Consider the following 55204-nt stretch of genomic DNA (forward strand, 5'->3'; position numbering starts at 1 on the left):
TCCGGAGTGAATGCGGTCTCCCGCCGCCGCGGCATGTGGTCGGGTGCGGTCGCGCGAGGCTGATCGCGGACGTTTCGCACCGGTCGGCTGCGCTCGTTCCTCGACGGTTGGCGGTCGAACCGCACCCGCGCGGCCCCGGCGAAAGCCCCCCTACGTCAGCTTCACCCGTGCCGCGACGAAGCGGTGCAGGGCCGGGGCCAGTCGGCTGAAGTGGTACTGCAGGTGGGCTTCCGGGGTGACCGGCACGATGTCGCGATGACGTTCCACCGCGCGCACGATCCGGTCGGCGACCTTCTCGGGGCCGTAGCCGCGCTTGCGGTACAGCGCGTCGTAGCGGGCCTGCTTCGCGGCCTCGGCGTCGTCGGACAGGCCCGAGAACTTCGTTGTCGCAACGATATTCGTGTGCACGATGCCGGGGCAGATGGTGTGCACCTCGATACCCTTGCCGGCCAGTTCGGCGCGCAGGCAGTCGGAGAACATGAAGACCGCGGACTTGCTGGTCGAGTAGGCGCTGAAACCCTGCTGTGGGCTGTAGGCGGCCATGCTGGACAGGTTGACGATATGTCCGCCGAGTCCCCGCTCGGCCATGGCGGCGCCGAAGGTGCGGCAGCCGTTGACCACACCGCCGAGGTTCACCCGCAGCACCCGGTCGAATTCGGCGGCGGAGGTGTCGAAGAAGTCTCCGGCCTGGCCGATGCCGGCGTTGTTGATCAGGATGTCGGGCACGCCGTGGGCGGCGATCACCGTGCTCGCGTGTTCGCTCATCGCCGCTTCGTCGGAGACGTCGACGGCGTAGGCGTGGGCACTGCCACCGGCCGCTGTGATCAGTTCGACGGTCTCCTTGGCAGCATCCAGGTTCAGATCCGACAGGACGACCTCGGCGCCGCGGCGAGCGAAGGCCAGCGCCGTTTCCCGGCCGATGCCGCTGCCGCCGCCGGTGATCACGACCAGCCGATCGGTGAACGGCCCGGCCTGCGCACCGACCTCGGCGCGGCGCAGCGTGCGCGGATAGTCACCGGTGTCGACGGCCGTGGCGAGTTCGGTGGCCGAGGTGGCCAGCAGCTCCGGATGGGAGAACGGCAGCCAGTGCCCGCCCGCGATCTCGCGCCGGAACAGCCGATCGGTCCACTTCGATGTGTCGTCGTACCCGGCCGGACGCACGGCGATGTCGCGGCGGGCGATGACCAGCTGCACCGGAACCTCGGTGTGCCGCTCGCGCGGGCCGAGCATGCGCGGCACGATGTTGGCGCGGTAGATCCGCATCCCGTCGAAGAAGTCCTGGCGGAACGCCGGGCCGAGTTTGACGTTCTCCGGCGAGGTTTCGTTCATCACGCCGATGAACCGCTTCCACACCTTCTCCGACGACAGCGGCCGCATCACCGCCTTGTTCAGCCCCGGCGTCATGAACAGGAAGGTGTAGGCGGACGACAGCAACTGCGTGGCCGGCCCCCACACCGCGCCGCGGCCCATCCGATTCCGGGTCCACTTCGCCAGGTGGTCGAGATTCGGGCCGGACACGGAGGTGAACGAGGCCACCCGGGTGGCGGCCTGCGGCTCGCACACCGCCTCCCACACCTGGACCGAACCCCAGTCGTGGGCGAGCACGTGCACCGGCCGGTCCGGGCTCACCACGTCGGCGACCGCGTAGAAGTCGGAGGCGAAGCGGTCCAGTCCGTAATCCTCGGTGCGATCGGTGCGGGTGGAGCGGCCGTGGCCGCGGGTGTCGTAGGCGACGACGTGAAAACGCCCGGCCAGCAGGGGAATCACGCGATCCCACAGGTGATGGTCGTCGGGCCAGCCGTGCACGAGCAGCATGGTCGGGGCGGCGGGATCGCCGTATTCGTAGACGGCGATATCGAATTCACCGTTGCGGACGAAATGTTCGGTGTCCGGGACGGGCGCGGTGTCGGTCACGAGAATCTCCTCGAGGAGGGGGCCAGTGGATGTCAGAGGTCGAGCACCAAACGTTCACCCGCACACCGTGATACGCAGATGAGCAGTTCGCCCTCGGTGCGCTCGGCGGGGGTGAGGACGGTGTCGCGATGATCGGGCTGCCCGTCGAGTACCCGGACCTTGCAGGTGCGGCAGAAACCCTGCCGGCAGGAGTAGGCGATATCGGGCCGGACACGCAGCACTTCGTCGAGTACCGTGCGGTCGGCGGGAATGTCGAGCACCTCACCGGTGCGGGCGAGTTCGACGCGGAACGGCTTTCCGTCGACCACCGGCGCGGCGGAGAAGCGCTCGGAATACAGTTCCACGCCGGGCATTTCGCGCACCGCCGCGGCGATCGCCGAGGTCATCGGGACCGGTCCGCAGCAGTAGACCGAGGTGTCGACGCCGACGCCGGGCAGCAGATCCGCCGCCGTCGGCAGACCGCCGTCGTCGTCGGTGCGCACCGTGACCCGGCTGCCGAAGGATTCGATCTCGGCGAGGAACGGGATGGTGTCGCGGCTGCGGCCGGTGTACACCATGGTCCAGTCCACGCCCAGCCGATGCGCCATCCGCACCATCGGCAGAATCGGCGTGATCCCGATGCCGCCTGCGACGAAATGTACACGGGCAGCGGAGGATCCGTGGCCGGGCAGGACGAACGGGAAGGCGTTGCGAGGCCCGCGGATCGTGAGTTCGGCGCCGACCCCGAGGTCGTCGTGCACCTCGACCGAACCACCGAGCCCGCCCGGTATCCGGCGCACCGCGACCCGATAGTGATACCGATCGGCGGGGTCACCGCACAGCGAGTACTGCCGCAACCGGCCCGAGGGCAGTTCCAGGTCCAGATGGGCGCCCGGACGCCAGGTCGGCAGCGCGCTGCCGTCGGTGGCGCGCAGCACCAGGCTCACCACGTCCGCGTCGTGGGCCTCGATCCGCCGCTCGACCACCCGCACCCGCACGCGGCCGCTGTCGACGGCGCCGGTCACCGGACGCCGGTGGATCAGCGACGCCCACCGCATCCGCGCCTCCGCGACCGCGCCGATGATGCGGATCGGCCGGTCGCAACCGCGCCCGCCGTAGAGGTCGGGCGGTAGTTCGGCGGGGACGGGCCTGCGCGTCGTCACGACGCGAGTGCCTGTGCCGCAGGCGATTTCGCCAGATACGCGACGGCCTGCGCGGTCGATCCGACCGAGGCCGGGGTGTATCCGGGTTTGGCCACCGACAGCGCCGACCACAGCAGCGAGGGAATTCCGGGCAGCGCACCCCGCCACATCGCGCCGAGCGCCTTGCCCACGATGCGTGGATACCCCATGTCCGGCAGCTCGGTGTCCTGGTGCACCAGATATTTGGTGCCGCGCAGCAGCAGCGCCACGAAGATCGGGAAGGTGATCGCCATCAGCGCGCAGCGGCGCATGTAGCCGACCTCGAAGTAGGTGGCGACATCGTGGGCGACGAAGCGGTGTTCGACCTCTTCGGCGCCGTGCCAGCGATAGAGGTCGAGCATGTTGGGCGCGGCGTCGAACCGCTCCAGATCGGCGTTGATGATCCAATCGCCGAGGAAGGCGAAGAAATGCTCGAGGGTGGCGATGAAGCCCAGCCGTTCGACCAGGGTCTGGAACTCCTCGCGCGGTGACTGCCCGTCCCGCGGGCCCAGCGCCTTGCGGAAGATGTATTCCATCTGCCGCGCGTAGCTGTCGACGTCGACGCCGTGGGCGCGGAACACCTGTTGCAGCGAATCGTTGTGGGTTTCGGCGTGCATGGCCTCCTGCCCCATGAAGCCGATGACCTGTTCCCGCAGCTTCTCGTCCTTGATCAGCGGCAGCGCCTCGGAGAAGGTCTGGATGAACATCCGCTCGCCCTCGGGCAGCAGCAGGTTGAGCGAGTTGAACACATGCGAGGCGATGGGTTCGGCGGCCAGCCAGTGCAGCGGCGTGGCTCGCCAGTCGAACTGCACGTTGCGCGCGTGCAGCGCCACCTCACCGGGATCGCCCACGCCACGATTGCGCATGGGAAGTAACTTCATTGGTACTCCTGGTCGTCATCTCGGCCATCGGTTCCGGCCGCACCGGCACCGTTGCTACAGCAGCGTAGCAATTATTCGGCGGTAAGCGACACCCTGAGTACCACATAAATTCTAGCCGCCGGAGCGAATCACCGCGGGGTTCTCGGCCAGGTGTAGGTGTGACCGTCGGCATCCAGGGTGGTCACCTTGGTGAAGACATTGCCCGGCCGCGCGACGTCGGTCAGCGTGAGATGCACCTTTTTGGTGACGTACTTACCGGCGGCGCAGTTGGGCTCACAGGTGTTGTCCCGTTCGATCCCGTCGCCCTGGGCCTGATCCGGCCCCCAGCTCTGCCACACGATCTGTTCCACCTGGGCGCCCAGATCTGCGCAGGCGAGGATCATGTTCGCCGGCCGGACCGCCGGCTTACTGAAGGAACAGTCGATAACTTCCGGGACCGTGCTGGTGGTGGTCGCCTTCGGCGCGACCGAGTCGGCCGGGCGTGCGTTGCCGGAGTCGGACGAGCCGCAGCCGGCCAGTATCAGCAGGGCGGCAGCCGCGGCCGCGCCGAACAGCGGACGGCTACCGCGCCGAATCGTGTCACCGTTCATGTCAGTCCCCAGATCTCGTCGAACTCCACCCGCCGCCCGTGGGCGTGTCTCACAAACCTAGTGGATCGCTTCGGCGGGCGGGCGCTCGCAGCACCGGCGCAAACGCGCAATCCGCACCCCTTGCCACGCGCTCCCACCGCCACGGTTCCGCCGGGCGTCCCCACCGATGCCGGATCGCGACCGCCCGGCCGGATTCACCGGGCCGACTACTCGCCCACCGTCGCGTCCGGATCCAGGTGGTCCGCCGCCCACGCCCACAGCGGTTCCAGCGCCCGCACGAGTTCACTTCCGGCCGTGGACAATTCGTAGGCCTTGTCGGCGCGTTTGACGATCACACCGGCGCCTTGCAGGGTCTGCAGCCGCACCGAGAGCATGCTCGAGGAGCAGTTGTCCATGCGCCGGCGCAGTTCGAGGAAACCGAGCGGTCCCGGCGCCAGTTCCCAGACGATGCGCAGCATCCAGCGCTGCCCCAGCAGCGCCATCGCCGCCTGCGGGCCACCCTCGCGCTCTCTTGCACTTCTCATTTCGAACCACCATAGTGATTCTGAAATAGAAGCAACGAGTGGGAGTACCGGGTGGATTCACAACGCATCGTGTTGATCACCGGCGCTTCCCGCGGTATCGGGGCGCAGACCGCCCGGATTCTCGCGGGGCGCGGCGATCACGTCGTCCTGAACTATCGCGAGAAGCGCAGGCGGGCAAGCGATCTCGCCGAGGCGATCGCGGCGGACGGTGGTGTGGCCACGCCGGTGGGCGCCGACCTGTCCGATCCCGAGGCGGCGGCGGCCATGATCGAGGAGATCCGCACCCGGTTCGGGCGGCTGGACGTGCTGATCCTCAACGCCTCCGGCGGGCTGGAACACGGCGCGGCGCCCGATTACGCGATGTCGATCAACCGGGACGCCCAAGTGCGGCTGGTCCGCCTGGCGCTACCGCTGCTGGCCCCGGGATCACGCATCGTGTTCGTCACCAGCCACCAGGCGCACTTCCACGGCCGCAAACCCACCCCGCCGGACTACGAGCCCATCGCGCTGAGCAAGCGGGCGGGTGAGGACGCGCTGCGCGCGATGATCGGCGAATTCCACTCGCGCGGTATCGGTTTCACGGTCGTATCGGGCGACATGATCGAGGGCACCATCATCGTGCGCCTCCTCGAACGCCGCGATCCGGACGCGGTGGCGGCGCGGACCGAGCACGGCGCGCTGCCGACGATCGACGAGTTCGCGACCGCGATCGCCGATGCCACCACGGCCGACACCGAGCCCGGGCACACCGTCTATGTCGGCGGGGCCGACTACCTGGCCACCGCGCCCGATCCGGCTACCTGATCGCCGGACGCGAAGTCGGCGGAACCGCCACGGCCACGCTCCGACCCCTCGCTGCGAAGCGACCACCGTGCGCGGACGCTCACCCGTTGGCGTGGTCGAACCACTGGTACGGGATCGACCAATCCCATTCGGCCTCCGCTGCTTCGGCGTCGTGGTAGTCGTCGACGTGGCATTCGTTCAGGTAGACCGGAACCATCGCGCCGAATCCCGCACCCAGTGCGGACAATCCGTCCAGCACACAGCGCCACAGAGCGGACTTCTCGAGTCGGTGCACCGGAATCGACCTCCTTGTCGCACTCGGCGAGCGCTCCGGGGCGACGCGGTCGCCCTCGGCGCCTTCGCCGACCAACGCTGTGGGGCAAAACGGTACGCCCGGCAGGCCCCGGGCGTGTCCGGTTTCGGCAATCTTCACAGCAGACCCGCCGCGGTCAGATCCCGGACGTATTTGCCGATCAATTCCCGGCTCAGATGCGGGATGTCGCCGTCCGGGCCGGTTCCCGCCGCACGCACCGCGGCTCGGAACCGCTCGGCCGGCAGCGCCGATCCCGCGATGGCCGGGGCCGGGCGGCGGAAGGCGTGCAGCAACGGCAGTACCGAATGCCGCCGCTGCCGTTCGGGCAGGGCGCGCAGTGCGGTCTCGAACCGCCCCAGCCAGTCGGCGTAGTCGGTGATGCGCGTGATGCGGTGACCGTCGTCGACCAGCCAGTCGACGAAGGTGTCCAGGCCGATGCCGTCGTCGTGCGGGTTGAGCACATCGAAGGTCTCGAATCCGCCGTCGGCGCCGGGACCGAGCGCGGTGATCGCGGCGGCGGTGAAGTCCGCGGGCAGGCCGTCGTAGTGAGCGCGGGCGCGACTCCCGTCGGCGGCGGGGCGGTAGAACGATTCCGGCGCGAGACCGGTGGCGAGCACGCTGAGCAGCAACCGCGTGAACATATCGGGCAGATTGAACTGCCCGGCGAATTCGCTGTGCGCGAGGATCATGTCCGACCGGAAGACCGCGACCGGCAGCCCGCACAGGTCGTGCGCCTCGCGCAGCAACACCTCACCGGCCCATTTGCTGTTGCCGTACCCGTTGGCGTAGCCGCCGTCGATGACCCGCTCGGGGCTGGTCCCGCGAATATCGCCGTCCTCGGTGAAGTGGTCGACCTGGGAGGCCACCGCGACGGTGGACAGATAGGTCACCGGTTTGCGGCGCGCGGTGATCGCCAGGCGGACGACCTCGGCCGTACCGACCACGTTCGGCCCGAACAGCTGGTCGTAGGGCAGGACGTGATTGACCAGCGCCGCCGAGTGCACCACCAGGTCGACGGTTTCGGTGAGTTCGCGCCACCGGTCATCGTCCAGTCCGAAGTTCGGTTCGGCGATGTCGCCCGGCAGGACGGTCAGCCGCCGTTGCGCGAGCTCCCGATATCGTTGCAGCAGAACGGGATCCCCGCTGTCGAACGCCTCGTCCAGGCGCGCCCGCGCGGCTTCGGCGTCACGGCCGCGGATCACACAGATCAGCGTGCCGTCGCAGGCGTCGAGCCGGTCCAGCCATTCCAGGCACAGGAACCGGCCGAGGTAGCCGTTGGCCCCGGTCAGCAGCACCGTGCGCGGCGGGCTCGACGCGGGCGGCAGAGACTTGGCGGCGGTGAGGGTTTCGTGGTCGATGAACGCGTCGAGGGTCAGATCCGCGGCCCGTACGCGGGTGCCGGGCCCGTGCACGGTGGCGAGCGTGGGGCGGCGGCCGCCCTCGTGCCGTTCGTCGTCGATGTATTCGGCCAAGCGCCGCAACGTATTCGCCGGATGGACGATGGTGCCCACCGGCACCTCCACGCCGAACAGTTCGGTCAGCAGATTCGACAGCGACAGCGCCGACAGCGAATCGCCACCGAGGTCGGTGAAATGCGCCTCGGGCCGGATATCGGTGCTCGCGCAGCCCAGCAGGGCCCGCGCGGCCCGGCCGACCGTCTCCAGCACGGGGCGGTCCGCGGCGCCGTGACGCAGTGCGGCCAGTTCGTCGGCCTGTTCCCGCGACAGTTCGGCGTAGAGCTGCTCCAGGCGCTCGCCGTAGCGCTGCTTCAGCTTGGGCCGCAACAACTTTCCGATTCCCGACAGCAGGCCGTCGTCCTGGGTGAACGGTTCGGTCTCGAGCAGGAAGTCGCGCGGAATCTCGTAACTGTCGAGCCCGGCCTCCTTCGCCAGCTGCTGCAGCGATTCGGCCAGTGCCGCACGGGGATCGGGGAGCGTCAGTGCCTCCTCGGACGGCACGATCACCGCGAGCAGATAGGCGCGTTCGCTGCTGCCGTAGACGAAGATCTGGCGGATCAGCGCACTGGTGGAGAACACCGATTCCAGCTTCGCCACGGTGACGAACTCGCCCTGCGACAGCTTGAGCACGTTGTTGCGGCGATCGACGTAGACCAGATGGTCGGGGCCGAGTTCGGCGACCACGTCACCGGTGCGGTAGAAGCCGTCCGCGTCGAACATCTCCGCCGTGATCTCGGGGCGTTTGAAGTAGCCCGGGAACATGGTGGTGGTCTTGAGCAGCAGTTCCCCGCGCGGATGCGGCCGGTCGGTGCCGAAGTAGCCGAGTTCGGGCACGTCGACCAGTTTGTAGTCCAGGACCGGTGGGCGCCGGACCACGTTGTCGACGATGACGCTGCCGCCGGCCTCGGTGGAACCGTATCCGTCGTGCAGGCCGATGCCGAGGACGGATTCCATGAAGGCGCGCATCTCCGGCACCAGCGGCGCACTGGCACACATCGCGCCGAGGAAGCGGCCACCCAGAAGCCGTTCGCGCAGTGCGGTTTTCACCTCGTCCTCGACGACGACGCGCTCACGGCCGGCCGCGACCCGGGCCTCCACCTCGCCCTGATGGTGTTGCAGCAGCATCTCGCAGACGCGCGGCACGAAAACCAGTTCGGTGGGGCGGGTCAGCTCCAGATCCTCGAACAGCGTCGACATATCGCTGCGTGCGGTGAAGTAGGCGGTGCCCCCGCGGGCGAGCGTGCCGCCCAGTTGCAGGCGCCCGGCCACATGGCTGAGCGGCAGATAGTTGAGGGTGATCGCGGGCACCGGCGCCTTTCCGGTGTACAACCACATGGCGGCGGCCAGACGGTCGGTGTACATGGCGCCCTTGGGCGTTCCGGTGCTGCCGGAGGTGTAGACGAGCAGCGACAACGGGTCGTCGCCGGGCACGCCCGCGAGCGGTACGGCCGGGAGGGCGAGACCGTGCTCGACGAGGTCGTGCAGCGATTCGAGCGTGATCTCGCGACCGGATTCGGCCAGCCGGGCGCGAGCCGCCGCGACCGCCGCGCGTTCGGCATCGTCGTCGGCGCTGTCGAAGACGACCAGCTGCCCGATCGTCACACTCGCGAGCGCGGCCTCGACGGCGGCGTCGAGCAGTTCGGCGCTGCAGGCCAGCACCCGCGCCTCGGTCTCCGCGATGATCGAATGCCATTGCGCGACAGCGGCAGTGGCCTGCAGCGGCACCGCCACGGTGCCGAGCCGCACGCCCGCGAGGTCGACGGTGACGTAATCGCTGCTGACGAATCCGACGGTGCACACGAAATCCCCGGCCCGCAGCCCCGCCGCCTGCCAGGCACTCGCCAGCGCACCGGCGCGCGACCACAGCTGCCGATAGCTCAGCGTCTCGAATCGCGGCAGCAGCCGCCACACCCGGCGCCCCTCGGCATCGACGACGATTTCACCGGACCGCTGCCCGACGGCCGGACGGTCGGCGTACGCGGTCATGACCGTGTCGATCAGTTCGGCCAGCCGCAGCCCGGGACGCGCGAGTGCGGCGCTGACGTCCGCATCCGGCCAGGCCGCGCGCATCTCGTCGTCGGCCATCGCCGCCGCGAGGCGCCGTTTACGCTCGGCCTTCTGCACGTCATCGGGCATGGGTGGGTCTCCCTGGGTCGTCAACCGGCGGACGAGTCGTCGCCCACGCGCCACTGTAGCGCGCATCACGGTTAACTTAGCTCCGCTAACTACCCGTTCGTCAAGCCTTCGCGGCAACAATTCGCTACACCGTGACGGAAACGGCTACTCACATTGCGCCACCGTCAGCTGTCTTGCAGGTCCGGCGCGAAGACGTCCTCGACCTTCCGACGCCGCGAGGAGAGCCCGCGCTCGAAGTGATAGCGCAGGAAATGTCGCGCGCGGTGCGGTTGGCCGCGATGCCAGAGGGCCACGGGTCGTCGCCGAACTGCGCGATGTTGTGTTCGACCACTGCGTTCGCCCACGGAACCATCGTCCGGACCTGATGGACCCGGCGCTCGCGGCGGTAATATTCGGCGGCCGATTCCCTCGCCGCGGAGAAGAGCCGAAATACCTCGCGCGCGAGACGCGGACGTTCGCACAGCAGGTCCCTGCGGACGACGATCGTGTGCATCATCGGAAAGATTCCGGTGCGCCGGTGATAGTCGCGTGCCGGCGGCTCGAAGTCAGGAAACAGGCGCGCGACATTCGGCGATCCGTCGAGCAGGCACTGCGGGACGTTCGCCGAGAACAGTCGATCTCCCAGCGGTTGCGCTCCGGCCGCGCGCAGCCCGCTGCTCCGGAGTTCGTCCAGGTCGCCGCGGACGGCTACGGCGCCTGAGCGACCGCCGGTCAGGGTTCCGGGATGTCGATGCCGAAGGTTTCCAGGGTGACGTCGGCGGGTTCGGGGCCGCCGCGCTGTCCGGTGTCGAGGGCATCGATCGCCGCGAGCTCGGCACCGGTGAGGTCGAAGTCGAAGACGTCGAAGTTCTCGGCGATGCGTTGCGGCCGTGTCGATTTGGGGATGACCGAGCGGCCCTGTTGCAGGCCCCAGCGCAACATCACCTGGGCCGGCGTCTTCGCGTGCGCCTCGGCTATCGCGGTGATGACCGGGTCGTCGAGGGTGCTGGTGTGTCCGCTGTCGCGGTAGAAGGTGATGCCACCGATCGGCGACCAGGCCTGGGTGAGAATTCCGTACTCGTCGTCGGCGGCGAGGACGTCGGGCTGGCGGAAATACGGATGCACCTCGATCTGATTCACCGCCGGGACCACGGAGGTCTGCTTCAGCAGATTCTCGAGGTGCTCGCGCATGAAGTTGCTGACCCCGATCGCACGGACGCGACCGTCGGCGAGCAACTGCTCCAGCGCACGGTAGGCGTCGACGGTGAGATCGAATCGCGAGGGCAGGGCCTGATGCAGGATCAGCAGATCGATCCGGTCGACACCGAGTTTGCCGGCACTCTTGTCGAACGCGTGCAACGTCGCGTCGTAACCGAAGTCGCTGATCCAGATCTTGGTCTCGATGAAGACCTCGGAACGGTCCACGCCCGAGCCCCGGATCGCCTCCCCCACCTCGCGTTCGTTCCCGTAGGCCGCCGCGGTGTCGATATGCCGATACCCGGTCGCCAGCGCGGCATCGACCGCCGCGGCCGTCTCGTCGGGCGGCGTCTGGAAGACCCCCAGCCCGATCGCGGGCATCCGGACGCCATTGTTCAGGGTCAGCAGCGGTGTAGTCGTCATGTCCAGGTCCTACCCCCGATGTGGCGGGTAAACGTGTCGGCGCCTGTGGACAGGTGCGGAGGTGAACTGATCGTGCAAACCGCGGCGAAATGTGGCGATTTCCGTCATCGGCGGCGAGGTTTGCACGAAAAGTTCAGCCGGACGCGGGATCGGCGGGGCTCACAGCGTGGCACTATCGTGAACGGCCTGACTATCGCACGGGGGTAGACCATGGATGTGGTGCGAGCGCGGCATATTGCGCGTCCCGATGTAGACCTGTACGGGGACGAGGTCGGCGATGGGCCGACGGTGGTCTTGCTGCATGCCGGGGGTGAGCGGCGGCAGGTGTGGGATCCCGTCGTGGAGCGACTTGTCGAGGACGGATTACGGTGTGTCGCTTTCGATCAGCGCGGCCACGGCGACAGCGGCGGGTCACTCAGGAGGCTGGACGAGTGCGCGGGCGATATTGCCGCGATAGTCGATGCGGAACCCGGATGCGTGCTCGTCGGTGCCTCACTGGGTGGGCTCGCCGCCGTTGCGGCACTGGGCGATCCGCGTACCCGGGCGAAGGTCACGGGGCTGGTTCTGGTGGATGTGGTGCCCAATCTCGATGCGGGCCGGGTGCGGCGCTTTCTCGATGCCGGTGGCCTGTCGGATGTCTACCCGGACTTCATCGACGATGTCCTGGTCCACGTCCCGGGACTGCGGCAGATCACCGCACAACTGGATATCCCCATCCTTCTGATCCGTGCCGATCGGGTCTCATCGCTCACCGACGTCGAGGCGGACGGGTTGCTCCAGCTGGCTCCGCATGCCATGGTGACCCGGATTCCGGGCGCCGGGCATCTCGTCGCCCGCGATCAGCCGGAGGCGTTGGCACAGACCATCGCGGATCGCACGACACCGTGGCCGGCGCTGGCGCTGCTGCGCGAACTCGGCGCCGCCCGGGTGGAGCATCCCGGTGGGGATCTCCTCGATCATCTCGAGCGGGTGCGGCAACTGGTCGCGGACCTGGGCGGAGGTAACCGGGTTCGGCTGGCCGCACTCACCCACGCCACCTACGGGACGGACGGCTTCGCACACTCGCTGCTGTCACCCGACCGGCGATCACGTCTGCGCGCGGCAATCGGTCACGACGCGGAGGCTCTGGTCTACCGCTACGGCGCGTGCGACCGGGCCGAGACCTATCCCCACCTCGGCGCCACCCCACTTCCGATCACCGACCGCTTCACCGGCGAGGTGGTCGCCGTAGCCGGCACCGATCTCGCGGACTTCGCACTTCTCACCGTCGCCAACGAACTCGACGTGGTGCGCCATGCCGCGCTGACCGCCGAAACCGTTGACGGGATCCGGGCTCTCATCACCGCGTGCGCGACCTACGTGCCCGATGCCGCCGCTCGGGCCCTCGCCGACCGGCACCTCCGCTGAGAACGGACCCGACTCGAATTGCGTTGTGTCAGTTGGGGGTGAACTTTTCGTGCAAACCTCGGGGAAATATGCGGGTTTCCGTCGATGTGGGCGAGGTTTGCACGAAAAGTTCAGGCAAACCAACGTCCGGGCCCCCCACCGAACGTCACTCACCCGGTGCGCCCTCACCGCCGGACGAATACGCAAGCACTCCCGAAGCCCAAGGGAGAGAAGCACTTCGGGGGTTCCCGAACCGTAGTGAGCGGAGGTGGCTACGCCCGATCGAACCGGCCGCGCTGGACGCTGGTGGTGAAGGAGGACCATTCGGCGGGAGTGAAGATCAGAGCCGGGCCGGTGGGGTTCTTCGAATCGCGAACGCCCACACCCTCGTTGAGGAACGCAACCTCGACGCAGTCCTTGCTCGCGCCCGAGAAGCTCGACTTGAACCACTTCGCCCCGGACAAGTCGTTGCTCATGACAGACGCTCCTTGGTCGATGATGCCGAAACAGGCTGGGAGGCTGAACAATTAGTGTCCCATGAGATCGACGGCCGGGGCACCCCTCGGCGTCATACCTCCTGCCAAGAGAGGCTTCGGACGGCAGAACCCCCGAAGGATCGACCTTCGGGGGTTCTCGGGGCTGTTACGCGATACCTCAGGCGTGGTCGAAGTCGCCGTGCCGAACGCCTGCGGTGAACGCGGACCATTCGGAAGGAGTGAAGATCAGGGCGGGACCGGTCGGGTTCTTCGAATCACGAACGCCCACACCGTCATTGAGAAACGCCACCTCGACGCACTCCTTGCTCGCCCCCGAGCGGCTTGATTTGAACCACTTCGCCGTGGACAGATCGTTGCTCATGGCACGCTCCTATGCCTGGTCGAAGTCACCCTGCTCTACGCTCGCGGTGAACGTGGACCACTCCGAGGGGGTGAAGATCAGGGCGGGACCGGTCGGGTTCTTCGAATCACGAACGCCGACACCAGCATCGAGGAACGCCACCTCGACACAGTCCTTGGTCGATCCCGAGAAGCTTGACTTGAACCACTTAGCCCCGGACAGGTCGTTGCTCACGGCATGCGCTCCTTGATCAGTGCTATGGAATCACCTTCGGTCAACGCTACACGACGAATCTCCCTAAGCGCTGGCAAATATCGCTGCAGCTCAGCCTCCCGTTCCAGGTAGAGGTCACCCGCCCAACCCTCCACGTACACGATCGGAGGCTGAGCCAGCCCGGATATCAGGTCTGGAAACTCCAACAAGGTGAACGAACCGACGTACGAACCGAGAGCGCTCGATGCGGTGAATGGGACGACACGGATGCTGATATTCGGCCGCTCGGACAGCGATACGAAGAACTTCAACTGTTCGCGGATCACCGCCTCACCTCCCACCTGGTCAGCCAGCACGGCCTCGTGCAGAAGGGCCGTGATACGCACGTTCGCATCGCCCAATCGCTCCTGCCGATGCGTCTGCCACTCGATCCGGCGTTCCAGTTGCTCCCCCGGAAGATCGGGATGTTCAGCCCACGCCAAAGCCCGGCGATAGTCCGGCGTCTGCAGCAATCCCGGCACGATGGTCGTCTTCCAGATCGTCAGCCGGTCCGCCGCATCCTCCAGCGCCAAGTAGTGGTTGAACCCGGTCGATATCTGGTCCGCATACGCCCTCCACCAACTGGCCGTCACCTTCCCCTCCCGCGAGGCCCGTATCTCCTTCACCAGATCCAGGCAGATGCGCCGCTCCTCGTCGCTCGCCCCGTAGCTGTCGCACAGTGCGTTCACCTGGAGGCTCGTGATTCTCGTCGTCTGCCCCTCTTCGATGCGGCCGATGGTCTGATGTGACGTTTCCGCGATACGCGCGGCCTGGGATTGTCCCATTCCCTTCAGGTTTCGCAGCCGACGCAGTTCGCGCCCCAATGCTCGTTGCGCGAGTGTGCTCCCTGACCCCATGTTGTTAGCTCCCCTATCGATTGTGTCCCGGTTTTCTGGACAGGTCCCCACTGGACAGGTTGCTGGTAGACGAGTTCAAACAATCGGTACGGCAACGGATACCCGAAATCCCCACTATTCGACTACAACTCGTGGCCGAGTCGATGCAACCTCAACGCCGACAACCACTTTCACATCGCAGGGGAAGTATCCACCATGGGACTGCTCAACCACGATCGAATGCCGATCATGACCGTCTCCTACGCGCATATCATCATGCAATTGCACATCGACTGCGCTTTGTGCGTGTGCCCGGTGAAACAGCAGGCGAAGCAGCGGCTGATCGAGGCGAAACACCTGGTGCCGGACTCGGGTCGGGAGTGAGGTCGATGTTCTGGGAATTCGTTCTGCTCATCAGTATTCCGCTCGCTGTGATCGTGCTCGCGGTGTTCTGGCCCGAGCAGATCTCCAAACCCGAATCGCGCGATTCCGTGCGCGCGATCATCGACCGGATCGCGCGCGAAAACCGCGCCGGAGAGGCGAAATACCGTGACCGATACCGCGAATAGCGGCCACTTCCGGACGAAACTGGGGGCATCCTCCGCATGGTGGCGTGTCTGCGACCGCGAACGGGTGGAGATCACGCACTTCACCGATTACGAAACAAGCCTCGGCACCGTATGTTTCGCGAATTTCCGGGTGGTGCGGTACTCGTGCCACGGCGTGGTGTTCATCGACACGCCGAGTTTGGCGCAAGCACATTCCCTTCTTCCGCACTACCACGCACTGTGGTGCGCGGTGAGCGAGGAGTTCCGCCGCCGGTTCGCCTCATGACCGCCGGGTGCCCCGCCGCAGCCCCGGGCAGCACCACACCAGCGTGGGACCCGGAAACCGAACTATCGTCTGGACACCTGTCCGAGGCGGTCGGTGCGGGCATACACTGACCCGTAAGGTGAACCGGCACCCCCGACGCGTAAAGGAGATTCCATGTCCCAGAAGGTTCGCGGCGTCATCGCCCGCAGTGTGGGCGCCCCGGTCGAGATCGTCGATATCGTCATCCCCGATCCGGGTCCGCACGACGTGGTGGTGCGGGTGCGGGCCTGCGGGGTGTGCCATACCGATCTGACCTACCGCGAGGGCGGCATCAACGACGAATTCCCCTTCCTGCTCGGCCACGAGGCGGCCGGCGTGGTGGAAACCGTCGGTGACGCCGTCACCCACGTCCAGCCCGGCGATCACGTGGTGCTGAACTGGCGCGCGGTGTGCGGCCAGTGCCGCGCCTGCAAGCGCGGCAAGCCGTGGTACTGCTTCGACACCCACAACGCGAGCAAGCCCATGACGCTGGCCGACGGCACCGAACTGACCCCGGCCCTCGGCATCGGCGCCTTCGCCGACAAGACCCTGGTGCACGAGGGGCAGTGCACCGTCATCGACCCGGAGACCGATCCCGCGGTGGCCGGGCTGCTCGGCTGCGGGGTGATGGCCGGGCTGGGGGCGGCGATCAACACCGGCGGCGTGAGCTACGGCGATTCGGTCGCGGTCATCGGCTGCGGCGGCGTCGGTGACGCGGCCATCGCGGGGGCGCGGCTGGCGGGCGCCACCACCATCATCGCGATCGACCGCGATCCGCGAAAGCTGGAGTGGGCCAAGGAACTCGGTGCCACGCACACCCTCGAGGCCGGGGACGACGTGGTCGAGCGGGTGCAGGAATTGACCGGCGGTTTCGGCGCCGACGTGGTGATCGACGCGGTCGGGCGGCCGGAAACCTGGAAGCAGGCCTTCTACGCGCGCGATCTGGCCGGCACGGTGGTGCTGGTCGGCGTGCCGACGCCGGACATGAAGCTGGAGATGCCGCTCATCGACTTCTTCTCACACGGCGGCTCGCTGAAATCCTCCTGGTACGGCGACTGCCTGCCGGAACGCGACTTCCCGATGCTGCTCGACCTCTACCGTCAGGGGCGGTTGCCGCTGGAGCGATTCGTCAGCGAGCGCGTGGCCCTCGACCAGGTCGAACAAGCCTTCACCACCATGCACCACGGCGACGTCCTGCGATCGGTGGTGACGCTGTGAGGATCGACCGCGTCGTCACCTCCGGAAAGTTCGAATTGGACGGCGGCAGTTGGGATGTCGACAACAACGTCTGGGTCGTCGGCGACGACCGTGAGGCCGTTGTCATCGACGCCGCCCACCGGGCCGAGCCGATCATCACGGCCGTCGGCGATCGCACGGTGCGCGCCATCATCTGCACCCACGCCCACAACGACCACATCAACGTGGCCACTGAACTGGCCGCGGCGCTGAAGGCCCCGATCCGGCTGCATCCGGCCGACGAGGTGCTGTGGAGTGCGCTCTACCCCGACACCCGCTATGAACCGCTGCACGATCGGGAGCGAATCCCGGTGGCGGACAGCGAGATCGAGGTCCTGCACACACCGGGCCACTCCCCCGGCGCGGTGAGCCTGTACCTCGCCTCGGAGAAGACGGTCTTCACCGGCGACACCCTCTTCCAGGGCGGTCCCGGCGCCACCGGCCGCTCGTTCTCGAGCTTCCCGACGATCATCGAATCCATCCGCACCCGACTGCTGCACCTGCCCGCGGACACCACGGTCCTGACGGGCCACGGCGACTCCACGACCATCGGCGCCGAGGCGCCCCACCTGCCGGAGTGGATCAAACGCGGACACTGATGATGAAGGCGCCACCCGGGGGCCTACGGGCACTTCAGTACCTGGCAGACCTGGATGAAGTGATCGCGACGGACGTCCCGGCCGTTCGAACCACCGTTGATGATCCGCGAAACCGGATCGATGCTCGCCGGGTCCCGGGGGTGGGCGTTGTCCGCCACGGCATTGAGGTTGTGGGTGGTCCAGTACCACGCGGCCGTGGCGAACGCGTACTGCGGATCGGCGACCAACTCCGGGTGGTTGACGAAGTCGACGCCCAGCGCCTGGCTGGCGAGTTCGTAATTGTGCCGGCCGGTGAGCTGGAGGGCACCGCGCCCCTTGTATCGGGGCCCGTCACCGGGCTGGGTGTTGCCGAGATCCGCGCGCCCGTCGTAGTCGCTGCCGTCGCTGTATTCGGTCAAGGTGGCGAAACCATCCGTTTCCTGACCGATCTGAGCGAGGAAAGCGGCAGCACGCTGCGGTGTGTCGTCGATACCCGCCGCCGCCATCGCATTGTTGATCTGCGGGAGCCAGGCGCTGACATGCGCCTGATCGGCACCGGGCAACGCCGCCGGTGCGGCGATGGGCTGGGGCGCCGGAGCGGGCGCCGGAGCGGGCGCCGCAGCGGGCGCTGGAGCTGCTCCGGCCGGTGCCGCCGGGACGACGGGGGTCGACAACGCGTGCAGCGCGACCGCGTCTGGTTTGGCCGACTCGCTGACGCCCGCGGCGGTGGTGATGGCCGCGACCGCGGCGGCGGCCGCTGCCACAGCACCGGCGGTACGAACGAGTGAGGTCACCGACGTGCGGCGCACGGATTTCGAAGACATGCGATCTGATTCCTTGTTCTTGACCGTTCGGCCGGGCTCGGGCATGCGGCGGGCAGCGCGCGACCCGAAGGGATCGCGACGCATTCGCCTCTGCACGAGGCGCTGTGGGGATGACTTGATATGGATCGGCCGAACTACCGCAGGCGCCGCGATGTGCCGCGCCTCGACATATGTCAGGCGTACGTCCTGCCGCGTTCGGTCCGCCGACGGATTTCACTCCGAAGGCGCGGCCGTGTCTGACGACGGTTTCAATTGGGAGACACGAATGCGCGATTCGCATTACATAACCGACTCGGGCGAGCCGGTTATATCTCAAGACGATAACGCTCATGCATCATGGGTGCAACGAACACACATTCGAATGCAGGGGAGGAGCACCGCACTTTCCCGCGGACGACCGGGAGATCCTCGCTAAACTGTGTGTTGGCACACAGTTGGGGATTCTGTATCGCGGATCACGTTCAGATCACGAGACCCGCGTCCCGAACCTCCCGAACGGAGCGCGGAGGTGGCGACAGTAGGCTTACTGCTCCACCTCATCTCCGGGAAAGAGACCATGTCGCAGTTCGAGAACGTCAGCCTGGCCACCAAGGCCAATGTGTACTTCGACGGCAAGTGCGTGAGCTACAGCCTCACGCTGCCCGACGGCACCAAGAAGTCGGTCGGCGTGATCCAGCCCGCGACCCTGACCTTCAACACCGGCGCCCCGGAGATCATGGAGCTGGTGGAGGGTGAGTGCGCCGTGACCCTGCCCGGCGAGACCGAGCCGACGACCTACCGCGGCGGCGAATCGTTCTCCGTACCCGGCGACAGCTCGTTCGACATCGAGGTCGGGCAGACGCTGCACTACGTGTGCCACTACGGCTGAACCACCGGTCGGACCTGGCTCGGATCGCCGGTTGGGTCGAGCGAGCCAATGACACGACCGAGGGCCGCACGAATGATCGTGCAGCCCTCGGTTGTCCCCTACCCTTTCCCCGGGTCTAGGAGTATTCGACCTGCCAGTGTTTGATGCCGTTGATCCAGCCCGAGCGCAGGCGCTGCGGGTCGGCGATCTGGTGCAGATCGGGCATGACGTCGGCGATGGCGTTGAACATCAGGTCGATTTCCAGGCGGGCCAGGTTGGCGCCGACGCAGAAGTGGGCGCCGGTGCCACCGAAGGCCAGATGCGGGTTGGGGTCGCGCAGCACGTCGAAGTCGAAGGGCTTGTCGAAGGCCGCCTCGTCGAAATTGGCCGAGCTGTAGAACAATCCGACCCGCTCGCCGGCCTTGATGAGCTGCCCGCCGAGTTCCACATCCTCGGTCGCGGTGCGCTGGAACGCGGTGACCGGAGTCGCCCAGCGCACGATTTCGTCGACCGCGGTGCGCGGGCGCTGCTGCCGGTACAGCTCCCACTGTTCCGGATGATCGACGAAAGCCTTCATCCCGTGCGTGATCGCATTGCGGGTGGTCTCGTTTCCGGCGACCGCCAGCAGAATCACGAAGAATCCGAATTCGTCCGAACCCAATGCCTCGCCGTCGATATCGGCGCTGACCAGTTGGCTGACGATATCGCCCGCCGGTTCCGTCCGGCGCGCCTCGGCCATATTCCACGCGTAGCCCAGAATTTCGGCCGAGGCGACCGCGGAATCGCCGTACTCCGGGTCGTCGTAATTGAGCATCTGATTCGACCAGTCGAACAGCTTGTGCCGATCGTCCTGGGGGACACCCAGTAGTTCGGCGATGGCCTGCAGCGGCAACTCACATGCCACCTGTTCGACGAAATCGCCGCCGCCGGATTCCTTGGCCGCGCGCACGATTCGCTCGGCCCGCTCGGTCAATGCCGCGCGCAGGCTCTCGACCGCGCGCGGGGTGAAGCCCTTCGAGATGATGCGGCGGATCTTGGTGTGCTTGGGCGGATCCATGTTCACCAGCAGCGCACTGGTGACCGACAACTGCTCCGGCGTCGCGAATCCGGGCAACCGGATGATGGATCCTTTCCTCTCCGAGGAGAAGACGTCCGAGCGGCGGGAGATCTCCTTGATGTCCTCGTGGCGGCTCACCACCCAGTAGCCGCCGTCCTCGAACGGGTAGGCCTGCTCCTCGCTCTGGGCGTTCCACCAGACCGGCGCGGTACGCCGCAATTCCGCGAATTCGGCGACCGGACTTCTCGCGGCCCACAGTTCCGGGTCGGTGAAATCGAATCCGGCCGGTATCGACGGAGCAGCCACAGTTCCTCCTCGTGTCCGCTGCACTGCGAATCATGGATTTTTTCGAAACGTGTTCTTCCTTGATTAGAACACGTTGCACTGCAGCGGAAAAGGGCTGCGGACGCGCGCATTCCGGAAAAACAGAAGTTATGACAAAACTATTTCGAGCATGCGAAATACAGCCCGATCGACGGGATTTCCCGATCGTCCGGCCGCGCATCGCCCAACGCTATTCGTCTGTGTCGCACTGTTCGGTCGGTGAAAACCCAAGTGGCACCCGGGAATTCAACGGCGGTGTTCGTTCATCCGCTCACCTCGGTTCTCCGGTCGCGATGCAAATGCGGCGCGGCCCGCCCCGCCGGCAGTGGCAGATCGAGATAGGTCCGCACACCCGGAGCGGCCGAGACGACATCGGGGATCGCATTTACACAGTTCAGCGCCGTGGCGACGATCGAAGGATTGCGCCGGGCCCCTTCGGCCGGGTCGTGGGCGTGCAGCCCGGACAGGGTCAGGACACACCCGGGGTCACCGCGCACCTCGACCTCGAACCGCTGCCCGTTCGGCCCGAAGCTCCACGCCGGGTCGAAGTCCCGCTCACCCATGAACCAGTTGACCGCCGCCGTGATCACCGGTTCGCCGTCGACCGTGCCCTCCCACCGGAAGTGCTGGGCCGCAACCTGTCCCGGCTCGATGATGCCGATCGGTGAGTCGATCGGCGCGGTGGCGACCGCGATGTCGTGAGTGGTGCGGATATCGGGATCCAGGTCGAAGCCCAGTTCGTCGGCGAGCATCCACACCGACTGGCTGTAGCCGCCGGCCAGCATCGCCGCGACGGTACTTTCCCTGGCCTTCTCCGGATCGGCGCCGAACATCATCCAGTGCCGCACCACATCCGGGGCGCCGTAGGTGCGGATATCGGAGAACTCCTCGGCACGGACCCCGGTCACCGAACCCGACAGCGCCGAGACCACCAGCGGCAGGCGTTCGGTGAGTCCGCCGGGATGAATTCCGGTGCCGTGCAATGTGACTGCGCCCTCGGCGCAGACCGCGTCGAATTTCTCGCGGTCGCGCTGCCGGGGATAGAACCAGCCCAGCGGAGTCACCACGTTCTTGCCCGAACGCAGGATCGCGCGCAGCACCGAGGTGTCGGCGAAGACCGGGCTGTAGACGACACAGTCGGCGTCGAGGGCCAGCAGCGCCTCGGCATCGGTGGTGGCCGTGACGCCGATCGGGTCGCGACCCACGAGTGTGCCGAGGTCGACGCCGTGCTTGTCGGGGCTGTGCACCCAGGCGCCGGCGAGTTCGAGCTCCGGATGATCGAGAATGCCCTCGATCGCCGCCCGCCCGACGCCGCCGGTCGCCCACTGAATCACCTTGATCGCGCCCATCACTGATCCCGCACGATCGACAGGGCCTGAGTCGGGCAGTAGCGCACCGCGTTCTCGACGTCGGCGCGATCGACCTCGTCCACCTCCGCGCGCACGATTTCGACCTTGCCGTGTTTGGGCACGTCGAAGTAGTCCGGCGCCTCGGCCTGACACATCGCGTGGCCCTGACACAGGTCCAGATCCACCTCGATACGCATCAGCCCTGCCCCTGCTTCGGTGAGTCCGGTTCCCGCAGCGGGGCTTCCGGCTGGACCTCGACCAGCACCAGATGCGCGCCGCGCGGTGTGTTGACCACCGCGGCGATCGCGGCGGCGAGGTCGGAGGCCCGCAGGAAGAAGGGGTGGCGGGCGAAGCCCCACTTCACCCAGTCGTCGAGCAGCGGTCCGACCTGATCGGGTGCGGCGTTCATTCCCATGCCGGTCTGGGTCGCGCCCGGCCGGACGATCGAGGCGCGAACGCCGGTGCCCTCCAACTCCATTCGCAGCTGCCGGGCCATCGCCTCGAGTCCGGTCTTGGCGGCGTTGTAGGCGCCGTTGCGGGGGCGGACCTGGTCGGCACAGTCGGAGCCGATGAAGACGAAATCGCCGCGGCGCCGGGAGATCATGCCGGGCAGGATGCGGTGGGCCAGCCGCTGCGCACCCACCAGATGGACGTCGACCTGTTTCAGGAAGGTCTGCGGGTCCATCTCGTAGGCCAACCCGAATTCGATGTCACCGGCGCCGGATACCGCGACCTCGATGGGGCCGAGCGCCTCCTCCGCGGCGGTGACGAAGGCGTCGACCGACGCGTCGGCGGTGACATCGAGCGAGCCCGCGAAGGCCGTGCCGCCGTTGGCGGTGATCTTGTCGGCGAGCTCACGGCATGTTTCCACTCGGCGCGCACCGAGCGCCACCGGGAATCCGGCCTCGGCCAGCATGATCGCGGTCGCGGCGCCGATTCCCGACGACGCCCCCGCGATGAGGACCGGTCGCACATCCGGATGCGGATCGAAACGCGGCATATTACGAAACCTCCACGGTGACAGGGAGTTTCGCGAACCCCCGGACATTGGTCGAATGCACCCGCTCCATGGCGGACTCGTCGATCGCGTACTCCCGGACGCGGGAGGCGAACTCGCGCAACGCGACCACGGTCTCCAAGCGGGCAAGGTGCGCACCCAGGCAGAAGTGCACACCGCCGCCGAAACTGGCCAGCGCGCTCTTGTCGGTGCGTTCGATGTCGTAGCGATCCCCGTCGGTGAAGACCGCGTCGTCGCGGTTGGCGGAGCCGATGAGTAGCACCACCTTCGAACCGGCGGGGATCACCCCGTGTTCGAACGGCACGTCGACGACCGAGGAGCGCGCCACCATCTGGCTCGAATTGTCGTAGCGCAGCGTCTCTTCGACCCAGTCCGGCACCAGATCGCCGTCGGCTACCACCTTGGCGAACTGTTCGGGATTGCGGCCGGCCCAGTACAGCGCGTTGCCGAGCAGTTTGGTGGTGGTCTCGTTACCGGCCACGACCATCAGGAACATGAAGCCGATGATCTCGTCGTCGGTGAGTTTGTCGCCGTCGATCTCAGCGTCGAGCAGCGCCGAGGTCAGATCCTCGGTGCGGCTGCGGCGACGCTGGGCGACCATGTCGGAGTAGTAGACGACCAGATTCAGCGAGGCCTCGATGGCCGCCTCCGGCACGTCGAGCACGCCCTCCTCGCGGTGCACCACCAGATCGGCCATCCGGCGGATCTCCGCGCGATCGGGTTCCGGCACGCCCATCATGTCGGAGATGACGTCCATGGGCAGTTTGCCCGCGAAGTCCTCGATCCAGTCGAAACTGCCCTGCTCGAGCGCCGGTTCGAGGTGTTGCAGCGTCAGTTCCCGGATCCGGTCCCCCATGCCGGCGATCCGGCGCGGGGTGAAGCCCTTGTTGACCAGCTGGCGCATGCGCAGGTGACGCGGATCGTCCATGGCGAGGAACGACATGGTCTTGTGCGCGTGCGGGCCCCACGCGGCCGGATCCAGGGAGACGCCGTTGGCGCTGGACAGGCGGGCGGCGTCGCGGAACGCGGCGGTCACGTCGGCGTGGCGCGAGAGCGCCCAGAAGTCCAGGTCCGGGTTGTAGTACAGCGGCGCCTCCGTGCGCAGTCGCCGATAGACCGGATACGGATCCTCGTGGAATCCGTAATCGTAGGGATCGAATACGACCGGTCGCGCAGATGCCACAGTCATCACACCCACCTCTCGAAATATAACGCGTTCACATCGAGCCTCATCCGCACACCGCCAACCGAGACACAGGACTGGACATGTGTCTGGACGCTACCACCGGACCGTAATCCGGACAATGGGCGAGCGCCCTCGGCAGGGTGGGCGCACCGCCTCGGGCAGGCGAGCGCCGCCATCCTCCTCACGCCCCGTCGCCGAGGAGCGGCTGCAGTTCGGCCACCGACCACGGCGGAGTATCGGCATGGTCGCGATAACCGATCGACTCGAGTTTCGGCCGGGCGAAGCGACCGACGAAACCGCCTGCGGCAACGAAGATCTGACCCGTCGCGGTAGCGAGGCCGGAGGCGAGATAGACATACAGAGCAGCGGCGTAATGCGGCGGCGGCGCGTCCAGTGACGACTGCGCGGTGAACTCGTCGAGCAGGCCGCGCTCGCGCAACTCGGCGATCTTCGCCTCGTATTCCGGTCCGGTGGACAGCCGCGTCCTGGCCCCCGGACAGATCGCGTTCACCCGGATACCGTGCTCTTTCAGCTCCGCGGCCATGGCCAGCGTCAGGCTCGCGACCGCGCCTTTTCCGGCCGGATAGCCGGTGCCGCCATAGTCACCCAGATAGGCGAACGAGCCGGTGTTGACGATCGAACCCGCGCCGCGAGCCACCATCAGCGGCGCCACCGCGCGACAGGTGTTGAACACCGTGGTGAGGTGCGAATCCAGCTGGGCGCGCCAGTCCGCGGTCGAGATGTCGAGAATCGAGGAGTGCGCCGGTTCGGCGATTCCGGCACAGTTGACGAGAACATCGACGGCACCGAAACTTTCGACGCACCGGCTCACCAGCGCGTCCGCGATCGTTTCGTCCGCGGCCGAGCCCGCGACCGCGACGGCGCGACCGCCCGCCGCGCGAATCTCGTCCACCACCGCCTCCACCGCCGCCTCGGCCCGGGAATTGACCACCACGCCCGCGCCCTGACGCGCCAGTTCGACGGCGACGGCCCGGCCGATACCGCTACCGCCGCCCACCACGATCGCCGCCTTGCCGGCCACCGCCGCATCTCCGGTCATCGCCGGTACCGCCTCTCACGATTCGATCACTCTGCAACACGTTCTTGTATTCACAGCTCCGTCCAAACTATATTCCGTACAGGTGTCCAGACAGCCCTATCGGAGAGGCGAATGACGAAACTGCTCCCCCCTGGCGAGGGATCCCGGCTTCTGATCGACGGCAAACTGGTCGCCGGCGGCGCGGGGGTATTCGCGACGGTCAATCCGGCGACCGAGGAAGTTCTCGGCCAGGCCGCCAATGCCGACGCCGCCGATATGGACGCGGCCATCGCCGCCGCCCGCGCGGCCTTCGACACCACCGAATGGTCGCGCGATCACGCGTTCCGGGCCCGCTGCCTGCGGCAACTGCGCGACGCGCTGCGCGACAACATCGAGGAACTGCGCGAGATCACCATCGCCGAGGTGGGCGCCCCGCGCATGCTGACCAGCGGCCCGCAACTGGAGGGCCCGATCGGCGATCTGGGCTATTTCGCCGATCTGGCCGAAAGTTACGAGTGGGTCAGCGATCTCGGCGTCGCGAAGCCGATGGGAATTCCCACGGCGCGCACGCTGCGCCGGGAGGCGATCGGCGTGGTCGGCGCCATCACGCCGTGGAACTTCCCGCATCAGATCAACTTCGCCAAGCTCGGTCCGGCCCTGGCGGCCGGGTGCACGGTGGTGCTCAAACCGGCTCCCGACACCCCGTGGGTCGCCGCGCTGGTCGGCACGGTGATCGCCGAACAGACCGACATTCCGGCCGGCGTGATCAATATCGTCACCTCCGACGACCACCAGCTGGGCGCCCAGCTGCTCACCGATCCCCGGGTGGACATGATCTCGTTCACCGGGTCGACGCAGACGGGCCGGACCATCATGGCCGGCGCGGCGCAGAGCCTGAAGAAGGTGTTCCTCGAACTCGGCGGCAAGTCGGCCTTCATCGTCCTGGACGACACCGATGTGGCCGCCGCGGCGAGCTACGCGGGCTTCACCGTCTGCGTCCACGCCGGCCAGGGCTGCGCGCTCACCACCCGCCTGCTCGTCCCGCGCGAGCAGTACGACACCGCGGTCGCGGCGGCGGCGAAGTCGATGCGCGGCATCGTCCCGGGTGATCCGAACGAGCCGGGTACCGTCTGCGGACCCGTCATCTCGGCGCGGCAGCGCGACCGCGTGCGGCGCTACATCGATATCGCTCGCGCCGAGGGCGGCACGATCGTCACCGGCGGGGGCAGTCCCGATCGCGAGCGCGGGTACTTCATCGAACCCACCCTGATCAGCGGCGTGTCCAACACCTCGACCGTGGCCCAGGAGGAGATCTTCGGCCCCGTGCTCGTGGTGATCCCGCACGACGGCGACGACGACGCCATCCGGCTGGCCAACGAATCGCCCTACGGGCTCTCGGGCGAGGTGTGGGGCACCGACCGGGCGCGAATCGACCACGTGGTCAACGGTGTTCGGACCGGAACGCTCGGCGTCAACGGCGGCATCTGGTACAGCGCCGACGCCCCGTTCGGCGGCTACAAGCAGTCCGGCATCGGCCGCGAACTCGGTGTCGCCGGATTCGAGGAGTACCTCGAGACCAAGCTGATCGCCACCGCGCAGAAATAGACAGCACGCGACCTCGTCGCGAATCATCGACAGGAGAAGACAACTCATGGCTCGTTTCACCGATCGCGTCGCGATCGTCACCGGCGCGGCGCAGGGCATCGGCGCCGAATACGCGAAGGCACTGGCCGGCGAGGGCGCCACCGTCGTCGTCGCGGATCTCAACGCGGACAAGGGAAAACAGGTCGCCGAGGAGATCGGCAGCGGCGGCGGCACCGCGGTCTTCCATCCCGTCGACGTCTCCGATCCGGAATCGGTCACCGCCCTGGCCGACTACACGCAGAACGAATTCGGCGCGATCAACCACCTGGTCAACAACGCCGCCATCTACGGCGGGATGAAGCTGGACCTGCTGCTGACGGTGCCGTGGGACTACTACAAGAAGTTCATGAGCGTGAACCTCGACGGCGCGCTGAACATGACCCGCGCGGTGTGGCAGCACATGTCGAAGGGCGGCGGCGGGTCCATCGTGAACCAGTCCTCCACCGCCGCATGGGTGTATTCGAACTTCTACGGTCTCGCCAAGGCCGGAGTCAACAGCCTCACCCAGCAGCTGGCGGTCGAACTCGGCGGATCCAACATCCGGATCAACGCCATCGCGCCGGGACCGATCAACACCGAGGCGACGCAGACCGTCACCCCCGGCTCGATCGTGAACGACATGGTGAATCGCCTGCCGCTCAAGCGGATCGGCACCCCGCAGGATCTGGTGGGTGCGTGCCTGTATCTGCTGTCCGACGACGCGGCGTGGGTCACCGGGCACATCCTCAACGTCGACGGCGGGCAGATCATCCGGTAGCGAGCGCGAGCGACGCCCGTCCCGCTACGGGGCGGGCGTGTGTGCAGCAGCGGTTCGGGTGATGAAACGGGCTCGGCCGCAGCGCCTTCCGCGCTCAGAGGCCGGCGCCGTCGCGCCGGACGGTGACCGGTTCGGCCAGGCGATTCTCATCGCAGAGCCGTTGCAAGGTCTCCAAGGTTTCGTCGAGCCCCGGTCCCAGCCGACGGCCGGGTGTGAACGTCGCCGGTAGGTGGCGCATGCCCTGGATCACGCCGATCGTGTCGTAATGCACCGCGCCGCCGGGATCACACCGGAAATCCGGCAGCCGATCGAGCACCGCGACCAGCATGCGCTTGAATACCGTGCGCGCCACATTGGATCCGATACAGCGGTGCACACCCAGGCCGAAGCTGAAATGCCGGTTACCTTTCCGATCCAGATCGAGAGTGTCGGGATCCGGGAACGATTCCGGATCGCGATTGGCCATCGCCCACGACAGCCACAGCCGCTCCCCCTCCACGAGCCGGATGCCCGCGTATTCGCAATCCGCGGCGATGGTACGGCCGTCGCCTGGTGCGGGAGTGAAGTAGCGGAGAAACTCCTCGGTCGCCGAGTTCAACAGCAACTCGCGTTCGGTGCTCAGGGTCGCCCGCTGATCCGGATGCTCCGAGAGCCATTCCAGCGCATGGGCGGTCAGCGCGGTGGTGGTGTCGAAGCCGCCACCGATCAGCAGGCCCAGCATGCCCAGCAGTTCGATATCCGGCGGCGCGGTCCCGTCGATCTCGAGCCGCGTCAGCGCCTCGATAATTCCCGGACGCGGATTCTCCCGCACTTGTGTGAGGTTGATCAGCAGGTCCAGCCCCATCGCCTCGTGCTGTCGCCGAACCCGTTCGATATCGGGGGAATTGGGCGGGGTGTAGACCGAGGCGTGCGCGGGTTCGCAGTACAGCTGCCATTTACGCAGCGGTATGCCCAGCATCGCCAGGGTGAGGACGGCGGGCACGATATTGGCCAGATCGTCGACGAAATCGATCCGTCCGCTCTCGATCCGATCGTCGAGGCTCGCCCGGACCACCTCGTCGACGAACGGCACCCAGCGCTGCACCGCGGCCGGCGACAGATACGGATTGAGCGCCTGGCGCCACAGCCGCTGTTCGGGCGGATCCATTTCGAGGATGCCGTTGCGGATGGCGTTCCCGGTCTCGGGGAACGGAATGGTGATGCCGCGATAGCCGCGGCGCTCCCCGTTCGGATCGTGGTCGCTCGACACGTTTTCCGACCGCGCGAGGCTGAACACCTCCCGGCTGCCGGCCGCCACCCAGTGCCCGCCGTAGGTCGGCGACCAGGCCAGCGGGCACTGCCGGTGCATGTCGGTGGTGATCGCGTCGAAGTTGTCGCGGTACTGCGGCGCATGGCGATCGAAGTCGTAGCGCGGCTGTCTGTGGTCGTCGGCGTGCACGGTCACGATGCTGTCCTCTCGGGCGTCCCCGGTCTCAGGCTCCGACTTCTCAGAATAATGGCGACGGCAACATTGCTCTCTAAATTCGAGAATGCTATTTCGGGCAATCTCGACGTCATGGGTATGCGCTACAGTGGCTCGCCGATACGATTCACAGCAGGGACGGGGGCACGGTCGATGTCGATACCGACCACGACACAGCGCATTTCGACGAGCCGGGCGCGGTAGGCGATGGCCACCGACGATCGCCCGGATTCCCCGCAGCAGCCGCCGTCCGGTGAGCCGGGCCCGCCCCCGGCGCCGCCGACCCGGGCCTACCCCGGTGGCGTGCCGGATCCCGGCGCGCAGCACGGCGGCCCCGTGCCACAGCAACCGGCTCCGCCCACCCAGGCCTATCCGGGACAGCCCGCCCCGCCGACCCAGGCCTACCCCGGGCAGCAGGCGCCGCCGACCCAGGCGTATCCCGGCGGGCAACCGGGCCCGCCGCCCGGGTCCGAGGAGCCCACCGTCCATGCGGGACAGGGATATCCCGCCGGAGTGCCGTATCCGGGCGATCCGAATCAGCCCCCGATGTACGGGCAGGCATATCCGCCGGGCGGCTATCCCGAAGGCGGATATCCGGGCGCGCAACCGTATGCGCAGCCGTATCCGGACCCGCAGTACGGAGCCCAGCCCTACCCGTATCCTGGTGCGCCGCAGCAGAATTCGGGTGGCGGAAAGGTGCTGGCGATCGTCGCGGCAGTGGTCGCGGCGGTCCTCGTGCTGGGCGCGGTCGTCGCGGTGATCGTGGTGCACAACCACAACAAGAACAGCGATACCGACGCTGCCGCCCAGCAGTCGACGACCACCCGCCCCTCGCCGACGTATTCGACCTCGACCGCACCCACGACCCGCGAGACCACCCGCAACGCTCCCCCGCCACCCCCGGCCACCCCGGCCGATGTCTGGATCGCCGCGGGCTACGACGTCGACACCGGCAAGGTGACCTGGGCGCGCAGCACGGTCAGCTCCGACGATGCCACCAACCAGGTCCAAACCCGTTGCCCCGGTTGCGCACAGCCGGCGGCGTGGGCGCGCAACGCGTGCGTCGCGGTGGTCGTCGGCCAGAACAACGGCTGGGCCTCCACCTGGGGAACCACCGCGGAAGAGGCCGAATCCAAGGCCGTCAGCAGCGCCCAGGACAACTACGGGGTATCGGGACCGTTCAACAAATGGTCCAAGTGCGCGACGGAGTAGGGGCGGCGCACTTCTCTTCCCAGCAACGGGAGTAGAGCCTTCCGACGCCACGCTTATGCTTCCGGCAGTGATGTCGGCGGGCACCACCGGGTCGGTGTCGGCGGCGCACACGAAACATGTGTGGCCGAGGATCGACGATCCCCGTCCCGCTCCGGGAAGTCCGGTAACCGACGCGTGTCGACTTTGCCTGGTTGAGAGCGAGGCCCCGATGAGCTCCGATGGCACCAGCCGACTGGGTGATCTGCACGAGCTCCCGGACTGTGCGCCGGCGGGCTTGAAAGGGCTCTTCGACGCCGCGGAAGGGGTCATCCAGGAACAGGTCCGGCTGCTCGGTTCGGGCACGCCGTCGAAGGCTCCCGACCTGCGGGTGCTCCTGCGCGGTAAGGGAATCGCCGACCCCGAGGACGAGTCGGCGATGATCGACAAGTACAGCGATCGCAAGAGCCAGATGCTCGAGGCGACGTCCAGCATCCACCGCAAGGACGCAGGCATCGTGGTGCACACCGCGGGCATCGGCGATGCCGTGACCGAGGCCTACGGGGCCGTCGATACCGCGGTGGGAGAGCTCAACACGAAGATCGACGCCTCCTTCAAATCCGTGCGGACGGTGAAGGACGAGGACGGCACCTCCCACCAGGAACTACCCAGGGAGATCATCGACGGCTTGTTCAAAGGCGTGTGGGAGTGCGTCGGTACGACCTACGACAAAGTGCACGGCGTCTCGGACAAGGCCGCGGCCGCGGCGCTGAAGATCAAGGGTGACGCCCCGCCCTCATCCACGGGGAATCCGGTACCGGCCGTGGCGCCCAGTTCAGGTCCCTCCGCGGGAGCCACACCATCGGCGTACAACGGGAGCACCCCCTGGAGCGGCCAGTCAGGTTCCATGGGCACCGCGATCATTCCGACCACGGAGAAGCCCACCGCGATGGCGATGATGAAGTACCTCATCGACACCTACCACTTCACGCCGGCGCAGGCGGCCGGCATCGTCGCCAACGCGAAGTTCGAGTCGGGATTCGACGTGTCCGCCACCGGCGACAACGGATCAGCAAAGGGCCTGTTCCAGTGGCGTTTCGACCGACTGTCCGGCCTCCAGGCCTTCGCGAAACGGCCCGGTGAGAATATCGGCGACTGGCATACCCATCTCGATTACATGGTTCAGGAACTGCGCGGTGGCAATTATCAGCAGGCGAACAACGCCGTGACCGCCAACCCCAACGACGCCCGGACAGTGGCCGAGTCCTTCGACAGATACTACGAGAAGAGCGCGGGCCTCTCGACCAACGACCGGCGCGATTACGCGGCGGGGCTGCTCGCGGAGTACAACAAGTCGGCGCTGGCCGTCTGAGACCGGCGGCCGGCGTGTGGCCGAAGCCTGATCAGGGCACGATGACGGCGCGGCCGCGCAGGGTGCCCGCCGCGAGCCGGCGATACGCCTCGGGCGCGTCGTCGAGTGTGAACCGTTCGACGGCGATGTCGAGGACACCCTCGTGCGCCAGATCGATCAATTCGATCAGTTCACTGCGCGCACCCCAATACGGGGCGGTGGCCGTCGCCTCGTACGGGCTGACGCCGAAACCGATGCGCGCCGCGGACTTTCCGTCGCCGATACCGACGATGGTCACATCGGAATCCACGCCGGCGACGGCCATCGCGATATCGATGGTCGGCTGATATCCGACGAAATCGAGCACCAGGCTCGCTCCCGCCGCGCCGGTGATCTTGCGGACGTTGTCGGCGGCCTGGGCATTCGACAGCACCGCCTCGTGGGCGCCGACCGATTTCGCGAATTCCAGTTTCTCGTCGCTGACGTCCAGCGCGACGACGCGTGCCGGGGACAGGTGGCGCAGCAATTGGATTGCCACATGGCCCAGTCCGCCGCTGCCGATGACGACGGCCCAGGACCCGGGACGCAACTTCGACAGCGACCGCTTGATCGCGTGATACGGGGTGAGACCGGCATCGGTGAGCGGAACGGTCGCCACCGGATCCAGATCCCCGATCGGAACGAGATGGCGGGACGAATCGACGATCAGGTAGTCGGCGATGGCTCCCGGCGCCCCCAGGCCGGGCGGGTAGATGCCCAGTTCGGCCGCGCGGGAACAGTAGTTCTCCAGACCCTGCGCGCAGAACCAGCAGGTGCCGCAGCCCCACGGTCCGTACACCACCACGCTGGTGCCCAGATCCAGGCCGCGCACACCGTCGCCCAGCGCGGCCACCGTCCCGGCGCCCTCGTGTCCGAGCGTCAGCGGCAGCGGATAGGTGAAGGCTTCCGCGGGCAGCGACATCACGAAATCGTCGGAATGGCAGACCCCGGCCGCGGTGACCTTCAGCAGCACCTCACCCGGCCCGGGCTCGGGAGTGGGAATCTCGCGGACTTCCGGTTCGGCACCGACGGTGACGTACTGCAGAGCCTTCATAGCGCTTTTCCTCTCGGTCGAGCAGCTGGGGTCGCGATCGTTCACACCGGCCTGGCAACTCCCAGGCTAGTGCGGACCCCCACTGCTCCCTGCGTTCGGCGCGCTACTGCTTGGAGTAGTCGGTGCTCAACCACCGCTCGGGGCGCATGCGAATCACCACCGAATCCGGACCGAGGTTCTGCTCGGCGAATTCCGCGCCTTCCTCCGGTCCCAGATAGCGCACCGCGATCGCGCGGGCGACCTCGGGCGACGCCGCATCGATCGAGGTGACCGAGCCCTCCGCCGTGACGTACCGGTACGGCGGCTGTTCCACCTGCGCGGTGATCGAGAACCGCCCAGCCGCCCGGATGAGCTTCTCCTTCACCGTCCCGGCGTCGGTCCACACCACTACGTCGCCGCCCGGCTCGTAGCCGTACCAGATCGGCACCGCCAGCGGCGCCCGATCGGGCCGCTCCACGGCGATCACCCCCACGTGCAGTTCGGCGAGGAACTTCTCCCGTTCGGTACGCGTCATGGTCGGCATCGATGGTCCTTTCGCGAGTCGGGTCTTCGTTCGCGACAACCCGGGGCGACGGGTGTCCTATTCCGAATCCCGGATGCGCAAGGCGGTGGACGGCGTGGGACGGACCGTCGCGGTCGGCGCGGCGTCCGGATGACGCAGCAGGCGGCGGCGCTCGTGAGACAATCACGCTGTTTCGTCTCGATACGAGACACCACAGGCCGAAGGGATCATGTCCGGCGATGCGAACCACCGACGTCGATCGGCTGGCGGGAGGGGCCCCGCTGTTCGTCGGCCTCACCACCGTCGACCTCTCCTACGCCGTCGACGCCTATCCCGCCGAGGACACCAAAACCCTTGCGCGCGAACAGTTTCTGGGCGCCGGTGGACCGGCCGCCAATGCCGCGGTGACCTGCGCGATACTGACCGGCGGCGCCCGGCTGCTCACCGCCGTCGGGCAGCATCCGCTCACCGCGCTGATCCGCGACGATCTGCGCTCCCACGGCGTCGAACTCGTCGACACCACGGCGCGGCGTACCGACCCGCCGCCGATCTCGTCCATCGTCGTCGCGGCCGGTGCCGGGACGAGAACCGTTGTCTCGCTGGATGGTTCGGGTATCGAGGCGTCGTTCGACGACGAGTTCGCGACCCTCGTCCGGGAGGCACCGGTCGTGCTCCTCGACGGGCATCACATCGAACTGGCCCTCGGGATCGCGCGGGTGGCGCGCGACGCGGGAATTCCCGTGGTGCTCGACGGGGGGCGCTGGAAGGCGGAACATGCGCAGTTGCTGCCGCTGGTCGACATCGCCATCTGCTCGGCCTCGTTCGCGCCACCGGGCTCCCAGGACGTGTTCGACCACCTGCACCGGACCGGGGTCCAGGCGGTCGCCGTCACGCGCGGGCAGCAACCGATCATCTACTCCGCCAACGGTGTCCGGGGCGAGATCGCGGTGGCTGACGTCGACGGCGCGGATACGCTCGGCGCCGGGGACGTCCTGCACGGCGCGTTCTGCGCGTACCACTCGCGCGGCCACGACTTCGTCGACGCGCTCACCCGAGCCGCCGCGGTCGCCACCCTGTCGTGCCGGTTCTTCGGCACTCGCGCATGGGGCGACCGGCTCGGCGAGTTGGCCGACTGAGGTGACCGGCTGCGGTGCGCTGGACACGCTCATCGAGTCGCACGAACGAATCAGCCGGTCAGACGCACGCCGGACAGGCTCACCGAACCGGACGGATACGGTAGCCGCCGGGGACCGCGCGCAGCACGAGATCGGCTCGGTCCGCGGTCCGCGCGATGAGACGGGCATTCGGCAGGTCGCTGCCGGCGACCATGGCCAGTGCGCGATCCGGTGATTTACCGCCGCGCCGATGCCGGCGCAGCAGGCGCCGCTCGATGACCGATTCCTCGGCATCGAGGTACCAGACCTCGTCGAGATACTCCCGCACCTGCTGCCATCCCGGCCGATCCAGCAGAAGGTAGTTTCCTTCCACGATCGCGACCCGTTCGCCGGCGAAGGTCACCGCATCGGGGATCGGGTCGTGGCGGGCCCGGTCGTAGACCGGCCACGGCACCGGCACGCCGATCGCGCTGTCGCGCAGCCTCCGAAGCCGCGCGACGAACGACGCCACATCGAAGGTGTCGGGCTGCCCTTTGCGGCCGAGCGCGCCGGAGTCGCGCAGCTCTGCCGAGCTCCGATGAAATCCGTCCATCCCCGCCACCTCGGCGGGTACTCCGAGGCCGCGCACCCCATCGGCCAAACCCTGTGCCAGCGTGGACTTTCCGGCTCCCGGCGGTCCGGTGACCCCGACCAGGTACCGGCGCCCGCCCGCGTCCTCCGCGGCCCGCACGATCCGCGCCGCCAGCTCACCCGTCCCCGTCATCTCGGCCCTCACCGGGCACCTCCTTCACCGCGCGGCCGATCTCGCTTCCCCGCTCTCACTCGACCAGGATCACGATCAACCGCCTGGGCCCGTGCACACCCTGCACACGGGTCATCTCGATATCCACGGTGGCCGACGGACCGCTGATCCAGGTGGTCGGCCGGCGCGGGTCGAGACGCGGAACGACCTCCGGCAGTGCGGTTTTCACCTGATCGGCGTGGACCACGCACACGTGACAGTCCGGGACGAGGGTGGGCGCGCGGCGGCCCTGTCCGGCGTCGCCGTCGAGGACGATCGTGCCCGATTGCGCGATCGCGGCGGCGCAGGTGGTCACCACCGCGTCGACCTCGTCCAGTTCGAGCGTCGTCAGCGGCGGATCGTCGGTCACGACGCGGTGCTCGGAGCGGTCCGCCCACAGGGCCGTCCAGATGTCCGGCAGTCCGGGCGGCGTCAGCACCACCCGCGCCGACGCGTTTCGCAGTTCCCGGTCCACGGCCGCGGCGACCCCCGCCAGGGTGGTCCGATGCACCTGTGCGCCATAGCGTTCCAGTCGTTGTTCGAACAGCTCCAGAATCGCGGCGCGATCGTCGGGGTCCACTCCCGGCGCGGTCCGCAGATAGTCGCGCGGCACGGTGACCGCGTCCGCCGGTTCGCCGATGGCCTCGCGGACGCGTCGCAGAATCGTCTCACGCGCACTCACGTGCGGCCCCCGTCGGTGCGTGCCCACCAGCGGCGAAACGATTCGGCGGGGATGTCGGGTACCCGCCGGCTGTCGGTCCACCCGCCCAGCGGGCCGGGCAGATGCCGCTTCGGGACCGCCACGCCGATGCGCGCCGCCGAGCGCACGGCCGCGCCCCACAGCGCCGGATGGCTCATGAATCCCGCCATCGCGTCGAAGGCCGCCCGCTCGACCCGATGCTTCACCGCCGCCTCACCCTCGGCGACCTGGTGGCGCAGGGCCAGCAGATTCCCAGTGATATCGATGCGGACCGGGCAGACGTCGTCGCAGGCCCCGCACAGCGCCGACGCGTACGGCAGCGAGGCGGTCTGCGGATCGTCGGCGCCCTTCAGCAACGGGTTGAGGATGGCGCCGATCGGCCCCGGATACACCGAACCGTAGGCCTGTCCCCCGGTGCGTTCGTAGACCGGGCAGATATTCATACACGCGCCACAGCGGATGCAGCGCAACGCTTCCCGCCCGAGTTCGTCGCGCAGCGCGCGGGTTCGGCCGTTGTCCACCAGAACCAGGTGAAAGGCCGACGGACCGTCCTGGGCGGTGACGCCGGTCCAGGTCGACACATACGGCGACATCCGCTCCCCGGTCGCGCTGCGGGCCAGCAACTCCAGATAGATCTCCAGATCGCGCCAGCTCGGAATCACCTTCTCGATGCCGGCCACCGTGATCAGCGTCTCCGGCAGGGTCAGGCACATCCGCCCATTGCCCTCCGACTCCACCATCACCACCGTTCCGCTCTCGGCGACAAGGAAATTCGCGCCGGTGATGCCGACCTTCGCGCGCAGGAACTTCTCCCGCAGATGCAGCCGGGACGCATCGGCGAGTGCCTGCGGATCATCGGTCAGATCATCCGGCGCGGGACGGCCGTGCTTGCCCATCTCGCGGCGGAAGATGTCGCGAATCTGGCTGCGGTTCAGATGCATCGACGGCACCACGATATGGGAGGGCAGATCGTCGCCCAGTTGCAGGATGATCTCGGCGAGATCGGTTTCGCGGGTGTCGATTCCCGCCGCCGCCAGCGCCTCGTCCAGGCCGATCTCCTCCGACAGCATGGATTTGGCCTTGACGATCTCCTTCTCGCCGGTCGCCCGGACCAATGCGGTGACGACGGCGTTGGCCTCGGCGGCATCGGTCGCCCAATGCACCACTCCCCCGGCACCTTCCACCGCATCGGCCAGTCGCTCCAGATAGATGTCGAGACGGCGCAGCACATCGTCCTTGACCGCGGCCGCGGAGGTGCGCAGTTCCTGCCAGTCCGGTCGTTCGGCCACCAGGGCGTCGCGCTTGGCGCGGATGGTGTGGGTGGCACGGTGCACGTTGGCGCGCAGTTGGTCGTCCGCGGTCGCGGTCCGCGCGGCCTGCGGGAACGGCGGCCACCCCACGAAACTCGTACTCACGAGCGGGCTCCCGCGACCACCGGCAGCCCGGGCATCGGCCCGTCGGCCTTCGTGCGCGCCAGGATTTCCACCAGATGCAGATCGCGCACCGGGGTCGCGTCGGCGGCGAGGCGCCCGCCGATGTTCATCAGGCACGAATTGTCCACGGCGGTTACCACACTCGCGCCCGTCTCGCGTACGTGCGCGGCTTTGTCGGCGTTCATCGCGCCGGAGGCGGCGGCATTCTTCACCGAGAAGGTGCCGCCGAATCCACAGCATTCGTCGGCCGCGGGCAGATCGACCAGATCCAGTCCGGCCACCGCGCGCAACAAGCGATACGGGCGGTCGCCGATGCGCTGCACGCGCAGCGAATGGCAGGTCGGATGGTAGGTCACCCGATGCGGGAAATAGGCGCCCACATCGACGACACCCAGGTCGTCGGTGAGGAATTCGGTCAACTCCCGGATTCTGGGGAGCAGCGCCTCGGCATCGCGGGCCAGCGCGGCGTCGCCGACCTGCTCGGCCACCACCCGGTAGAACTCGCCGGGCGCCGCGCCGCACGAGGCCGACGGCACCACGATGCGGTCGTAGTCACCGAACACCGAGACGAAATGCCGGGCCATCTTCGCGGTGTCGGCCCGATAACCGGTGTTGGCATGCATTTGGCCGCAACAACTCTGGGCCATCGGGAAGTCGACCTCGACGCCGAGCCGGCGCAGCAACGCCACCGCCGCCCGGCCGGTTCCCGGATACATGACGTCGTTGACGCAGGTGATGAACAATGCCGTACGCGCCGACATGCGGCCCCTCTCGTCACCGATGCCGCGGGCCGGGCACTGTTGTGGAGCGGCACCTCGATACGGATACTGGCGGACGATCCCGGCCAGAATACGCCGCACGCACCGCGGCGAGGCGGATCTGCGGACCGTGTGGGCCCAACGGATCCGCCTCGCCGGCGGCATTCGTCAACTCACCGCGTCCGCCCCGGTGAGCGGCGGCGGTCCGGACTCGAGTTCGGCCACTTCGGCGTCGGTGAGCAGCCGAGACCGGATCAGGAACCGCACCCCCTCGGGGGCTTCGAGCGAGAATCCGCTCCCCCGCCCGGGCACCACGTCGACGGTCAGATAGGTGTGCTTCCAGTACTCGTACTGATCGGCGCTCATCCAGAACGGGGTATCGGCGCCGACCCGGCCGAGCAGCACATCCGAGGCGCCCACCCGGAATTCCCCGCGCGGGAAGCACATCGGCGCGCTGCCGTCGCAACACCCGCCGGACTGATGGAACATCACCGGCCCGTGCTGACGAATCAGATTGTCCAGCAACGTCTGCGCGGCCTCGGTCAGGTCGACGCGGGTACCCATCAGAAGAAGCCGAGTTTGTTCGGCGAGTAACTCACCAGCAGGTTCTTGGTCTGCTGGTAGTGATCGAGCATCATGCGGTGGTTCTCGCGGCCGATACCGGACTTCTTGTAGCCGCCGAAGGCCGCATGCGCCGGGTAGGCGTGGTAGCAGTTGGTCCACACCCGGCCGGCCTTGATGCCGCGGCCCAGGCGGTAGGCGGTGTTGCCGTCGCGGCTCCACACGCCCGCGCCGAGCCCGTAGAGGGTGTCGTTGGCGATCGCGAGCGCCTCCTCGGTCGAATCGAAGGTGGTCACCGCGACGACCGGGCCGAAGATCTCCTCCTGGAACACCCGCATGTCATTGGTGCCCTTGAGCACCGTCGGCTCGACGTAGAAGCCGTTCGGCAAGCCGTCGACCTTGCGCTGGCTGCCGCCGGTGAGCACCTCGGCGCCCTCTTTGCGGCCGATGTCGATGTAGGACAGGATCTTTTCGTACTGGTCGTTGCTGGCCTGCGCGCCGATCATGGTCTCGCTGTCGAGCGGATTGCCGCTGACGATCGCCTTGGTCCGCTCCAGGCAGCGCGCCATGAACTCGTCGTAGATGGAGGAGTGGATCAGCGCGCGCGACGGGCAGGTGCACACCTCCCCCTGGTTCAGCGCGAACATCACGAAGCCCTCGACCGCCTTGTCCAGGAACGCGTCGTCGGCGGCCATCACATCGGGCAGGAAGATGTTGGGGCTCTTGCCGCCCAGCTCGAGGGTGACCGGGATGATGTTCTCGCTGGCGTACTGCATGATCAGCCGCCCGGTGGTCGTCTCACCGGTGAATGCCACCTTCGCCACCCGCGGGCTCGACGCCAGCGGCTTACCGGTCTCGACGCCGAAACCGTTGACCACGTTGAGAACTCCCGGCGGAAGCAGATCGGCGATCAGCTCGACCACCTTCATGATGGAGGCCGGGGTCTGCTCGGCGGGCTTGAGCACCACCGCGTTTCCCGCGGCCAGCGCCGGCGCCAGCTTCCAGGTCGCCATCAGGATCGGGAAGTTCCACGGGATGATCTGACCGACCACACCCAGCGGCTCGTGGAAGTGGTAGGCGATGGTGTCGGCATCGATCTCGCTGACGCCGCCCTCCTGGGCGCGGATGGCGCCGGCGAAGTAGCGGAAGTGGTCCACGGCCAGCGGCAGGTCGGCGGCCAGGGTTTCGCGCACCGGCTTGCCGTTGTCCCAGGTTTCGGCCACGGCCAGCTGGTCGAGATTCGCCTCGATCCGGTCGGCGATCTTGTTCAGGATGTTGGCGCGGTCGGCGGCCGAGGTCGCACCCCACGCGTCGGCGGCGCCGTGCGCGGCATCCAACGCCGATTCCACGTCGGCGGCCGAGGATCGGGCCACCTCGCAAAAGGTTTCCCCGTCGACCGGGGACGGATTTTCGAAGTATCTGCCCTCGACCGGTGCCGTCCATTCGCCACCGATGAAGTTGTCGTAGCGGTCGGCGTAGGAGACGATGCTGCCTTCGGCGCCGGGCTTGGCGTAGATCATGACGGGTGCTCCTCGATGAGTCACGAAGGGTCGCATCACGACAGGGCTCGCCGTGATGTGGACCACTATGAGCCGCGAGGGTTGGCACAAGGTTGAATGCGGCGGGCGCGTCGCGATCAGCTTCGCAGCGCCGGTCAGCTCCGCAGTGTCCGATCAGCTCCGCAGTGACCGATCAGCTCCGCAGTGCGCTGTGCAGACGCGCGGCGGCCACCGCGCGGCGCGCGTCGCGGACGGGCAGCAGCCGCAGCGCGTGTTCGTGGATCGCGATGTCACCGGGCGCTTTCGCGCCGTAGTCCAGGGCGTATTCGGCCTCGCCGGCCGACAGGACCGCAGTGCGGATGCCCACCTCGAGGTGTTCGCGCCATTCGACGATGCCCGGTGTCTGCGATCCCGGCAGCAGCGGGCCGCGATACAGCCGCACGGCAGTGGCGGTGTCTCCGGCGGCCAGGGCGGCGAGCATTTCGGTCGCATCGCAGGAGACCGGTGTGGTCAGCCGATAGACCCGATTACTGATATCGCCGCCGGTGGCGCGGCGCAGATGCGAGACGTCGGCCTTGAGCGTGCTGGAACCGGTGGGCCGGTCGCCATAGACGGCCAGCTGCAACCGTTCCGGCGTGTAGCCGTCGGGTTCGAGGGCCAGCAAAGTGAGGATTTCGAGCAACCGCCGGCGCAGCCGCAGCGGCCGCCCACCCCTGGTCAGCGCGGCGGCGCCGAGACATTCCAGGCGCACCCCGGCGGCCGTATTCGCCACGCCGCCTTGTAGTTTCGCTTCCACGGCCGCAGTCAGCGACAACACCGTCGACATGGCCAGCGGATGCGAGCGATCCCAGGTGGTGGACAGATCCAGCACGCCGAGTTGCCGGCCGTCGGCCGCGCGGATCGGCGCGCAGTAGCAGACCCAGCCGTGCAGCGCCTCGACCAGATGTTCGGCGGAGAACACACTGCTGGGGCGGCCGGTGTGCAATGCCAGCGACAGCGCGTTGGTGCCCATGTGGTTCTCGTCCCAGCGACCGCCGGGGGTGAAGCCGACCCGCTCGGCACGCCGTCGCATCACCTGACCACCGTCGGACCACAGAATGGTTCCCGCTTCGTCGGTGACGGCGGCGACGAATCCGGCGTCGTGGGTGATGCTGTGCAGCTGATCGGAGAGTTCGGCGATGGGAGCGCGCAGTGGCGAATCGGCCCATTTCGACGCGACGTCCCCGGCTACCGCGGGCGCGCAGTCGGTGGCGGGGTCGACGAACGCTCGGGATCGCACCCAGGACTGCGCCACATCGGCCCGGGGTTGCGCCGCATCGGTTTCGGGCGCCTCGCGCACCGGAACCCAGCGCGCCCACTGCCGTTCCAATGCCGCACGTCGCCGCAGCAGAGCGCTGTCCTGTCCTGATCGCATCCGCATCTCACCCGTCGCCGCTCGGTCCGCACCGTGCGTTCCGGCGGTGCCTGGGGCCGGGCCGCACATCGTCGGCTCGGCCCCATTGTCCAGCAGGCCGGCTCGCCGCGGGAGCGAAACCGGCCGGTGCGCACCGTCGAACTCGGCTCAGATGGGCGTCAATTCGAAGACCCGGAACCGGCGCGCGCCCGCCAGACGCTGTTCCATGGTGTATCCGGGCCAATAGGCCACCGCGCGGGCCCAGGCGTCCTCGCGCTCGGCTCCGCTCAGGTGCCGGACCCGCACCTTGATTCGCCTACCGCCACTGTGGATTTCGGCGTCGGAGGCGGCGGCCAGATTCGCCGACCAGGACGGATGTTCCGGCCGCCCCCAGTTGGACCCGATCAGCAGATACCGCTCGGGCCCGTCCGGTACGTACAACAGCGACACCGTCCGCGGCAAGCCGGATTTACGTCCGCGCACCGTCAACTCCATCGACGGCAGGCCCGCCAGGTCGAGCACGCCGTGCCGGCCGCCGGTGAGCCGGCGGATGACGCGTTCCAGCACGATGACGACCGGGCCGGTACGCATCACCCACGGGATGCGCGCGATCGCGCGTCCCAGGGCCGAGAGCGGATTGCCGATACGTGAGCGACGAGTGCGGTCCGACATGCCGGCCTACTGCGGGGTCGCGGCGCGCTTGGGCAGCTTCCAGCCCGGCCGGGGGAAGTGGCAGGTGTAGCCGTTCGGATAACGCTGCAGGTAGTCCTGATGCTCCGGCTCGGCCTCCCAGAAATCGGACGCCGGGGTCACCTCGGTGACCACCTTGCCCGGCCACAGCCCGGAGGCGTCCACATCGGCGATCGTGTCCAGCGCGACCGCCTTCTGCTCGTCGTCGAGGTAGAAGATCGCGGACCGATAGCTGCTGCCGACATCGTTGCCCTGGCGATCCTTCGTCGACGGATCGTGGATCTGGAAGAAGAACTCGAGCAGGGCCCGGTAATCGGTGCGCGCGGGGTCGTAGACGATCTCCACGGCCTCGGCATGCCCGGGATGGTTGCGGTAGGTGGGGTGATCGTTGCGCCCGCCGGTGTATCCGACGCGCGTGGAAATCACACCCGGCTGCTTGCGGATCAGCTCCTCCATACCCCAGAAGCATCCGCCTGCCAGAATCGCCGTGCGCGTATCGGTCACGCTTCCTCCTTCGAATCGGGTCCCCGCCCCAAGTCTCGCACCGGTACAACCCCGGTGGGGGCCCGAAAAATCCCGCCGCGGCCCGCGCCTCGCCCGCCTGCTGCCTACCGCATACCCGCTCCCCGCGCGGATTAACGGACTACCCCCGGTCGTGTCCCGCGGTCGACTCGGAACCCGTTGGCGCCGAGACGATTTCGGTCCGCATCACCACACGGGTGCCGTCGGCGCCGGTGGTGATCTCGACATCGCGCACCAGGGCCCGCATGATCGACAGTCCCCGCCCGCGCACAGGATCCGGAACCTCGGGACGGGGTTCCCAGCTGCCGTGGTCGACGATGGTCAGGTACAGGTCCGGCCCGCTGATCTCCGCACGCAGCCCCACCATGCCGGCGCCCTCGCGGTAACCGTGCTCCACGGCATTCGTGCACGCCTCGTCCACCGCCAGCAACAGATCGTAGATCTGTTCCGAGCCGATTCCCCCGCGCTCGAGCCAGGCCCGCAGATCGTGACGCACCTCGGCGATCCGGTCGGCCTGCGACGGGAAATTCGCCTCGAAGGGGGCCACCCGTAGCGGGTGCGGCTCGCGCAGCGCGGGCCCTGGGGCGGGGTCGCCCGGGGGATCTGGAAATCCGCTCATGTCCTCATTCCGATCGCAACCGATGATCTCCACTCGATGATCTCCTCGGCATCCGCGATACCCCCTTTCCCGCGCGCCATGCGGCGCCGTCGGCCTACCTCAGTCGCGCAGCGCCTTCTCGCGCAGCTGTTTGAGCGTTCTGGTCAGGATCCGCGACACCTGCATCTGCGAACACCCGAGTTCCCGCGCGATCTGTTCCTGCGTCATTCCGCCGAAGAAACGCATGGTCAGCACGTACCGCTCCTTCTCCGGCAGCGCATCGATGAGCGGCTTCACCGTCAGAGTGTCGTCGATCGCGCCGAAAGTCGGATCCACGTCGCCCAGCGTGTCGAGGATCGCATTCCCGCGGCTGTCGTCCTCCGAGGTCGGCGTGTCCAGCGATTGGGTCTGGTAGGCGTTGCGGGCGATCAGCGCCTGCGTCACCTCGCCCAGGTCGGCGTCCATCTCCTCGGCGATCTCCCGCGCCCGCGGCATCCGGCCCAGCTGTTGCGACAACGTCTCCACGGTCGGTCCCAGCGCGGTCTGGATCTCCTTGATCCGCCGGGGCACGCGCAGGGCCCAGGTGTGATCGCGGAAGTGGCGGCGCACCTCGCCCATCACCGTCGGCACCGCGAAGGCGAGGAACGGCGACCCCTGCGTGGGATCGAACCGGTCGACGGCCGCGACCAGGCCGACCCGGGCGATCTGCAGGAGATCCTCGAAGTTCTCGCCGCGCCCGCTGAACTTGCGCGCGATGTGCTCGGCCAGCGGCAGACACCGGTTGATGATTCGTTCGCGCAGCCGGTCGTGTTCCGGATCGTCCTCGGGGAGGGCGGCGAGCTCGACGAACAGCGGCGCGACGTCGTCGTAGCCGTCGGGATGGCGCGTGGTGCCCGAACCGTTCTCAGTCGACATCGGTTCCGCCACGTGCCCAGCGGAACTCGACGACGGTCGGGTGCCCGCCCACGGATGCGTCGTAGTCCGAACTCTCGGTCTTCACCCACTGGGTCAGCGTCGAGACGATATGCCAGCCGAAGCTGTTGGTGTCCGGGCCGCCCGCGGTCGTGGTGACAGCGGATACGCGCACGTCCATGGTGGTATCGGTCGCGCTGAATGTGCAATCGATCACCGACTCGGCGGCCGCGTCCACGATCAGCGCGCTGACCACCTCGTCGACGGCCAGACGGATATCGGTGGCCTCGTCGATACCGAAATCCGCGACCAGAGCGACGGTTTCGGTCAACGCCCGGACCATCATCAATTGCGCCGCATCGGCCGGTACCTGGAATCCGACCGCAGTGGTCCCCGCGTCCGGGGACACTTTCTCGACCATGCCCATTCGTTGCTCCCAAATATCGTGCCGCGAAACGATTTCACAGCGTACGCGAGCGCCCGCCCGACGCCCGCCGATCGCGGTGCAGGCCCCCGTTCCGATCGCGCCGAAACGGGTATGTTGGTCAGCGGCGAATCGTCGCCACGCCGCGGACAGCGGCGCAGATCGGAATACGCCGGAGGTATCGAAGTGGCGAAATGCGGTACGAATCGCCTCGCGCTGGGATCGGCGCGATGAGCGGCGAACGGGTGTCGCCGCTGCTGCGCGTCGAGCAGCGCACGGAAGGTTCGGCCGTGGTCGTGACCGTGGCCGGTGAGGTGGACATGAACTCCGCGCCGGAGCTGCAATCGGCCCTCGACCAGGCGTTGCAGGACGAGCCCACCGCCGTGGTGCTGGACATGACCGAGGTCGGTTTCCTCGGGTCGGCCGGGCTGAGTGTGCTGCTCGCCAGTTCCCAGTCCACCGCGACGGGGAGCCTGCGGGTGGTCGCGTCGCCCGCGGTGCGGCGCCCGATCGAGGTGACCTCGCTGGACGCGTTGCTGCGGCTGTTCCCGACCGTCGCGGACGCGCTGGCCGCGCCGGAGCAGACCACCTCGGCCTGATCCGGCGCCCGTCCGGCGCGTTTCTCGCCGTCGGCTTCATCGCTGACGTGGCAACCGGACGACCTGAACGAAGAATTCGTCGATGTGCTTGATCGCGGCGATGAATTGATCCAGGTCGACCGGTTTGGTCACATAGGCGTTGGCGTGCAGCCGATAACTGCGCAGAATGTCCTCTTCGGCCGCCGAGGTGGTGAGCACCACCACCGGAATATGGCTGAGGTCGGGATCGGATTTGATCTTTTCCAGAACTTGGCGGCCGTCGTATTTCGGCAGGTTCAGATCGAGCAGAATCAGATCGGGCCGCGGCGCCTGCGCGAATTCCCCCTGCCGGTAGAGGAAGTCGAGCGCCTCCTGGCCGTCGCGGGCGACGTGCAGCGTATTGCCGATCTTGTTGTCCTCGAACGCCTCCCGCGTCATCAGCTCGTCGCCGGGGTCGTCCTCCACGAGCAGGATGTCGATGGGCTGGCTCACCGGTGCGGTCATGCGTCGGCTCCTTCGGATACGGGTTCGATCAGTGCGGGGGCGGCGGCCTCGGTCGCCAGGGTGAAGCGGAACCGGGCGCCGCCGGTGTACTCGGTGTCGATCCACAGGTCCCCGCCGTGGTATTCGACGATCTTCTTGCACAGCGCCAGGCCGATCCCGGTGCCGCCGTAGTCCTCCCGATTGTGCAGGCGCTGGAAGATCACGAAGACCTTGTCCGCAAATTCCGGCGCGATGCCGATCCCGTTGTCGGACACCGAGAATCGCCATTCGTCGGGCTCATCGCCCGGCTCGCACTCGATGCGCACCACCGGCGCGGTGCCGGGGGTGCGGAATTTCACGGCATTGCCGATGAGGTTCTGCCACAACATGGTGAGCAGGGTCGGCTGGCCCGCGACCTCGGGCATCCGCTCCGGACGCTCGATCACCGCGCCGGATTCCTCGATCGCGCCGGACAGGTTGTCCAATGCCGAATCCAGGGCGCCGTCCAGTGCCACCATCTCGTTGCCCTCGATCACCCGGCCCACGCGCGAGAAGGTCAGCAGATCGTTGATCAGCCGCTGCATCCGCTTGGCGCCGTCGACGGCGTAGTCGATGTACTGTTTGGCCCGCTCGTCGAGCTGATCGCCGTAGCGTTTCTCCAGCAGCTGACAGAACGCGGCGACCTTGCGCAGCGGTTCCTGCAGGTCGTGGGAGGCGACGTAGGCGAACTGCTCCAGTTCGGCATTGGAGCGGCGCAGCTGCACCGTCTGGCGATCCAGATCGTCGGCCTGCCGCGCGAGCAGGTCCTCCTGTGCGCGCGAGGACCCCAGTTCGGAGACGATGCGCACGCGCATCTCCTCCACCGCCTCGGCGACGGTCGCCAGGTCGGCCGGTCCGTGCGCCTCGATGTGATGATCGAATTCGCCTGCCGAAACCCGCCGGGACGCCTCGGTGAGCTCGTCGAGCGGCCGGGCGACCAGCCGCCGGATCAGCACGGTCAGCGCCAGGCCGGTGAGCAGGATGAGGACGACCACCGCGATCAGCACACCGTCGCGCAGGGAACGCGCGTTGTCGAGGTCGTGGCGGTCCTGGGCGATCGCGGCCGCCGAGTCCGCGTTCTGCGTGGCGAACTTCGCGCGGATCTCGTCGAACAGGGCCTTGCCCCGCGTGACCATGGCGGCGGATTCGGCCGGCGACACCTTGCCCGCCGCCGCGATCATCGGCTGCACGTATTCGGTACGCCAGCGCTGAGCGGCAGCCTCGACGGCGTCCAGATCGCCGAGCAGCGTGGTGTGGCCGGCGGCCACCTCACGCAAGCGCCCCGCGGCGGCGGCCTCGTCGGTGACGCCCCGGTTGTAGGGCTGCAGGAACTGCTCGTCGGCCGAGATGGCGTAGCCGCGCAGGCCGGTTTCCTGGTTGATCAGGGCGGCCTGGAGCCGATAGGCCTCGGTCGCGGCGGGCTGGGCGCGATCGAGCAGCCGGTCTTCGATGGAGTCGGTGCGGGAGATCATCTGCGCGGCGGCGATCGCACCGGCGATCACCACCACGAGCATCAGGGCGAGGACCAGCTGAAACCACATCTGTGCGGTGAGCCGGCCGACGATCCCCTCACGGTGTCGGACGTCGTTCACCGGACCCACTCACCCCCGTGCCAGCGCAGATAGACGATCGCCAGATCGTCGTCGAGTCCTCCGGCCGGGGCGGCCGCGGATTCGACCTGACCCAGCAATTCATCGAGATAGCGTGCGGGCTGTTCGACCGACACGCCCTTAGCCATCGCCAGCAGGCCGTCCTCACCGAGCCAGTTACCCGTGCCGGTGCGCACCTCGAACAGGCCGTCGGTGAACAGCACCAACCCGGTACCGGCGGGAACGGTCACCTCGGTGACCGGCCAGTCCGCGCGCCCCGGCATGAAGCCCAGGGCCGGTCCGCCCGGCACCTCCAGCCATTCGGTACCGGTCGGCGAATGGACGAGCATGCCGGGGTGACCGGCCCGGATCACCTCGACCGCGCCTCGACCCGGCGGGGCGTAGAGCGTAGTGAGCGTGGCGAACGTCTGCGGGCCGGTGCGCTCGGCGACCAGCACCTCCTCCAGCAGTTGCAGCTGGCGAGGTCCGGTGATTCCGCTGAATACCAGTGTGCGCCAAGCCAATCGCAGGCCCACGCCGATCGCGGCCTCGTCCGGGCCATGGCCGGCCACATCGCCGATCAGCGCGTGCACCGTACCGTCGTCCTCCTGGACGACGTCGTAGAAATCGCCGCCGAGCAGCGAATGCGCGCGACCGGGGCGATACCGCGAGACCACATCGACTATCGGCGCACCGCGCAACAGCGGCTTGGGGAGCAGCCCGCGTTCCAGGCGCGCGTTCTCCTGGGCGCGCATGGTGCTCGCGCGCAGGGCCGCGGTGGTGCGCTCGGCCTGTTTGCGCTGGATCGCATACCGCACAGCCCGGCCGAACCACTCTGGCTCGACCCGGCCCTTCACCAGATAGTCCTGCGCGCCGGCCGCCATCGCGGCCAGCCCGGTCTGTTCCTCGTCCAGACCGGTCATCACCACGACCGCGACCTGATCGGTGTATTCCCGCAACCGCGCGAGCGCGTCCAGGCCATGGGAATCGGGCAGATTCAGATCGAGCAGCACGCAGTCGGGCAGGCCCGCGGCCAGCCACGCGCCCGCTTCGGCGAGCGAGCGCACATGTTCCAGGCGCACGCCGGGCGCCCCGTCGGCGACGAGTTCCTCGACCAGCAGGGCATCACCCGGGTCGTCTTCGACCAGCAGGATCGTCTGCCCGAGCGGCGACCCGGTACCCAGCGGCGTGACGCCGTCGAGGGGTGGCCGCACGGTGGAGCCGCTGCTCTCGTCTCGAACGGATGCGGAATTCGGACCCTCGGACGAGTGGCCCGCGGAACGGCTGGATACATCGCGAAACCGCGGGGTCTGTTCCGTCACCGCGACCGTGTGGGGGCGCGGAGCGCCGTCGATGCGACGAATGCGCACGGTGTCGGCCCGCAGCGCAACGGCTACATCGGACCGCGACGAGGGAACAGCAACCGTGCCTGGGACGGCACGCTTCGACAATGCTGCCTCCGATCAAACGAAGTGGCGGCCCGAGCGCACGCCGACTTGCTCAGCGGCCCGTTTTTCGACCGTGAGGCTTGCCGATCCTATCGGACCCCGCCCGAACACGCTGCGCGCACCGGGGGGCAGGCCACGATCAGGACGTCGCGTCGGCACCGGCACGAGGCCGGAGAAGAGGCTGATGTACAACAGTTTTCGCGACGAGAGGCGCCGCCCCGCGCAGGGCGGCAGCGGTGCGCCGAACGCGCAATTTCGCCGTCCATACCGCGACCACCGCCGCATGCACCGCGATGACGATCAGTGATACCGAGCCGATCACCATGAGCAACGCAACCACGACTGTCCCGGTCCTCTCGAGTTGGATGTCCTGTGTACCGACGACAAGATGCCCCGAAACCCTCATATCAAACAGATAACGCGCGCGGGGCACGTCACATCCCTCCCGACCTGGTGTAACACTCGACCACAACACAGCGGATACTGTGAGGGTGAGTACGGAACAGTCGCCGCGCATCGCGCCGCTCGCCCCCTTGACGAGCGCGCTCGGCACACAGCCCTGCGATCATGTCGGCTGGTTCCGATTCTGGTTCGACGATCAACGCTGGGAATGGTCGGACGAAGCGGCGCAGATGTACGGATATCCGAGCGCCGACACCGAACCCACCACCGAACTGCTCATGTCGCACAAACACCCGGACGACCGGGAGGAACTGGCGGCCAGCATCGCGGTCTCGGTGAAAACCGGCGAGCCGATCTGCGGTCAGCACCGCATCGTCGACACCGGCGGCGACACCCACGAGATCATCGTCGTCGGCGAACAGCTCACCGGCGACGACGGCACGGTGGTCGGGGCCAGCGGATATTTCGTCGACGTCACCGAGACCATCGCCGAGGAGCGCAACGATGCCCTCTCGGAGGTGCTACCCGAGGTGATCGAGTCGCGCGCGGTGATCGAACAGGCCAAAGGTGCGCTGACGCTGGCCTACGGCATCAGCCCCGAACAGGCGTTCCGCGTGCTGAGCTGGCGTTCCCAGGAGACCAACACCAAGCTGCGGGATCTGGCCGCGCAGTTCGTGCACGAGTTCCGCCGGCTCAACGGCGAGAACACCGCCCTGCGCAGTCGCGTCGACCACATCGTCCTGACCGCCCACCGCCTCATCCCGCACGACTGAGCGCCGGTCGATCTCTCGGTGCGGTCAGGAGACCGCGTCGGAGACGACGATCTCACGGGTCGGGCCGGTGCCGATGGCCGTCACGTGGGCGTCGATGCGCACTTCGGTACGGCCGCGAATGGCGCGATCGCAGCGCTCGGCCAGGTCATGGCGGTCACTGCCCGGTCCCTCGATCGGCAGCAGGACGAGTTCGGCGACGACACCCTTGGCGCGCAGGACGCGGCGGGCCGAGTCGAGGAAGGTATCGACGCCGACGAAGCCGGGGACCGTCGACGTCTCGCCGGTGTGGTCCAGATAGCGCAGCCGGATCGGCTGCACCGGCGTGGCGGTGTCGACCGCGGCCTGGAACAGGGCGGGGCGTAGCCGGCCGTGGGCCCGGCCACACCAGGTGGTGCCCTCGGGGAACATGGCGACCCGCTCCCCCGCCGCCAGCCGCGCCGACATCGCCGCGATCACCTCGGGCAACTGCCGCAACCGCTCCCGATCGATCGGGATCACGCGCATGAGCCGGGCCAGCTGCCCCAGCACCGGCCACGACACCAGATCACCGCGGGCCACGAAGCCCATCGGCGAGACCGCCGCCAACGCCAGCACGTCGGCCCATCCGACGTGCCCGGCCACTACCAGCAGACCGCGTCCGGAATCCGCCGTAGCGCCACCGCGTTCGTCGACGATCCGCAATCCGATTCCGCAGCAACGCAATGCCGCCCGTGCATACCGCCGATGCAGCCCCGTCCGGCGGGCGGGCGGAGTCGCCACGTTGACCACGGGAAACGCCACCAGCAACCCCACCACGCCCAGCAGCCGCACCGCACTTCGCACCGCACCCGCGGTGTCCGGCGCCGCCACACAGCCGGCCCCACACGGACTCGCGGGCATCCACGCGTGGACCGCCGGCGCATCGGCCGCTGTCGCCGCGGCTCGTTCACTGGATGTGGACGTGGCGGGTTCGAGAACAGCCGCGTCGCTTCGCAAATCCGTTGTCTCGGTCATCGTGTTCCTCCGCCGGTATCGCGGGCCCGCGCGGCATCGGCTTCCGATGCGCGGGCGTCTGTGCCTTCCGCCGCACGAGCGTCCATGGCTCCCGCGGCGCTCTGCAGCCGTTCCAGGTAGCGGGTGTTGATGGTTTCCAAGCCGAGGAGGGCGACGAAATCCGCGACGCCGAAATCCGGGTCATGGGCCGGTTCACCGCAGATCTCGGCGCCCAGGCGCAGATAACCGCGCAGCAGCGGGGGAAGTTTCGGCCGGGCCGGGGCGGCCAGTTCGTCGAGGCCGCGGCCGTCGACCACGACCGGGCGGTAGGGGCGCACGCGGCGAGCCGGATCGCCGGCGTGCTTGCTCAGCAACAGATCCCGGACCGCGGCCACGTTGGCCCCGGGCGGATCGGCGGGGGTGTCGCGCATCGGCACCGAGACGCAGCCCATCACCCAGTCGTAGCCGGTGAGCTGGATGTAGTGCAGGATTCCGGCCCACATCAGCGTCAGCACCGAGCCGTTGCGATGGTCCGGAACCACACAGGCGCGGCCCATTTCGACGATCCGGCGCCCCTCGGGATCCATGGCGCTCAGATCGAATTCGGTCGCCGTGTAGTAGCCGCCGGCCGCGCGCACCTTGTCCGGCGGCAGCATCCGATAGCAGCCGACGAAGTCGCCGGATGCCTCGTCGCGGACCAGCAGATGGTCGCAGTGCTCGTCGAACCGGTCGGCGTCCAGGCCCTCGGCACTGAAGGGAATGTCGAATCCGGGTTCGCCGGCGAACACCCGGTAGCGCAGCCGCTGCGCGGCGCGGCGATGGTCGAGATCGGAGGACACAACCAGGGAGTACTGTGGCGCCGCCACCCCTGGGCCTGTCGTGCGGGTCGGGTTCAGCACGGACGTTGGCGTCATGGTGTCGATGAAGCCAGTCCGATTCGGCGAGGCGGCGACGTTCGAGTGTCGAGCGAATGCCAGTCCGGTGAACGAGATCCCCGTCACACCGAACGTTCACTGCGTCGTTCCCCCGAGTTGGCCCACGCGCGGCGAAACCGCCGCGCCGGAGCACCGGCGCGGCGGCAGTGAGCAGAGTAGCGGTTCAGGCGTTCTCGCGGGCGAAGCTGCGAGCGCCGACCACCATCAGCGCGACGGCGACCGCCACCGTCAGGCCGGTACCGAGATAGACCTCGGTCACCCCGAAGTCACCGCGGAACAGCGCCCGCGCGGCCTCGACGGTGTGCTGGAACGGATTGATGTCGGCGACGATCCGCAGCCAGTGCGGCGCCAGACTCATCGGCAGCAGGATGCCCGACAGCAGCATCAGCGGCACCGAGACACTGTTCAGCACCGATGCCAGGGTGTCCTCCGAACGCGCCCACAGCGCCAGCGCATAGGACCCCGAGGCCAGCCCGGCCGCCATCACCGAGATCAGCAGCACCGAGGCGATCAGCCCGAAAACGTTGGGGCGCAAGGAGAATGCCCCCATCGCGACCGCGACCAGGACCAGCGCCTGCACGATCAGCACGACCATATCCTTGAGCACCCTGCCCACCAGCAGCGCGCCCCGATTGGCCGGGGTGACGCGCTGGCGTTCGATCACGCCGGCCCGCAGTTCCTGCACCATCGCGAACCCCGCGAACATGGACCCGAACAGCCCGACCTGAATCACCAGTGCCGGCGTCAGCACCTTCCAGGGGTCGGTATCGGCGCCCAGCGCGGGTGCGATCGCCTTCACCAGCGGACCGAACAGCACCAGGTACAGCACGGGCTGACTCAATCCGATGATCACCCACACCGGATTGCGCAGCTGGGTGCGCAGTTGCGACCAGAACACCAGTCCGGTCTCCCGCGGAAAGCTCATTTTTCCTCCCGCAGCGAACGCCCGGTGACGGTGAGGAACACGTCGTCGAGGCTCGGTCGTTTCACGGTCAGCGCACCGGGCACGATGCCGTGCTCGTCCAGTGCGCGCAGCAGCGGCACCACGGCGGCATCGCCGCGCGCCACCGTCAGATGCACCAGTCCGTCGGCACGCAGTTTCGAGCGCAACTCCAGCACCGAATCGGCGATCTCGATCGCGAGATCCGCTTGCGCGTCGGCGATGTCGAGGCTGATCACATCGCCGGAGATCCGCTGTTTCAGCTCGTCCGGCGTACCGGAGGCGACGATGCCGCCGTGATCCATGACCAAGATCCGGTCGCACAGCGCGTCGGCTTCCTCCAGGTAGTGCGTGGTGAGCACGATCGTCGTGCCCTCGGACCGCAACCGCCGCACGTGGTCCCAGAGGTTCGCGCGGCTCTGCGGGTCCAGTCCGGTGGTCGGCTCGTCCAGGTAGACCAGCCGCGGCCGATGCACCAGGCCGAGTGCGATATCGACCCGGCGGCGCTGCCCGCCGGACAGTTCGCGGCAGCGGCGACGGCCGAGTCCGTCGAGTTCCAGCGTCCGCAGCAGATGTTCGGCACTCGCCGCCGCCTCGGCCTTGCTCAGGCCGAAAAGCCTTGCCTGCAGGACCAATTGGTCGATCACCAGTTCTTCGTCGTTGGTCATGCCGCCCTGGGCGACGTACCCGATGCGAGCGCGCACCTCGCGCGGGGCCCGGCGCAGATCGGCGTCGGCGATCTGCGCCTCGCCCGCGGTCGGCGCGAGCAGCGTCGCGATCATCCGCAGGGTGGTGGTCTTACCGGCGCCGTTGGGACCCAGTAACCCCACGATCTCGCCTTCGCGGACCTCGAAGTCCAAGCCGTTCACGGCCTGCACCGGTCCTGTTTTCGTCGTGAAGGTCCGTGCCAGCCCCCGCACTCGGATCGCCGAGGTGCGGGTGCGGTCACGAACGGTAACCATCGTTTCCATACCGCTCACGGTAGGAAGGACGGCTCAAATAGTCAAGCTTTACTATTCAGTCTTGATCAACTGCGGCTCCGACGTCGCCCTGCGGATGCTCGAAGAGGGTGTACGGTGCCGACGCCCAGACATCCAGCTCGCCGTTCTCGATGCGCTGCAAGGTTTTTCGCGACCACTCCAGGTCCGCGCGGGTATGGGCGGCGGCCAGCGCCACGGCGTCGGCCACGTGATACGGCTCGGTTTCGGTCGGATCGCCGCTGCCGGACAGGATCCGCTGCTCTTCCCGCTCGAAGTAGCCCAGATCGGCCTCGAACTTCAGGATGCGGCTGCGCAACGCCGCGATCACATCGCCGCGCGGCGCGAACGGGAACAACGCCACCGCGGCGTGATACGGATGTTTCGGCTGCTCGGCCGACCACAGACCCTCCCGGATCAGATCGGCGAGCACCTTCTCCCCCTCCGACGTCAGCCGATACGAGGTCCGTTCCGGTCGCGCGCCGTCCTGGCCCACGCCCTCGACGGCGATGAGCCCGTCGCGCTGCAGGGTGTTCAGCGCACCGTAGACCGAGCCGGGTTTGACGTTGGCCCACTCGTCGGCATGCCAGGACAGCAGCTCACGCCGCACGTCGTAACCGTGCACGGGTTGCAGCAGCCGCACCAGGGCCAGCACCAGCAGTCGAGTCGTCGGAACAGCCATACCGAAAATTCTGCCCTCGCCCCCCGGCGGCTGCCGCCGCGACCCGGCCGATCACAACGGGTTGTTCGGATCCCGTTCCGGCAGTGGACGTTCGGTGATCACCGGGCGGCCCAGCGGATTGCGGACCCGGCGCTTGGCGGCCTGATAGACCTGAATGGTCTCCGCCGCCACCACATCCCAGGCGAAATCGGCGGTCAGCCGATCGTGGGCCGCGTAGGCGCGCTGCTGGGCCGCGATCGGATCGTCGAGGACGGCCGTCACCGCCTCGACCAGTCCGGTCACATCCGCCGGTTCGAACGAGGCCCCGGTGACGCCGTCGATCACCAGCTCACCGAGCCCGCCCGCGGTGGAGGTCACCAGCGGCGTTCCGGCCGCCGCGGCCTCCAGGGCGACGATGCCGAAGGGCTCGTAGCGACTGGGCAGCACGATCGCGTCGGCGCCGTGCAGCCAGCCCAGCAGTTCCGCGTGGTCCAGGCGCCCGGCGAAATTCACCGCCCGCGCTACCCGGTGTACCCGTGCGCGCTCGCGCAACCATTCGAACTGCGTGCCCACACCCGCGATGGTCAGCGTGGCGCCCGGATGCGCGCGCCGGATCCGCGGCAGCGCGGCGATGGCGTCCTGGACGCCCTTCTCGTATTCGAGGCGGCCCACGTACAGCAGTCGCGGCGGGCCCGACCGCGGCGCCCGATCGCGAAATGTCCAGGCCCCCACGTCGATTCCGTTGCGGATCACCGTCACCGGCACCAGTTCGGGACCGTAGAGTTTTTCCACCTCGTCCTGCATCGAGGCCGAACAGGTGATGAGGGCGTCGGATTCGCGAGCCAGCCACCATTCGACCGAATGGACCTGCTTGTTGACCCGGCCCGAAACCCAGCCGCTGTGCCGGCCCGCCTCGGTGGCGTGGATGGTGGAGACCAGCGGCACGTCGTAGTACTCGGCCAGGGCGATCGCTGAATGCGCGACCAGCCAGTCGTGGGCGTGCACCACATCCGGCGTCCAGCCCTCGGCGATACCCGGTTTGCTCA

At 67.9% G+C, this 55204-nt stretch carries 60 protein-coding genes (1 of these 60 cut by a window edge); 16 read left to right on the forward strand and 44 right to left on the reverse strand.

What is annotated here, in order from left to right:
• Positions 1-150: 150 nt before the first annotated feature.
• From RJ03_RS18045 to RJ03_RS18065, 5 genes are all read right to left on the reverse strand, one after another.
• Positions 151-1914, reverse strand: coding sequence for an SDR family oxidoreductase (locus RJ03_RS18045; RefSeq protein WP_373281712.1), 1764 nt, complete (start codon positions 1912-1914; stop codon positions 151-153).
• A 32-nt stretch (positions 1915-1946) separates the two neighbouring features.
• Positions 1947-3056 carry a PDR/VanB family oxidoreductase gene (locus tag RJ03_RS18050; protein ID WP_036503979.1) on the reverse strand — a complete coding sequence of 370 codons (1110 nt, stop codon included), beginning with the start codon at positions 3054-3056 and terminating at the stop codon, positions 1947-1949.
• Positions 3053-3955 (reverse strand): metal-dependent hydrolase, encoded by a 903-nt coding sequence (locus tag RJ03_RS18055; RefSeq protein ID WP_036503980.1) that lies wholly within the window; start codon positions 3953-3955, stop codon positions 3053-3055. The genes RJ03_RS18050 and RJ03_RS18055 overlap by 4 nt, the downstream gene beginning before the upstream one ends.
• Positions 3956-4083: 128 nt before the next feature.
• Positions 4084-4545, reverse strand: coding sequence for a hypothetical protein (locus RJ03_RS35085; protein WP_051024823.1), 462 nt, complete (start codon positions 4543-4545; stop codon positions 4084-4086).
• Between the two features lie 206 nt (positions 4546-4751).
• A complete protein-coding gene (locus tag RJ03_RS18065; protein ID WP_051024824.1) occupies positions 4752-5069 on the reverse strand; it encodes a winged helix-turn-helix transcriptional regulator in 318 nt (105 codons plus the stop codon).
• A gap of 51 nt (positions 5070-5120) precedes the next feature.
• Here RJ03_RS18065 and RJ03_RS18070 point away from each other — a divergent pair, with 51 nt between their 5' ends.
• A complete protein-coding gene (locus RJ03_RS18070) occupies positions 5121-5873 on the forward strand; it encodes an SDR family oxidoreductase (RefSeq protein WP_036503983.1) in 753 nt (250 codons plus the stop codon).
• A gap of 79 nt (positions 5874-5952) precedes the next feature.
• Here RJ03_RS18070 and RJ03_RS18075 read toward each other — a convergent pair whose 3' ends face one another.
• Both RJ03_RS18075 and car read right to left on the reverse strand, forming a co-directional pair.
• Entirely contained in the window at positions 5953-6147 is a 195-nt protein-coding gene (locus RJ03_RS18075; protein ID WP_036503984.1) for a hypothetical protein, read from the reverse strand.
• 134 nt (positions 6148-6281) lie between these two features.
• Positions 6282-9758 (reverse strand): carboxylic acid reductase, encoded by a 3477-nt coding sequence (gene car / locus RJ03_RS18080; protein ID WP_036503986.1) that lies wholly within the window; start codon positions 9756-9758, stop codon positions 6282-6284.
• A gap of 364 nt (positions 9759-10122) precedes the next feature.
• On the opposite strand from car, the gene RJ03_RS18085 reads away from it, so the two are divergent.
• Complete coding sequence (locus RJ03_RS18085) at positions 10123-10458, forward strand: hypothetical protein (protein ID WP_036503988.1); 336 nt, start codon at positions 10123-10125, stop codon at positions 10456-10458.
• Positions 10459-10469: 11 nt separating this feature from the next.
• Here the strand turns inward: RJ03_RS18085 and RJ03_RS18090 are convergent, their stop codons facing one another.
• A complete protein-coding gene (locus RJ03_RS18090; RefSeq protein WP_036503990.1) occupies positions 10470-11357 on the reverse strand; it encodes an aldo/keto reductase in 888 nt (295 codons plus the stop codon).
• Positions 11358-11567: 210 nt separating this feature from the next.
• Between RJ03_RS18090 and RJ03_RS35090 the strand changes: the two genes are divergently transcribed.
• Positions 11568-12764 carry an alpha/beta fold hydrolase gene (locus RJ03_RS35090; RefSeq protein WP_051024825.1) on the forward strand — a complete coding sequence of 399 codons (1197 nt, stop codon included), beginning with the start codon at positions 11568-11570 and terminating at the stop codon, positions 12762-12764.
• Positions 12765-13015: 251 nt separating this feature from the next.
• Here RJ03_RS35090 and RJ03_RS18105 read toward each other — a convergent pair whose 3' ends face one another.
• The 4 genes from RJ03_RS18105 to RJ03_RS18120 form a co-directional block, all read right to left on the reverse strand.
• Entirely contained in the window at positions 13016-13219 is a 204-nt protein-coding gene (locus RJ03_RS18105; RefSeq protein WP_036503993.1) for a DUF397 domain-containing protein, read from the reverse strand.
• Between the two features lie 178 nt (positions 13220-13397).
• Complete coding sequence (locus RJ03_RS18110) at positions 13398-13601, reverse strand: DUF397 domain-containing protein (protein ID WP_036503995.1); 204 nt, start codon at positions 13599-13601, stop codon at positions 13398-13400.
• A gap of 9 nt (positions 13602-13610) precedes the next feature.
• Positions 13611-13814, reverse strand: a complete 204-nt coding sequence (locus RJ03_RS18115; RefSeq protein ID WP_036503996.1) for a DUF397 domain-containing protein — start codon at positions 13812-13814, stop codon at positions 13611-13613.
• Positions 13811-14689 carry a helix-turn-helix domain-containing protein gene (locus RJ03_RS18120; protein ID WP_036503997.1) on the reverse strand — a complete coding sequence of 293 codons (879 nt, stop codon included), beginning with the start codon at positions 14687-14689 and terminating at the stop codon, positions 13811-13813. The genes RJ03_RS18115 and RJ03_RS18120 overlap by 4 nt, the downstream gene beginning before the upstream one ends.
• A gap of 195 nt (positions 14690-14884) precedes the next feature.
• On the opposite strand from RJ03_RS18120, the gene RJ03_RS37780 reads away from it, so the two are divergent.
• From RJ03_RS37780 to RJ03_RS18140, 5 genes are all read left to right on the forward strand, one after another.
• Entirely contained in the window at positions 14885-15052 is a 168-nt protein-coding gene (locus tag RJ03_RS37780) for a hypothetical protein (protein WP_167331926.1), read from the forward strand.
• Positions 15053-15057: 5 nt separating this feature from the next.
• Positions 15058-15237 (forward strand): hypothetical protein, encoded by a 180-nt coding sequence (locus RJ03_RS18125; RefSeq protein WP_157121733.1) that lies wholly within the window; start codon positions 15058-15060, stop codon positions 15235-15237.
• Positions 15218-15502 (forward strand): hypothetical protein, encoded by a 285-nt coding sequence (locus RJ03_RS18130; protein ID WP_036503999.1) that lies wholly within the window; start codon positions 15218-15220, stop codon positions 15500-15502. Before RJ03_RS18125 ends, RJ03_RS18130 begins: the two co-directional genes overlap by 20 nt.
• Before the next feature lie 153 nt (positions 15503-15655).
• The gene (locus tag RJ03_RS18135) at positions 15656-16738 is read left to right on the forward strand and encodes an S-(hydroxymethyl)mycothiol dehydrogenase (protein ID WP_036504001.1); all 1083 of its coding nucleotides are present in this window, start codon (positions 15656-15658) and stop codon (positions 16736-16738) included.
• Complete coding sequence (locus tag RJ03_RS18140) at positions 16735-17355, forward strand: MBL fold metallo-hydrolase (protein ID WP_232329299.1); 621 nt, start codon at positions 16735-16737, stop codon at positions 17353-17355. Before RJ03_RS18135 ends, RJ03_RS18140 begins: the two co-directional genes overlap by 4 nt.
• A gap of 23 nt (positions 17356-17378) precedes the next feature.
• Here the strand turns inward: RJ03_RS18140 and RJ03_RS38015 are convergent, their stop codons facing one another.
• Complete coding sequence (locus RJ03_RS38015) at positions 17379-18158, reverse strand: glycoside hydrolase family 19 protein (RefSeq protein ID WP_176569397.1); 780 nt, start codon at positions 18156-18158, stop codon at positions 17379-17381.
• Positions 18159-18714: 556 nt separating this feature from the next.
• Between RJ03_RS38015 and ppnP the strand changes: the two genes are divergently transcribed.
• A complete protein-coding gene (ppnP, locus tag RJ03_RS18150) occupies positions 18715-19026 on the forward strand; it encodes a pyrimidine/purine nucleoside phosphorylase (protein ID WP_036504002.1) in 312 nt (103 codons plus the stop codon).
• 115 nt (positions 19027-19141) lie between these two features.
• Here ppnP and RJ03_RS18155 read toward each other — a convergent pair whose 3' ends face one another.
• The 6 genes from RJ03_RS18155 to RJ03_RS18180 all read right to left on the reverse strand — a co-directional run bounded on the left by RJ03_RS18155 (position 19142) and on the right by RJ03_RS18180 (position 24999).
• Positions 19142-20368: a cytochrome P450 gene (locus RJ03_RS18155; RefSeq protein WP_036504004.1), complete on the reverse strand. Its 1227-nt coding sequence runs from the start codon at positions 20366-20368 to the stop codon at positions 19142-19144.
• A 281-nt stretch (positions 20369-20649) separates the two neighbouring features.
• On the reverse strand, positions 20650-21735 hold the full coding sequence (locus RJ03_RS18160; protein ID WP_036504005.1) for an NAD(P)H-dependent amine dehydrogenase family protein: 1086 nt from the start codon (positions 21733-21735) through the stop codon (positions 20650-20652).
• On the reverse strand, positions 21735-21932 hold the full coding sequence (locus RJ03_RS18165) for a ferredoxin (protein ID WP_036504008.1): 198 nt from the start codon (positions 21930-21932) through the stop codon (positions 21735-21737). Before RJ03_RS18165 ends, RJ03_RS18160 begins: the two co-directional genes overlap by 1 nt.
• On the reverse strand, positions 21932-22735 hold the full coding sequence (locus RJ03_RS18170; protein WP_036504011.1) for an SDR family oxidoreductase: 804 nt from the start codon (positions 22733-22735) through the stop codon (positions 21932-21934). Before RJ03_RS18170 ends, RJ03_RS18165 begins: the two co-directional genes overlap by 1 nt.
• A gap of 1 nt (position 22736) precedes the next feature.
• On the reverse strand, positions 22737-23942 hold the full coding sequence (locus tag RJ03_RS18175) for a cytochrome P450 (protein WP_036504126.1): 1206 nt from the start codon (positions 23940-23942) through the stop codon (positions 22737-22739).
• Between the two features lie 178 nt (positions 23943-24120).
• Positions 24121-24999 (reverse strand): SDR family NAD(P)-dependent oxidoreductase, encoded by an 879-nt coding sequence (locus tag RJ03_RS18180; protein WP_036504013.1) that lies wholly within the window; start codon positions 24997-24999, stop codon positions 24121-24123.
• A 111-nt stretch (positions 25000-25110) separates the two neighbouring features.
• On the opposite strand from RJ03_RS18180, the gene RJ03_RS18185 reads away from it, so the two are divergent.
• Positions 25111-26583 carry an aldehyde dehydrogenase gene (locus RJ03_RS18185; protein ID WP_036504014.1) on the forward strand — a complete coding sequence of 491 codons (1473 nt, stop codon included), beginning with the start codon at positions 25111-25113 and terminating at the stop codon, positions 26581-26583.
• Between the two features lie 46 nt (positions 26584-26629).
• Positions 26630-27379 carry an SDR family oxidoreductase gene (locus RJ03_RS18190; RefSeq protein ID WP_036504016.1) on the forward strand — a complete coding sequence of 250 codons (750 nt, stop codon included), beginning with the start codon at positions 26630-26632 and terminating at the stop codon, positions 27377-27379.
• A gap of 94 nt (positions 27380-27473) precedes the next feature.
• Here RJ03_RS18190 and RJ03_RS18195 read toward each other — a convergent pair whose 3' ends face one another.
• Positions 27474-28826 (reverse strand): cytochrome P450, encoded by a 1353-nt coding sequence (locus RJ03_RS18195; RefSeq protein ID WP_051024844.1) that lies wholly within the window; start codon positions 28824-28826, stop codon positions 27474-27476.
• A 222-nt stretch (positions 28827-29048) separates the two neighbouring features.
• Here RJ03_RS18195 and RJ03_RS18200 point away from each other — a divergent pair, with 222 nt between their 5' ends.
• Entirely contained in the window at positions 29049-30053 is a 1005-nt protein-coding gene (locus RJ03_RS18200; protein ID WP_036504018.1) for a DUF4189 domain-containing protein, read from the forward strand.
• A gap of 208 nt (positions 30054-30261) precedes the next feature.
• Positions 30262-31401, forward strand: a complete 1140-nt coding sequence (locus RJ03_RS18205; protein ID WP_036504021.1) for a phage tail tip lysozyme — start codon at positions 30262-30264, stop codon at positions 31399-31401.
• 31 nt (positions 31402-31432) lie between these two features.
• On the opposite strand, the gene RJ03_RS18210 is transcribed toward RJ03_RS18205, so the two are convergent.
• Together RJ03_RS18210 and RJ03_RS18215 are read right to left on the reverse strand one after the other, a co-directional pair.
• Positions 31433-32473 (reverse strand): NAD(P)-dependent alcohol dehydrogenase, encoded by a 1041-nt coding sequence (locus RJ03_RS18210; protein ID WP_036504022.1) that lies wholly within the window; start codon positions 32471-32473, stop codon positions 31433-31435.
• 103 nt (positions 32474-32576) lie between these two features.
• On the reverse strand, positions 32577-32996 hold the full coding sequence (locus RJ03_RS18215; protein ID WP_174372319.1) for a pyridoxamine 5'-phosphate oxidase family protein: 420 nt from the start codon (positions 32994-32996) through the stop codon (positions 32577-32579).
• A 218-nt stretch (positions 32997-33214) separates the two neighbouring features.
• Between RJ03_RS18215 and RJ03_RS18220 the strand changes: the two genes are divergently transcribed.
• The gene (locus tag RJ03_RS18220) at positions 33215-34111 is read left to right on the forward strand and encodes a PfkB family carbohydrate kinase (RefSeq protein WP_051024829.1); all 897 of its coding nucleotides are present in this window, start codon (positions 33215-33217) and stop codon (positions 34109-34111) included.
• Positions 34112-34190: 79 nt separating this feature from the next.
• On the opposite strand, the gene RJ03_RS18225 is transcribed toward RJ03_RS18220, so the two are convergent.
• From RJ03_RS18225 to RJ03_RS18280, 12 genes are all read right to left on the reverse strand, one after another.
• Positions 34191-34865 (reverse strand): nucleoside/nucleotide kinase family protein, encoded by a 675-nt coding sequence (locus RJ03_RS18225; protein WP_232329298.1) that lies wholly within the window; start codon positions 34863-34865, stop codon positions 34191-34193.
• 43 nt (positions 34866-34908) lie between these two features.
• Positions 34909-35553, reverse strand: a complete 645-nt coding sequence (locus tag RJ03_RS18230; protein WP_036504027.1) for a LutC/YkgG family protein — start codon at positions 35551-35553, stop codon at positions 34909-34911.
• On the reverse strand, positions 35550-36986 hold the full coding sequence (locus tag RJ03_RS18235; RefSeq protein ID WP_036504029.1) for a LutB/LldF family L-lactate oxidation iron-sulfur protein: 1437 nt from the start codon (positions 36984-36986) through the stop codon (positions 35550-35552). The genes RJ03_RS18230 and RJ03_RS18235 overlap by 4 nt, the downstream gene beginning before the upstream one ends.
• Positions 36983-37765 (reverse strand): (Fe-S)-binding protein, encoded by a 783-nt coding sequence (locus RJ03_RS18240; protein ID WP_036504031.1) that lies wholly within the window; start codon positions 37763-37765, stop codon positions 36983-36985. Before RJ03_RS18240 ends, RJ03_RS18235 begins: the two co-directional genes overlap by 4 nt.
• Positions 37766-37930: 165 nt before the next feature.
• A complete protein-coding gene (locus RJ03_RS18245) occupies positions 37931-38326 on the reverse strand; it encodes a DUF779 domain-containing protein (protein ID WP_036504032.1) in 396 nt (131 codons plus the stop codon).
• Complete coding sequence (gene adh, locus RJ03_RS18250; protein ID WP_036504035.1) at positions 38326-39843, reverse strand: aldehyde dehydrogenase; 1518 nt, start codon at positions 39841-39843, stop codon at positions 38326-38328. The genes RJ03_RS18245 and adh overlap by 1 nt, the downstream gene beginning before the upstream one ends.
• Before the next feature lie 172 nt (positions 39844-40015).
• The gene (locus tag RJ03_RS18255; RefSeq protein WP_036504129.1) at positions 40016-41236 is read right to left on the reverse strand and encodes a hypothetical protein; all 1221 of its coding nucleotides are present in this window, start codon (positions 41234-41236) and stop codon (positions 40016-40018) included.
• Positions 41237-41383: 147 nt separating this feature from the next.
• Positions 41384-41887 carry a nitroreductase family deazaflavin-dependent oxidoreductase gene (locus tag RJ03_RS18260; RefSeq protein WP_036504036.1) on the reverse strand — a complete coding sequence of 168 codons (504 nt, stop codon included), beginning with the start codon at positions 41885-41887 and terminating at the stop codon, positions 41384-41386.
• Between the two features lie 6 nt (positions 41888-41893).
• A complete protein-coding gene (gene msrA, locus RJ03_RS18265) occupies positions 41894-42361 on the reverse strand; it encodes a peptide-methionine (S)-S-oxide reductase MsrA (protein ID WP_255535590.1) in 468 nt (155 codons plus the stop codon).
• 187 nt (positions 42362-42548) lie between these two features.
• Positions 42549-43046 (reverse strand): ATP-binding protein, encoded by a 498-nt coding sequence (locus RJ03_RS18270; RefSeq protein WP_157121730.1) that lies wholly within the window; start codon positions 43044-43046, stop codon positions 42549-42551.
• A gap of 99 nt (positions 43047-43145) precedes the next feature.
• Positions 43146-43940 carry a SigB/SigF/SigG family RNA polymerase sigma factor gene (locus tag RJ03_RS18275; protein ID WP_036504133.1) on the reverse strand — a complete coding sequence of 265 codons (795 nt, stop codon included), beginning with the start codon at positions 43938-43940 and terminating at the stop codon, positions 43146-43148.
• Positions 43930-44358, reverse strand: coding sequence for an ATP-binding protein (locus RJ03_RS18280; RefSeq protein WP_036504134.1), 429 nt, complete (start codon positions 44356-44358; stop codon positions 43930-43932). The genes RJ03_RS18275 and RJ03_RS18280 overlap by 11 nt, the downstream gene beginning before the upstream one ends.
• A 233-nt stretch (positions 44359-44591) precedes the next feature.
• Between RJ03_RS18280 and RJ03_RS18285 the strand changes: the two genes are divergently transcribed.
• Positions 44592-44960, forward strand: a complete 369-nt coding sequence (locus tag RJ03_RS18285; RefSeq protein ID WP_036504136.1) for an STAS domain-containing protein — start codon at positions 44592-44594, stop codon at positions 44958-44960.
• 36 nt (positions 44961-44996) lie between these two features.
• On the opposite strand, the gene RJ03_RS18290 is transcribed toward RJ03_RS18285, so the two are convergent.
• The 4 genes from RJ03_RS18290 to RJ03_RS18305 all read right to left on the reverse strand — a co-directional run bounded on the left by RJ03_RS18290 (position 44997) and on the right by RJ03_RS18305 (position 48931).
• A complete protein-coding gene (locus tag RJ03_RS18290; RefSeq protein ID WP_036504039.1) occupies positions 44997-45443 on the reverse strand; it encodes a response regulator in 447 nt (148 codons plus the stop codon).
• Complete coding sequence (locus tag RJ03_RS18295; RefSeq protein ID WP_051024846.1) at positions 45440-47002, reverse strand: sensor histidine kinase; 1563 nt, start codon at positions 47000-47002, stop codon at positions 45440-45442. The genes RJ03_RS18290 and RJ03_RS18295 overlap by 4 nt, the downstream gene beginning before the upstream one ends.
• 47 nt (positions 47003-47049) lie before the next feature.
• Positions 47050-48264, reverse strand: a complete 1215-nt coding sequence (locus tag RJ03_RS18300; protein WP_232329296.1) for a PP2C family protein-serine/threonine phosphatase — start codon at positions 48262-48264, stop codon at positions 47050-47052.
• 373 nt (positions 48265-48637) lie between these two features.
• A complete protein-coding gene (locus tag RJ03_RS18305; protein ID WP_036504040.1) occupies positions 48638-48931 on the reverse strand; it encodes a hypothetical protein in 294 nt (97 codons plus the stop codon).
• A gap of 58 nt (positions 48932-48989) precedes the next feature.
• On the opposite strand from RJ03_RS18305, the gene RJ03_RS18310 reads away from it, so the two are divergent.
• Positions 48990-49673: a PAS and ANTAR domain-containing protein gene (locus RJ03_RS18310; protein ID WP_232329295.1), complete on the forward strand. Its 684-nt coding sequence runs from the start codon at positions 48990-48992 to the stop codon at positions 49671-49673.
• A 24-nt stretch (positions 49674-49697) separates the two neighbouring features.
• On the opposite strand, the gene RJ03_RS18315 is transcribed toward RJ03_RS18310, so the two are convergent.
• The 6 genes from RJ03_RS18315 to RJ03_RS18340 all read right to left on the reverse strand — a co-directional run.
• Complete coding sequence (locus RJ03_RS18315; protein WP_245552319.1) at positions 49698-50666, reverse strand: lysophospholipid acyltransferase family protein; 969 nt, start codon at positions 50664-50666, stop codon at positions 49698-49700.
• Positions 50663-51559, reverse strand: a complete 897-nt coding sequence (locus tag RJ03_RS18320) for a GNAT family N-acetyltransferase (RefSeq protein WP_083871043.1) — start codon at positions 51557-51559, stop codon at positions 50663-50665. The genes RJ03_RS18315 and RJ03_RS18320 overlap by 4 nt, the downstream gene beginning before the upstream one ends.
• 184 nt (positions 51560-51743) lie before the next feature.
• Positions 51744-52505: an ABC transporter permease gene (locus RJ03_RS18325; protein ID WP_036504043.1), complete on the reverse strand. Its 762-nt coding sequence runs from the start codon at positions 52503-52505 to the stop codon at positions 51744-51746.
• Positions 52502-53491: an ABC transporter ATP-binding protein gene (locus tag RJ03_RS18330; RefSeq protein WP_083871015.1), complete on the reverse strand. Its 990-nt coding sequence runs from the start codon at positions 53489-53491 to the stop codon at positions 52502-52504. The genes RJ03_RS18325 and RJ03_RS18330 overlap by 4 nt, the downstream gene beginning before the upstream one ends.
• Before the next feature lie 46 nt (positions 53492-53537).
• Positions 53538-54179 (reverse strand): PadR family transcriptional regulator, encoded by a 642-nt coding sequence (locus RJ03_RS35100; RefSeq protein WP_051024832.1) that lies wholly within the window; start codon positions 54177-54179, stop codon positions 53538-53540.
• Between the two features lie 51 nt (positions 54180-54230).
• Positions 54231-55204, reverse strand: partial view of a glycosyltransferase family 4 protein gene (locus RJ03_RS18340; protein WP_036504044.1) — the 3' portion only. It continues 289 nt past the right edge of the window; the window shows 974 of its 1263 coding nt (coding positions 290-1263); its start codon lies off the right edge, out of view; its stop codon occupies positions 54231-54233.

Origin of the sequence: Nocardia aobensis NBRC 100429 (assembly GCF_000308375.1) — a bacterium.
In the GTDB taxonomy this organism is placed as follows: domain Bacteria; phylum Actinomycetota; class Actinomycetes; order Mycobacteriales; family Mycobacteriaceae; genus Nocardia; species Nocardia aobensis.

Excerpts from the sequence above, each read along its gene's own strand:
- RJ03_RS18315 (WP_245552319.1), bottom strand. The coding sequence starts at position 50,666 with ATGACCGAGACAACGGATTTGCGAAGCGACGCGGCTGTTCTCGAACCC.
- RJ03_RS18065 (WP_051024824.1), bottom strand. The coding sequence starts at position 5,069 with ATGAGAAGTGCAAGAGAGCGCGAGGGTGGCCCGCAGGCGGCGATGGCG.
- RJ03_RS18135 (WP_036504001.1), top strand. The coding sequence starts at position 15,656 with ATGTCCCAGAAGGTTCGCGGCGTCATCGCCCGCAGTGTGGGCGCCCCG.
- RJ03_RS35100 (WP_051024832.1), bottom strand. The coding sequence starts at position 54,179 with ATGGCTGTTCCGACGACTCGACTGCTGGTGCTGGCCCTGGTGCGGCTG.
- RJ03_RS18180 (WP_036504013.1), bottom strand. The coding sequence starts at position 24,999 with ATGACCGGAGATGCGGCGGTGGCCGGCAAGGCGGCGATCGTGGTGGGC.
- RJ03_RS18290 (WP_036504039.1), bottom strand. The coding sequence starts at position 45,443 with ATGACCGCACCGGTGAGCCAGCCCATCGACATCCTGCTCGTGGAGGAC.
- RJ03_RS38015 (WP_176569397.1), bottom strand. The coding sequence starts at position 18,158 with ATGTCTTCGAAATCCGTGCGCCGCACGTCGGTGACCTCACTCGTTCGT.
- RJ03_RS18200 (WP_036504018.1), top strand. The coding sequence starts at position 29,049 with ATGGCCACCGACGATCGCCCGGATTCCCCGCAGCAGCCGCCGTCCGGT.
- RJ03_RS18185 (WP_036504014.1), top strand. The coding sequence starts at position 25,111 with ATGACGAAACTGCTCCCCCCTGGCGAGGGATCCCGGCTTCTGATCGAC.
- RJ03_RS18085 (WP_036503988.1), top strand. The coding sequence starts at position 10,123 with ATGGACCCGGCGCTCGCGGCGGTAATATTCGGCGGCCGATTCCCTCGC.
- RJ03_RS18175 (WP_036504126.1), bottom strand. The coding sequence starts at position 23,942 with ATGACTGTGGCATCTGCGCGACCGGTCGTATTCGATCCCTACGATTAC.
- RJ03_RS18275 (WP_036504133.1), bottom strand. The coding sequence starts at position 43,940 with ATGTCGACTGAGAACGGTTCGGGCACCACGCGCCATCCCGACGGCTAC.
- RJ03_RS18330 (WP_083871015.1), bottom strand. The coding sequence starts at position 53,491 with ATGGAAACGATGGTTACCGTTCGTGACCGCACCCGCACCTCGGCGATC.
- RJ03_RS18320 (WP_083871043.1), bottom strand. The coding sequence starts at position 51,559 with ATGACGCCAACGTCCGTGCTGAACCCGACCCGCACGACAGGCCCAGGG.
- adh (WP_036504035.1), bottom strand. The coding sequence starts at position 39,843 with ATGATCTACGCCAAGCCCGGCGCCGAAGGCAGCATCGTCTCCTACGCC.
- RJ03_RS35085 (WP_051024823.1), bottom strand. The coding sequence starts at position 4,545 with ATGAACGGTGACACGATTCGGCGCGGTAGCCGTCCGCTGTTCGGCGCG.
- ppnP (WP_036504002.1), top strand. The coding sequence starts at position 18,715 with ATGTCGCAGTTCGAGAACGTCAGCCTGGCCACCAAGGCCAATGTGTAC.
- RJ03_RS18110 (WP_036503995.1), bottom strand. The coding sequence starts at position 13,601 with ATGAGCAACGATCTGTCCACGGCGAAGTGGTTCAAATCAAGCCGCTCG.
- RJ03_RS18055 (WP_036503980.1), bottom strand. The coding sequence starts at position 3,955 with ATGAAGTTACTTCCCATGCGCAATCGTGGCGTGGGCGATCCCGGTGAG.
- RJ03_RS18125 (WP_157121733.1), top strand. The coding sequence starts at position 15,058 with ATGTTCTGGGAATTCGTTCTGCTCATCAGTATTCCGCTCGCTGTGATC.
- RJ03_RS18295 (WP_051024846.1), bottom strand. The coding sequence starts at position 47,002 with ATGTGGTTTCAGCTGGTCCTCGCCCTGATGCTCGTGGTGGTGATCGCC.
- RJ03_RS18285 (WP_036504136.1), top strand. The coding sequence starts at position 44,592 with ATGAGCGGCGAACGGGTGTCGCCGCTGCTGCGCGTCGAGCAGCGCACG.
- RJ03_RS35090 (WP_051024825.1), top strand. The coding sequence starts at position 11,568 with ATGGATGTGGTGCGAGCGCGGCATATTGCGCGTCCCGATGTAGACCTG.
- RJ03_RS18245 (WP_036504032.1), bottom strand. The coding sequence starts at position 38,326 with ATGGGTACCCGCGTCGACCTGACCGAGGCCGCGCAGACGTTGCTGGAC.
- RJ03_RS18220 (WP_051024829.1), top strand. The coding sequence starts at position 33,215 with ATGCGAACCACCGACGTCGATCGGCTGGCGGGAGGGGCCCCGCTGTTC.
- RJ03_RS18270 (WP_157121730.1), bottom strand. The coding sequence starts at position 43,046 with ATGAGCGGATTTCCAGATCCCCCGGGCGACCCCGCCCCAGGGCCCGCG.
- RJ03_RS18090 (WP_036503990.1), bottom strand. The coding sequence starts at position 11,357 with ATGACGACTACACCGCTGCTGACCCTGAACAATGGCGTCCGGATGCCC.
- RJ03_RS18280 (WP_036504134.1), bottom strand. The coding sequence starts at position 44,358 with ATGGTCGAGAAAGTGTCCCCGGACGCGGGGACCACTGCGGTCGGATTC.
- RJ03_RS18325 (WP_036504043.1), bottom strand. The coding sequence starts at position 52,505 with ATGAGCTTTCCGCGGGAGACCGGACTGGTGTTCTGGTCGCAACTGCGC.
- RJ03_RS18215 (WP_174372319.1), bottom strand. The coding sequence starts at position 32,996 with ATGCCGACCATGACGCGTACCGAACGGGAGAAGTTCCTCGCCGAACTG.
- RJ03_RS18255 (WP_036504129.1), bottom strand. The coding sequence starts at position 41,236 with ATGCGATCAGGACAGGACAGCGCTCTGCTGCGGCGACGTGCGGCATTG.
- RJ03_RS18190 (WP_036504016.1), top strand. The coding sequence starts at position 26,630 with ATGGCTCGTTTCACCGATCGCGTCGCGATCGTCACCGGCGCGGCGCAG.
- RJ03_RS18260 (WP_036504036.1), bottom strand. The coding sequence starts at position 41,887 with ATGTCGGACCGCACTCGTCGCTCACGTATCGGCAATCCGCTCTCGGCC.
- RJ03_RS18120 (WP_036503997.1), bottom strand. The coding sequence starts at position 14,689 with ATGGGGTCAGGGAGCACACTCGCGCAACGAGCATTGGGGCGCGAACTG.
- car (WP_036503986.1), bottom strand. The coding sequence starts at position 9,758 with ATGCCCGATGACGTGCAGAAGGCCGAGCGTAAACGGCGCCTCGCGGCG.
- RJ03_RS18240 (WP_036504031.1), bottom strand. The coding sequence starts at position 37,765 with ATGTCGGCGCGTACGGCATTGTTCATCACCTGCGTCAACGACGTCATG.
- RJ03_RS18165 (WP_036504008.1), bottom strand. The coding sequence starts at position 21,932 with ATGCGTATCGAGGTGGATCTGGACCTGTGTCAGGGCCACGCGATGTGT.
- msrA (WP_255535590.1), bottom strand. The coding sequence starts at position 42,361 with ATGGAGGAGCTGATCCGCAAGCAGCCGGGTGTGATTTCCACGCGCGTC.
- RJ03_RS18160 (WP_036504005.1), bottom strand. The coding sequence starts at position 21,735 with ATGGGCGCGATCAAGGTGATTCAGTGGGCGACCGGCGGCGTCGGGCGG.
- RJ03_RS18105 (WP_036503993.1), bottom strand. The coding sequence starts at position 13,219 with ATGAGCAACGACTTGTCCGGGGCGAAGTGGTTCAAGTCGAGCTTCTCG.
- RJ03_RS37780 (WP_167331926.1), top strand. The coding sequence starts at position 14,885 with ATGGGACTGCTCAACCACGATCGAATGCCGATCATGACCGTCTCCTAC.
- RJ03_RS18210 (WP_036504022.1), bottom strand. The coding sequence starts at position 32,473 with ATGAAGGCTCTGCAGTACGTCACCGTCGGTGCCGAACCGGAAGTCCGC.
- RJ03_RS18170 (WP_036504011.1), bottom strand. The coding sequence starts at position 22,735 with ATGCCGCGTTTCGATCCGCATCCGGATGTGCGACCGGTCCTCATCGCG.
- RJ03_RS18205 (WP_036504021.1), top strand. The coding sequence starts at position 30,262 with ATGAGCTCCGATGGCACCAGCCGACTGGGTGATCTGCACGAGCTCCCG.